The organism is endosymbiont of Euscepes postfasciatus (assembly GCF_004296535.1).
In the GTDB taxonomy this organism is placed as follows: Bacteria; Pseudomonadota; Gammaproteobacteria; order Enterobacterales; family Enterobacteriaceae; genus Nardonella.
Genome location: NZ_AP018159.1, coordinates 173,015 through 219,841, shown reverse-complemented (window position 1 = coordinate 219,841; position 46,827 = coordinate 173,015). Strand labels below are relative to the sequence as shown.

At 15.0% G+C, this 46,827-nt stretch carries 43 protein-coding genes, 4 tRNA genes and 1 other RNA gene (1 of these 48 running past the window's edge); 23 read left to right on the top strand and 25 right to left on the bottom strand.

The annotated features are described in order from the left end of the window. Window positions 1–50: 50 nt before the first annotated feature. From rpmH to mnmE, 4 genes are read left to right on the top strand one after another with little or no spacing between them, the layout of a single operon-like run. Window positions 51–206, top strand: a complete 156-nt coding sequence (gene rpmH / locus NAREPO1_RS01220; protein ID WP_130624189.1) for a 50S ribosomal protein L34 — start codon at window positions 51–53, stop codon at window positions 204–206. Continuing rightward, window positions 203–532, top strand: a complete 330-nt coding sequence (rnpA, locus tag NAREPO1_RS01215) for a ribonuclease P protein component (protein WP_130624188.1) — start codon at window positions 203–205, stop codon at window positions 530–532. Before rpmH ends, rnpA begins: the two co-directional genes overlap by 4 nt. 11 nt (window positions 533–543) lie before the next feature. Further along, a complete protein-coding gene (yidC, locus tag NAREPO1_RS01210) occupies window positions 544–1,194 on the top strand; it encodes a membrane protein insertase YidC (protein ID WP_130624187.1) in 651 nt (216 codons plus the stop codon). Next, window positions 1,187–2,578 carry a tRNA uridine-5-carboxymethylaminomethyl(34) synthesis GTPase MnmE gene (gene mnmE, locus NAREPO1_RS01205; RefSeq protein WP_130624186.1) on the top strand — a complete coding sequence of 464 codons (1,392 nt, stop codon included), beginning with the start codon at window positions 1,187–1,189 and terminating at the stop codon, window positions 2,576–2,578. Before yidC ends, mnmE begins: the two co-directional genes overlap by 8 nt. A 51-nt stretch (window positions 2,579–2,629) precedes the next feature. Here the strand turns inward: mnmE and metG are convergent, their stop codons facing one another. The 3 genes from metG to NAREPO1_RS01190 form a co-directional block, all read right to left on the bottom strand. Beyond that, the gene (metG, locus tag NAREPO1_RS01200) at window positions 2,630–4,288 is read right to left on the bottom strand and encodes a methionine--tRNA ligase (RefSeq protein WP_130624185.1); all 1,659 of its coding nucleotides are present in this window, start codon (window positions 4,286–4,288) and stop codon (window positions 2,630–2,632) included. 16 nt (window positions 4,289–4,304) lie between these two features. Then, window positions 4,305–4,670: a transfer-messenger RNA gene (gene ssrA / locus NAREPO1_RS01195) on the bottom strand. Between the two features lie 43 nt (window positions 4,671–4,713). Further along, on the bottom strand, window positions 4,714–5,151 hold the full coding sequence (locus NAREPO1_RS01190; RefSeq protein WP_130624184.1) for an SsrA-binding protein: 438 nt from the start codon (window positions 5,149–5,151) through the stop codon (window positions 4,714–4,716). Window positions 5,152–5,296: 145 nt separating this feature from the next. Here NAREPO1_RS01190 and grpE point away from each other — a divergent pair, with 145 nt between their 5' ends. Beyond that, window positions 5,297–5,857 carry a nucleotide exchange factor GrpE gene (gene grpE, locus NAREPO1_RS01185; protein WP_130624183.1) on the top strand — a complete coding sequence of 187 codons (561 nt, stop codon included), beginning with the start codon at window positions 5,297–5,299 and terminating at the stop codon, window positions 5,855–5,857. An 8-nt stretch (window positions 5,858–5,865) separates the two neighbouring features. Here the strand turns inward: grpE and ung are convergent, their stop codons facing one another. Further along, window positions 5,866–6,531, bottom strand: coding sequence for a uracil-DNA glycosylase (gene ung, locus NAREPO1_RS01180; RefSeq protein WP_130624182.1), 666 nt, complete (start codon window positions 6,529–6,531; stop codon window positions 5,866–5,868). Between the two features lie 60 nt (window positions 6,532–6,591). Here ung and lepB point away from each other — a divergent pair, with 60 nt between their 5' ends. From lepB to NAREPO1_RS01135, 9 genes are all read left to right on the top strand, one after another. Further along, window positions 6,592–7,209, top strand: a complete 618-nt coding sequence (gene lepB / locus NAREPO1_RS01175) for a signal peptidase I (RefSeq protein WP_130624181.1) — start codon at window positions 6,592–6,594, stop codon at window positions 7,207–7,209. A gap of 18 nt (window positions 7,210–7,227) precedes the next feature. Further along, window positions 7,228–7,914, top strand: coding sequence for a ribonuclease III family protein (locus tag NAREPO1_RS01170; protein ID WP_130624180.1), 687 nt, complete (start codon window positions 7,228–7,230; stop codon window positions 7,912–7,914). 148 nt (window positions 7,915–8,062) lie between these two features. Next, the gene (gene aspS / locus NAREPO1_RS01165; RefSeq protein WP_130624179.1) at window positions 8,063–9,718 is read left to right on the top strand and encodes an aspartate--tRNA ligase; all 1,656 of its coding nucleotides are present in this window, start codon (window positions 8,063–8,065) and stop codon (window positions 9,716–9,718) included. A gap of 39 nt (window positions 9,719–9,757) precedes the next feature. Further along, a complete protein-coding gene (gene ruvC, locus NAREPO1_RS01160; protein WP_130624178.1) occupies window positions 9,758–10,231 on the top strand; it encodes a crossover junction endodeoxyribonuclease RuvC in 474 nt (157 codons plus the stop codon). 16 nt (window positions 10,232–10,247) lie between these two features. Continuing rightward, window positions 10,248–11,342, top strand: coding sequence for a peptidoglycan DD-metalloendopeptidase family protein (locus NAREPO1_RS01155; RefSeq protein WP_130624177.1), 1,095 nt, complete (start codon window positions 10,248–10,250; stop codon window positions 11,340–11,342). Between the two features lie 41 nt (window positions 11,343–11,383). Beyond that, window positions 11,384–12,256, top strand: coding sequence for a glycine--tRNA ligase subunit alpha (locus NAREPO1_RS01150; RefSeq protein WP_130624176.1), 873 nt, complete (start codon window positions 11,384–11,386; stop codon window positions 12,254–12,256). Then, entirely contained in the window at window positions 12,243–14,153 is a 1,911-nt protein-coding gene (locus NAREPO1_RS01145; RefSeq protein WP_130624175.1) for a glycine--tRNA ligase subunit beta, read from the top strand. The genes NAREPO1_RS01150 and NAREPO1_RS01145 overlap by 14 nt, the downstream gene beginning before the upstream one ends. 37 nt (window positions 14,154–14,190) lie before the next feature. Then, on the top strand, window positions 14,191–15,480 hold the full coding sequence (locus tag NAREPO1_RS01140) for an ATP phosphoribosyltransferase regulatory subunit (RefSeq protein WP_130624174.1): 1,290 nt from the start codon (window positions 14,191–14,193) through the stop codon (window positions 15,478–15,480). A 30-nt stretch (window positions 15,481–15,510) separates the two neighbouring features. Continuing rightward, window positions 15,511–16,791 (top strand): GTPase, encoded by a 1,281-nt coding sequence (locus NAREPO1_RS01135; RefSeq protein ID WP_130624173.1) that lies wholly within the window; start codon window positions 15,511–15,513, stop codon window positions 16,789–16,791. Here NAREPO1_RS01135 and NAREPO1_RS01130 read toward each other — a convergent pair. Then, window positions 16,778–17,404: a hypothetical protein gene (locus NAREPO1_RS01130; protein WP_130624172.1), complete on the bottom strand. Its 627-nt coding sequence runs from the start codon at window positions 17,402–17,404 to the stop codon at window positions 16,778–16,780. The two genes, NAREPO1_RS01135 and NAREPO1_RS01130, sit on opposite strands and share 14 nt — an antisense overlap. 30 nt (window positions 17,405–17,434) lie before the next feature. On the opposite strand from NAREPO1_RS01130, the gene NAREPO1_RS01125 reads away from it, so the two are divergent. Further along, window positions 17,435–17,836 carry a PTS sugar transporter subunit IIA gene (locus tag NAREPO1_RS01125; RefSeq protein WP_130624171.1) on the top strand — a complete coding sequence of 134 codons (402 nt, stop codon included), beginning with the start codon at window positions 17,435–17,437 and terminating at the stop codon, window positions 17,834–17,836. Window positions 17,837–17,908: 72 nt separating this feature from the next. On the opposite strand, the gene cspE is transcribed toward NAREPO1_RS01125, so the two are convergent. From cspE to rpsB, 7 genes are all read right to left on the bottom strand, one after another. Beyond that, window positions 17,909–18,115: a transcription antiterminator/RNA stability regulator CspE gene (cspE, locus tag NAREPO1_RS01120; RefSeq protein ID WP_130624170.1), complete on the bottom strand. Its 207-nt coding sequence runs from the start codon at window positions 18,113–18,115 to the stop codon at window positions 17,909–17,911. Between the two features lie 168 nt (window positions 18,116–18,283). Further along, window positions 18,284–21,049, bottom strand: coding sequence for a DNA polymerase III subunit alpha (gene dnaE / locus NAREPO1_RS01115; protein WP_130624169.1), 2,766 nt, complete (start codon window positions 21,047–21,049; stop codon window positions 18,284–18,286). Window positions 21,050–21,058: 9 nt separating this feature from the next. After that, a complete protein-coding gene (gene bamA, locus NAREPO1_RS01110; protein ID WP_130624168.1) occupies window positions 21,059–23,431 on the bottom strand; it encodes an outer membrane protein assembly factor BamA in 2,373 nt (790 codons plus the stop codon). 5 nt (window positions 23,432–23,436) lie between these two features. Next, window positions 23,437–24,186 carry a polyprenyl diphosphate synthase gene (gene uppS / locus NAREPO1_RS01105; protein WP_408642722.1) on the bottom strand — a complete coding sequence of 250 codons (750 nt, stop codon included), beginning with the start codon at window positions 24,184–24,186 and terminating at the stop codon, window positions 23,437–23,439. Between the two features lie 26 nt (window positions 24,187–24,212). Further along, window positions 24,213–24,785, bottom strand: coding sequence for a ribosome recycling factor (locus NAREPO1_RS01100; protein ID WP_130624166.1), 573 nt, complete (start codon window positions 24,783–24,785; stop codon window positions 24,213–24,215). A 17-nt stretch (window positions 24,786–24,802) separates the two neighbouring features. After that, window positions 24,803–25,600 carry a translation elongation factor Ts gene (gene tsf / locus NAREPO1_RS01095; RefSeq protein ID WP_130624165.1) on the bottom strand — a complete coding sequence of 266 codons (798 nt, stop codon included), beginning with the start codon at window positions 25,598–25,600 and terminating at the stop codon, window positions 24,803–24,805. Between the two features lie 4 nt (window positions 25,601–25,604). Continuing rightward, window positions 25,605–26,276, bottom strand: a complete 672-nt coding sequence (gene rpsB / locus NAREPO1_RS01090; RefSeq protein WP_130624164.1) for a 30S ribosomal protein S2 — start codon at window positions 26,274–26,276, stop codon at window positions 25,605–25,607. A 95-nt stretch (window positions 26,277–26,371) separates the two neighbouring features. Between rpsB and map the strand changes: the two genes are divergently transcribed. After that, the gene (gene map, locus NAREPO1_RS01085; protein WP_130624163.1) at window positions 26,372–27,139 is read left to right on the top strand and encodes a type I methionyl aminopeptidase; all 768 of its coding nucleotides are present in this window, start codon (window positions 26,372–26,374) and stop codon (window positions 27,137–27,139) included. Window positions 27,140–27,191: 52 nt separating this feature from the next. On the opposite strand, the gene xth is transcribed toward map, so the two are convergent. The 4 genes from xth to NAREPO1_RS01065 form a co-directional block, all read right to left on the bottom strand. Continuing rightward, a complete protein-coding gene (gene xth, locus NAREPO1_RS01080; protein WP_130624162.1) occupies window positions 27,192–28,001 on the bottom strand; it encodes an exodeoxyribonuclease III in 810 nt (269 codons plus the stop codon). 28 nt (window positions 28,002–28,029) lie between these two features. Then, window positions 28,030–28,101 (bottom strand) — tRNA-Gln (locus NAREPO1_RS01075). Window positions 28,102–28,118: 17 nt separating this feature from the next. After that, window positions 28,119–28,201: transfer RNA gene (locus NAREPO1_RS01070), tRNA-Leu, on the bottom strand. Window positions 28,202–28,212: 11 nt separating this feature from the next. Then, window positions 28,213–28,287 (bottom strand) — tRNA-Met (locus tag NAREPO1_RS01065). A gap of 81 nt (window positions 28,288–28,368) precedes the next feature. Between NAREPO1_RS01065 and glnS the strand changes: the two genes are divergently transcribed. Then, the gene (glnS, locus tag NAREPO1_RS01060; protein ID WP_130624161.1) at window positions 28,369–29,970 is read left to right on the top strand and encodes a glutamine--tRNA ligase; all 1,602 of its coding nucleotides are present in this window, start codon (window positions 28,369–28,371) and stop codon (window positions 29,968–29,970) included. Here the strand turns inward: glnS and NAREPO1_RS01055 are convergent. The 3 genes from NAREPO1_RS01055 to gyrA form a co-directional block, all read right to left on the bottom strand. Then, window positions 29,957–31,045 carry a D-alanine--D-alanine ligase gene (locus NAREPO1_RS01055; protein WP_130624160.1) on the bottom strand — a complete coding sequence of 363 codons (1,089 nt, stop codon included), beginning with the start codon at window positions 31,043–31,045 and terminating at the stop codon, window positions 29,957–29,959. The two genes, glnS and NAREPO1_RS01055, sit on opposite strands and share 14 nt — an antisense overlap. A gap of 4 nt (window positions 31,046–31,049) precedes the next feature. Next, window positions 31,050–32,207 (bottom strand): porin, encoded by a 1,158-nt coding sequence (locus NAREPO1_RS01050; protein WP_130624159.1) that lies wholly within the window; start codon window positions 32,205–32,207, stop codon window positions 31,050–31,052. Between the two features lie 86 nt (window positions 32,208–32,293). Further along, a complete protein-coding gene (gene gyrA, locus NAREPO1_RS01045) occupies window positions 32,294–34,810 on the bottom strand; it encodes a DNA gyrase subunit A (RefSeq protein WP_130624158.1) in 2,517 nt (838 codons plus the stop codon). Window positions 34,811–34,944: 134 nt separating this feature from the next. Here gyrA and ssb point away from each other — a divergent pair, with 134 nt between their 5' ends. Continuing rightward, window positions 34,945–35,436, top strand: a complete 492-nt coding sequence (gene ssb, locus NAREPO1_RS01040) for a single-stranded DNA-binding protein (RefSeq protein ID WP_130624157.1) — start codon at window positions 34,945–34,947, stop codon at window positions 35,434–35,436. A 39-nt stretch (window positions 35,437–35,475) separates the two neighbouring features. Here the strand turns inward: ssb and mreC are convergent, their stop codons facing one another. The 4 genes from mreC to NAREPO1_RS01020 all read right to left on the bottom strand — a co-directional run bounded on the left by mreC (window position 35,476) and on the right by NAREPO1_RS01020 (window position 37,991). After that, a complete protein-coding gene (gene mreC / locus NAREPO1_RS01035; protein WP_130624156.1) occupies window positions 35,476–36,240 on the bottom strand; it encodes a rod shape-determining protein MreC in 765 nt (254 codons plus the stop codon). Between the two features lie 24 nt (window positions 36,241–36,264). Further along, window positions 36,265–37,323, bottom strand: a complete 1,059-nt coding sequence (locus tag NAREPO1_RS01030) for a rod shape-determining protein (RefSeq protein ID WP_130624155.1) — start codon at window positions 37,321–37,323, stop codon at window positions 36,265–36,267. Window positions 37,324–37,347: 24 nt separating this feature from the next. Further along, the gene (gene aroQ, locus NAREPO1_RS01025) at window positions 37,348–37,797 is read right to left on the bottom strand and encodes a type II 3-dehydroquinate dehydratase (RefSeq protein WP_130624154.1); all 450 of its coding nucleotides are present in this window, start codon (window positions 37,795–37,797) and stop codon (window positions 37,348–37,350) included. A gap of 119 nt (window positions 37,798–37,916) precedes the next feature. Continuing rightward, window positions 37,917–37,991, bottom strand: a tRNA-Arg gene (locus NAREPO1_RS01020). 50 nt (window positions 37,992–38,041) lie between these two features. Between NAREPO1_RS01020 and NAREPO1_RS01015 the strand changes: the two genes are divergently transcribed. Beyond that, window positions 38,042–38,899, top strand: a complete 858-nt coding sequence (locus tag NAREPO1_RS01015; RefSeq protein WP_130624153.1) for a bifunctional 5,10-methylenetetrahydrofolate dehydrogenase/5,10-methenyltetrahydrofolate cyclohydrolase — start codon at window positions 38,042–38,044, stop codon at window positions 38,897–38,899. Between the two features lie 4 nt (window positions 38,900–38,903). Here NAREPO1_RS01015 and NAREPO1_RS01010 read toward each other — a convergent pair whose 3' ends face one another. Both NAREPO1_RS01010 and tyrS read right to left on the bottom strand, forming a co-directional pair. After that, a complete protein-coding gene (locus tag NAREPO1_RS01010; RefSeq protein WP_130624152.1) occupies window positions 38,904–39,185 on the bottom strand; it encodes a 50S ribosomal protein L25 in 282 nt (93 codons plus the stop codon). A 17-nt stretch (window positions 39,186–39,202) separates the two neighbouring features. Further along, window positions 39,203–40,459, bottom strand: a complete 1,257-nt coding sequence (gene tyrS / locus NAREPO1_RS01005) for a tyrosine--tRNA ligase (protein ID WP_130624151.1) — start codon at window positions 40,457–40,459, stop codon at window positions 39,203–39,205. Between the two features lie 93 nt (window positions 40,460–40,552). Between tyrS and NAREPO1_RS01000 the strand changes: the two genes are divergently transcribed. From NAREPO1_RS01000 to NAREPO1_RS00985, 4 genes are all read left to right on the top strand, one after another. After that, the gene (locus NAREPO1_RS01000) at window positions 40,553–42,799 is read left to right on the top strand and encodes a transglycosylase domain-containing protein (protein WP_172597199.1); all 2,247 of its coding nucleotides are present in this window, start codon (window positions 40,553–40,555) and stop codon (window positions 42,797–42,799) included. 296 nt (window positions 42,800–43,095) lie between these two features. Continuing rightward, window positions 43,096–45,021, top strand: a complete 1,926-nt coding sequence (gene dnaK, locus NAREPO1_RS00995) for a molecular chaperone DnaK (RefSeq protein ID WP_130624149.1) — start codon at window positions 43,096–43,098, stop codon at window positions 45,019–45,021. Window positions 45,022–45,044: 23 nt separating this feature from the next. Beyond that, window positions 45,045–46,142, top strand: a complete 1,098-nt coding sequence (locus NAREPO1_RS00990) for a molecular chaperone DnaJ (RefSeq protein WP_130624148.1) — start codon at window positions 45,045–45,047, stop codon at window positions 46,140–46,142. Between the two features lie 23 nt (window positions 46,143–46,165). Further along, on the top strand, window positions 46,166–46,827 hold the 5' portion of the coding sequence (locus tag NAREPO1_RS00985; protein WP_130624147.1) for a hypothetical protein. It continues 340 nt past the right edge of the window; only the first 662 of its 1,002 coding nucleotides appear in the window; the start codon lies at window positions 46,166–46,168; the stop codon falls past the right edge of the window.

Sequence of the window (46,827 nt, the reverse complement as noted above, 5' to 3'; positions counted from 1 at the left end):
ATGTTATTATAATATTTATTTTTAATAAGTTTTAATTAAATAAAAAATAAATGAAAAGAACATTTCAACCATCTAAAATAAAAAGAATTAGAAAATTAGGATTTAGATCAAGAATGTCTACTAAATCTGGTAGAAAAATTATATCAAATAGAAGAAAAAAAGGAAGATTACATTTAATACCAAAAGTAATAAAATATCATAAATGAATACTCTTAAAAAAAAATTAATAATAAGAAAAAAAAATGATTATATTAAATTATTAACTTTTTCTAAAAAAATTATTTTAAATTACATAATAATTAATTATTTAAAAAATAATTTTAATTATCCAAGAATAGGATTTATAATAAAAAAGAAAATAATTAATAAATCTTTTTTAAGAAATTATTTCAAAAGGATATTAAAAGAATTTTTTAGAAAAAATAAAAATAGATTTGAAAATTTTGATGTTTTAATTATTTTTAAAAAAAGTTTATTAATTAATAAAGAATATATTATTAAAGATATTAACAATTTTTTAATTAAAAAATAAAGATAATAAATATGAGTAATTTATATCATAAATATGTAACATTTTATATCTTAAAATTATTAATAATAATTAATAATTATGTTAAAAATTTAGGTTTTTCCATTATAATAATAATTACTTTAATAAAAATAATAACTTATCCATTAGTAAAATATCAATTTATATCTTATATAAAATTAAATTCATTAAAATCAGAATTAAATAATATAAATAATTGTTATAAAGACAATAAAAATTCAAGAAATGAAAAAATTTTATTTTTATATAAAGATAAAAATATTAATATTATTAAAAATATATTATTTATTTTTTTACAAATTCCTATATTTTTTTCTTTATATAAAATATTTACAGATTTTAAAGAATTTGATAATAAAAATTTTTTATGGATAAATAATTTATTACATAAAGATCCTTATTTTATTTTACCATTATTAGTTGGTATAACTATAGTTTTTTTACAAAAAAATATATCAGATATTATTGGTAATATTAATTTAATTAATATAATAATTATATCTATTTTATTTACAATATTATTTTTATTTATTCCATCTGGATTAGTTTTATATTATTTAGTAAATAATATTATTACTATAATTCAACAAATTATAATACTTAGAAATTTTAATTTAAAAAAAAATAATATTAATAATGAATAAATATTTTTTAAATATTAATGATACAATAATAGCTATTTCTACACCAATAGGAAAAGGAGGCATAGGAATAATTAGAATATCAGGTTCTAAATCAGAATTAATATCTAAAATTTTTTTTAATAAAAAACTTAAACCAAGATATGCAACTTTTTCAATATTTATTAATCCATATAATAATGAAAAATTAGATAACGGTATATTGATTTTATTTAAAAAACCGAATTCTTTTACTGGTGAAGATGTATTAGAATTTCAAACTCATGGAAATCCAATAATGTTAAATTATATTATTGATATAATAATAAAAAAAATAAAAATAAGATTGTCTTATCCAGGAGAATTCAGTTTTAGATCTTATATAAATAATAAGATTAATTTAGATCAATCAGAAGCTATATTAAATTTAATAAATTCTGAATCTATATTATCAGCAAAAATGTCTATAAAATCTTTATATAATATCTTTTTAGAAAAATTAAATATTTTTTTAGAAAAAATAGATGAATTACATATATTATTAGAAACCTATATTAATTTTTCAGAATATGATATAGATGAAAATTATATTTTAAAAAAAATAAATTATATAAGAAATTCTTTAATACAAGATATAAATAAAAATATTGAAAATTTTAATATAAGTAAATCTATATTTAATGGAATAAAAATATCTATAATTGGAGACACTAATGTAGGAAAATCTACATTATTTAATGCTTTAATAAATGAGAATAAATCTATAATTTCAAATATATCAGGTACTACTAGAGATGTAGTTGATTATAATTTATGGATAAATGGAATATTATTTAATATTTATGATACAGCTGGTATAAGAGAAACAAATGATAAGTTAGAATTGTTGGGAATAGAAAAAACAATAGAAAAGATAATAAATTCTGATCATATTTTATATGTAATAGATAAAGAATTAAATACAAAAAATATAAATATTGATAATATTATAAATAATTTATTAAAAAATAATAATATTAATATAAATAATATAAAAAATATACCATATACGATAATAAAAAATAAGTCTGATATATATAATGAAAAAATATGTATAAAGAATATAAATAATATTAATATTATTTATATTTCAGCAAAAAAAAAATATGGAATAAAAATGTTAAATAAATATTTAAAATTTTTAATAAAAAAAAATATAAAAAATATAAATTTTTTTATAAATTCTAGACAGATAGAATTATTAAAAAAAATTATTAATATATTAAATTTATCATATTTATCAAATTTTGTTATTTTTTCAAAATATATAAAAGATATAAAAAATTTAATTTTAGATTATATAAATAATAATAATAAAAATGAAAACATATTAGAAAAAATTTTTTCTAAGTTTTGTATAGGAAAATAAAAAATATAAATTATATTTATATATATTGCATATATTTTTTATTTTTTCTAATTAAAATAGATTTTTATTTAGATTATTTTTTAAATGATTTATATCTATTTTAATAAACTTACTACTAAAATTATTTATTTTATGATTATTTGGTATAATTTTGTAAAAATTATTTATATTTATTTTAAGATTTAAAAAATTTTCTATTTCTAAAAAAATTTTTGGTATTATAGGTTTCATATAAAAAATAATTATTTTAAATAAATTAATTGATGTAGATAATACTATTTTTGTATTATTATTTTTAATACTCCATGGTTTATTAATTGAAATGTATTTATTTATATTGTCAGATAATTTTTCTATGATATTTATTATTTTATAATATTCTAAATTTTCATACATATACCAAATATAATTTGATATATATATGAAATCTTTATATAAATTATCTTTATATATTAACTTATTATAAAAAATATTATTATTATAATATATATTTATTAATTTAGAACATCTTGAACCTATATTTAATATTTTATTTATTAAAATATTATTTACTTTATAAGTTAATTCATATATATCAAAATTAATATCTATTACTTTATTAGATAATTTAGATGCAAAATAATATCTAATGTAATCAGATTCTATATATTTTAAAAAATTATTTGCATTTATATAATTAAATAAAGATTTAGACATTTTTTTATTTTTTATAGTTAAATGTCCATGTATAAATATATTATCAGGTTTTTTAAAATTAATACAAATAAGAATTGCTGGTAAAAATAAAACATGAAAATATGATATATCTTTTCCTATAAATTGACATATTTTATATTTTGAATTTTTCCCCCAAAAATCAAGATAATTTATATTTTTATATTTAAATAATGTTTTAGAAGAGCTTATATATCCTATAGTAGCATCTAACCATACGTAAAAAAACTTATTATGATAATTTGGTATTTTAAATCCAAAATATGGATGATCTCTTGAGATATCCCATGGTTTTAATTTTGAATAGAACCATTCTATTGATTTTTTAAATATTGATTTTTGTAGTTTTATATCATTTTTAATAGTATATAAAATATCATTTTTTATTGCATTAATATTAAAAAGTATATGATTAGATGTTTTGATAATAGGTTTTTTTTTTGAAATTACAGATATTGGATTAATTAAATCAATTGCATTATATACTGAATTACATAAATTACAATTATCTCCATATTGATTAGGGCTTTTACATATAGGACATATTCCAATTATCATTCTATCTGGTAAAAACATAGATTTTTTTTCATCATATAATTGATTTATTTTTTTATTAATCAACATTTTTTTTTTCTTTAAAATACTAAATATTTTTATTAACAATCTATAATTTTCTTTATTATGAGTTTTTCCATAATAATCAAAATTAATATAGTACTTTTTAAAAATTTTTTTATGATTTTTATAAAAAAATTTAATTAATATATTTGGATTTATATTTAAATAAATAGATTTTAACATAATTGGAGTACCATGAGAATCATCAGATGATATAAAATATATATTATTATTTATTAATTTATTAAATCTAACATATATATCAGCTTGAATATTTTCTAATATATGACCTAAATGTAAACAACCATTTGAATAAGGAAAAGCTGTTGTTACTAATATTGTTTTTTTATAAACAATACTATTATTATTTTTTATCATAAAAACTACATATTAATTTTGGAACTGGTGGGAATCGAACCCACGTCCAAAATTTTTATATTAATTGTACTACATGTTTATCTTTTCTTATTTACAATTATCTATTAAAGAAAAGAAATTAATTAGATAATCGACTAAGATTTAATTTAAATATTAAATATTCTTAGTTATATTTTAATATTTGCTTTATATTTAAATTACTTCACATCTTAAATTTATAAAGCGTAATTTAAGAATAGAAGGAATAGTAACTAAACTAATGTATAGCTACAGATTCAAAATTAGCTTGTTTTGCAAGCATTTTATTGGATTTTTTACAAGAACTTCCAATCTTGACATGCACAAAATAATATAAATAATTTTGTCTATACCAATCAGTCCCTAATTAAATTAATTATATCAAAAATTATATATAATGTTAATATTTAATATAAATAATTTAAAATATTTTTTTTATTATTTAATTTATTTTTTTTTTTATAATTATTATTTTTTTTTCCAATTCCTATTTTTAATTTTGCATAATTATTATTCCAAAATATATAAATAGGAAATATATATATAATTTTATTTTTTAACTTACTGTATAATTTATATATTTCTTTTTTATTTAAAAGTAATTTTTTTATTCTATTAGTAGAGTAATCAATTTTTTTTTCTTTATATAAATTTAAATTAAATTTAGAATCAATTAAATAAATTTCATTATTTTTTATAATTATATTACTGTTATTTATATCAACTTTTTTATATCTTAATGATTTTACTTCCCATCCTAATAAAACAATTCCAGCATCTATTTCATAATCTATTATATATTTATATATATTTTTATTTTTAATAATTACGTTGTTTTTTTTCATAAAAATATTTTTATGATAATTAAATTTATATTATTATGATTTAAATGTATTAATTTATTATTTTTATATAATTTATTATATAATACTTATAGGTATTTTATAATTAAAAATTTTACTTTAAAAAATAAATATTAAAGGTTGAAAAATGTTTGAAAAAGATATTAATGATAAAAATGATAATATTAATAATGATATTATAAATAATGAAAATAATGATATAAATAGTTGTGATAAATGTAAATCTATTATATTAGACTTAGAAAAAAAAATAGATGAAAATGAAAAAGAATATTTTGATAAAATATTAAGATTAAATGCAGAATTAGAAAATATTGATAAAAGATCTAAAATAGAAATAGATAAAATATATAAATTTTCATTAGAAAAGTTTTTTACAGAATTTTTAGAAGTTATAGATAATTTAGAAAGAACTGAAAAAGAATTAGAAAATGATAAAATAGATATAAATATAATTAAAGAAGGAATAATATTAACTTTAAAGATGCTTATACAAATTACAAATAAATTTGGATTAATAGTAATAGATAAAATAAATGTTATTTTTGATCCTAATATCCATCAAGCTATTTTAACTATTAAAAATGAATCTTTAGAAGATAATTTAGTTACAGAAATTATTCAAAAAGGTTATATATTAAACAATAGATTAATAAGACCAGCTATGGTAAAAGTTTCTAAAAAATAAAAAATTTTTTATATTTGCCAATCTATTATCTTTTTTTTATTATATTTTAATATATTATTTACTTTTGAAAAATGACTACATCCGTAAAAACCATTTCTAAAAGATAATGGTGATGGATGAGACGTTTGTAATATATAATGTTTTTTTTTATTTATTATATTTAATATATTATTTTTTACATAATTTCCCCATAATAAAAATATAATATTTGATTTATATATATTTATAATATTTATTATTCTTTTGGTAAATATTTTCCAACCTATAAATTCATGAGATAATGGTTTTTTTTCTTCTACTGTAAGTATTAAATTTAATAATAAAATGCCTTGAGTAGACCATTTTTTTAAATATCCATGATTAGGATATTTAAAATTATTTAAATCTCTTTTTAACTCTGTATATATATTTTTTAAAGATGGCGGTATCATAATATTTTTATTAACTGAAAAACTTAATCCATTAGCTTGATTTTTTTTATAATATGGATCTTGTCCAATAATTACTATTTTAATATTATTAAATTTTGTTAATTTAAATGCATTAAAAATATCTTCATTATTTGGATATATTATTTTTTTGTTTTTTTTAGATATATATATATATTTTTTAATTTTTTTAAAATATTTTTTTTCTTTTTCAATTTTAAATATTTTGTTCCATGTTATTTTCATTTTTTTATTAGACAAAATTAAATATTATTTTTTTTTAAAAAATTATTATATAATATTTTAATGATAAATTTTTTATTTATAATATTAAATATAAAGAAAAAAATATATTTTTTATTTAAAAAGATTATTATTTTTATTATAAAAGAAAATTATTTTTTATTATTTATAATTTTTATAAAATTATTTATATTTGATATATTTTATATTCCATCTATGTCTATGTATCCTACTTTAAAACCTGGTGATATAATACTTGTTAATAAATTTATATATAATATAAAAATACCAATTATTAATTATATTATAAATATAAAAAATCCTAATAAAAATGATATAGTAGTCTTTAAATATCCTTTTAATAAAAATATAAATTATGTAAAAAGAATAAAAGGTGTTCCAGGTGATAAAATAGAAAATATTAATAATTTATTATATTTAAAAAATAATAATTATATCAATTTAAATTTAAATTTTTTTAATTTATTTAAAATAAATTATATTATTTTTAATATACCTAATAATTATTATTTTTTATTAGGAGATAATATTAATAATAGTTATGATAGTAGATATTGGGGTTTATTACATAAAAATCTTTTGATAGGAAAAGTTGTTTATAAAATTTTTAATATAAATTTTATAAATAAATTAATTTTAAATTTTTTTTTAATAAAATAAAAATGCATTAATATATATATGAATTTTTTAAAAATAGAAAATAAACTTAAATATATATTTAAAAATAAAAATTTATTATTACAAGCAATATCACATAAAAGTTATACTAACTTAAATAATGAAAGATTAGAATTTTTAGGAGATTCTATATTAAATTTTATATTTTCTAAATATTTATATGATAAATATATTAATTTTAGTGAAGGAGATATGAGTAAAATAAGATCTTTTTTAATAAATTCTAAATTAATATTAAAAATTTCTAAAAAAATAAAATTAAATAATTTTATAAGATATAAAAATCTTAATAATATCTCTAATTCAATAATAGAAAATACATTTGAGTCTATTATAGCTGCAATTTATTTAGATAGTAATTATAATTTAATAAAAGTTGAAGAATTTATAATTAATATCTATATTAAATATTTAAAATTAATATCAAATATATCATTAAAAATAGTTAAAAATTTTAAATCTAATTTGCAAGAAATTTGTAATAAATTGTCATCTTGTCCTGTTTATTCAGTAGATAAAATTTTATTAAATAAAAAATATAATAAAAAAATATTTTATGTTAAGTGTGATTTAATAATAAATAATATTAAATTATCAAAAATAGCATTTGGATTAAATATAAAGGATGCAGAAAAATTATTTGCAAAAAAAATGATTAGTTTTATGAAATATAAAAAAATAATATAAAAAAATATATATACAATAATAAAATTATATATATAAAATAATTTGTTATAATATATTATTATATATAAAATTTAATTTATTTTTTTTATTATATATATTAAAATTAATACAATATAAATTTTTTTTTTTTTAAAAATTATTAAAAAATATGCGTAAATTATTTTGCAAAGATATAAAAAATATTTACTTAAATAAAAAAATAATTTTATATGGATGGATACAAAATAAAATAATTTTTAAAAATTTTATTGTTATTATATTAAGGGATAATAGTGGAACAATTAAATTAAATATTTTAAAAGAAAATTTTAAATTATATATTTTAAATATTATATATAATTTAAATATAGAATCTTGTATTAAAATAATTGGATTAGTTTTTTTAAATAGTAAACATATTATTGAAATTAATGTAAAAAAATTTTTTTTAATATCAAAATCTGATAAACTTCCTATAGATATTAATAATAAAAATATATCTGAAAAAAATAAGTTAAAATTTAGGTATCTATATTTAAGAAGATCTAATATATTAAATAATTTAAAAATTAAATCTAAAATTATTTGGTATATTAATTATTTTATGAATAAAAACAAATATATATATATAGAAACTCCTATATTATCTAAACCAACTTTAGAAGGTGCAAATAATTTTTTAATAAGAAATTATTTAAAGAATAAATATATGGCTTTATCTCAATCTCCTCAAATATTTAAACAAATGTTAATGATATCTGGGGTTAATAAATATTATCAATTAGCAAAATGTTTTAGAAATGAGGATTTAAGAAAAGATAGACAACCTGAATTTACACAATTAGATATAGAATCATCTTTTGTAAATGAAGATTATATTATTAATTTATCAAATAAATTAATATGTTTTTTATTTAAAAAAATATTAAATATAGATGTGAAAAATAATATATTAGAAATAAATTATAATAAATCTATAGAAATGTATGGATCTGAAAAACCAGATTTAAGAAATCCATTAAAAATATATAATTTAGTTAATATTTTAATAGAAAATAATTTTTATATAGAAAATAATCATGATTTTATATATATAATTCCTATTAAAAATAATATAGATATTAAAAATAATTATAATTATATATTAAATTATTTTAAGGATATAAAATGTTATATAGTAAATAAATTTAAATTTAATGAAGAAATTTTAAAAATAAAAATAAATTTTATAAATAATTTTAATATAAATATTATTAAAAATATTTTTATAAATTCAATCGAAAATTATAATTATAGTTTTTTTATAGTATTTATATCAAGTTATGATTGTATATTTAATATTGGTAAATTTATAAAAAATTTATCTATAAAATTGAATTTAATTAATAAAAAAGTATATTCTTTATTATGGATAAAATATTTTCCTATGTTTGTTAAAAAAAATAATAATTATGAATGCGTGCATCATCCTTTTACTTCACCTAAATTTTTTAATAAAAATATAGACATAATTAAAGATCCAGACAAAATTATTTCTAATTCTTATGACTTGATTATAAATGGAGTTGAAATAGCAAGTGGATCTGTTAGAATAAATAATCAAATTTTACAAAGAAAGGTATTTAATATATTAAATATATCAAAAAAAGATCAAAATAAAAATTTTGGTTTTTTTTTAAATTCATTAAAATATGGAACTCCTCCTCATTCAGGTATAGCCTTTGGATTAGACAGACTAATTATGGTAATGAAAAATATAGATAATATAAAAGATGTTATAGCATTTCCAAAATCTAGTTCATTTTATGATTTTATTACTGAATAGTAGAAGTTACATATATATTTTTTAAAAATAAATAATTTTATGATATTAATAAGTATAGATCCTGGATCTAATAATATAGGATATTGTATATTATATTTTGATAAAAATAATATAACATATCTAACTAGTAATTCTATAAAAGTAAATGATAATATCTTTATATATAAATTAAAATTTATATATTTTAAAATAATGGATATTTTAAAATATTTTAATCCAAAACAATCTGCTATAGAAAAAATTTTTGTTGGTAAAAATATAAATTCATCTTTAAAGTTATGTCAAGCAAGAACAGTTATAATGTTAGCTTTAATAAATTTTAATATTCCTATATTTGAATATAATTCAAAACAGATCAAAAAATATTCTTTAAATAATATATACTCTAATAAATTTTATACTAGATTTTTTGTAAAAAATATATTTAATTTGTATAATGTTCCAAGTTCTGATGAAGCAGATTCAATTTCTATTGGTATAACACATATTAAAAATTTTAATTTTAATAAATAAAAGTTTAAATTTAATTATGTTAAAAATATTTAATTTTATTTTTTTATTTATTTTTATAAAAAATAAATTTTTTTTTAATAAAAATAAAACAATTATTAATAATGTTTTATACATAACATTAAGAAATAAAAAATTTTTTATTACGAATAATAAACTTTATTTATATAAAAGTATATATCTTATTAAATATAATTTATATTATATATTTATATTTAAATTAATAAATTTTTTTTTTAAGTTAAAATTAATTTGTAATAATAGTTATATAAATAATAAACAACAAAATAATATTAAAAAAGTAAATTATAATAATATATATAAAAAATGCTCTTATGATTTTATAAAAAATAATTTTAAAATATTTTTTTTAAATAAAGTTATAAATGATAATAATTATTTATTAATTAATTTTATTGTAGATGAAAATTTTATAAATTTTTTATTAAAATTAGGAATAAAAAATAATGATATTTATTATATTATAAATATTATTAAAAAATGTGTAAATTTGAATAGTATATTAAAAAAAAAATGTTTTTTATTATTGGAAACAGAAAAATATAATAATTATTTATATAAATATAGAAGCTTTTTGTTAATAAAATTTAATATTAAAAATAAAAGTTATATTGTAATTAAAAAAAATAATAAATTCAATTTAATCATTTTAAAATTAAAAAATAAATTTATTGGATTTCCTGTAAAAGATAAATTTAAAATATCATCAAAATTTAATTTACAAAGATTAAATCCAATAACTAATAAATTGTCTCCTCATAAAGGTATAGATATAGCTGTTCCATTAAATACTCCAATATTTTCTGTAGATTTTGGTATAATAATTGAAGTATCATACAATAAATATGCTGGTAATTATGTTATTATTAAGCATAATGATAAATATACTACAAAATATATGCATTTAGATAAAATTTTTGTATATAAAAACAAACTTGTAAAAAAAAATGAATTAATAGGATTATCTGGCAATAGCGGCAAATCAACTGGTCCTCATTTACATTTTGAATTTTGGATTAATAATATAGCTGTAGATCCTATAAAAATTTATTTTTATTATTTTTTAAATAATATATTTAAAATAATTAATTAAAATATATAAATTTTATATATATATTTATTTTTTAAAAAAATATGAAAACTTTTGAAAATATTATTTTTTTGTTAAAAAAATATTGGTCTAAAAAAAAATGTATTGTTATACAACCTTATGATTTAGAAATTGGTGCTGGAACTTTACATCCTATTACATTTTTTAGAGGGATAAATAAAGAAAAAACTAATTTTGTTTATGTTCAACCATGTAGAAGACCAAATGATTCTAAACCTTATAAAAATTTTTATAAACGTTTTTATTATTTTCAATTACAAGTAATAATAAAACCTGTTCCAGAAAATATACAATACCTATATATAGAATCATTAAAATATATAGGAATAAATTTAAAACTAAATAATATAGATTTTTTAGAAGACAATTGGGAAAATCCAACATTATCTGCTTGGGGAATAGGATGGGAAATACATATAAATGGTTTAGAAGTTAGTCAGTTTACATATTTTCAACAAATAGGAGGTATTAATTGTAATCCAATAATGATAGAAATAACTTATGGATTAGAAAGGTTATCTTTAATAATACAAAAGAAAAATAATATATCTGATATATTATGGAGTAAAAATAATAATTTAAAATATGGTAATATTTTTGATAGTTATGAGAAAGAATTTTCTATATATAATTTAAAATTATTTAATAAAAAATTTTTATTTAATATATTTAATGAATATAAAAAAAATATAAATGCATTATTTTTATTAAAAAAAAAATTGATATTGCCGACATATGAATATATTTTAAAATTAATTCATATATTTAATATGATAGATGCTAAATATTTTTTTTCTATTTTTGAAAAAAAATCTAATATAATTTATATACAAAATTTATCAAAAAAAATAGCAAATATATATTATAAATCCATAAATAAATATGATAAAAAATAAAAACAATTTATTATTAGAGATATATATAGAAAACATTCCAAATAATTTTGTAATATCTTTATCTAATATTTTTTTTGATTATTTTACAAATAAAATAAAAAATAATTTTTATATAAACGATAATATAGAATATATATCTACAAATAAGAGATTAGGGTTTATAATTAAAAATTTTTTAATAAAAAAAAATGTTAATTTAACTAAAAATATAAAAATATATAAAATTGTAAAAGAAAATATATTAGATTCTATTAATTATATTTTAAAAAAATTTAATATAATGAAATGGAATAATAGTAATATTTTTTTTATTAGACCAATAAGGAATATTTTATTATTATTTAATAATAAAATATTAAAAATAAAAATTTTTAATTTAGAATCTAATAATTTTACTTATAAAAATTTTTTTGATAAAGAAAATAAAATTATTATAAATAATATAAAAAATTATTATTTATTTTTAAGAAAGAACAATATTATTATAAATTTTAATGATAGAAAATTTAAAATTAAAAAATATATAGAAGCAATAGAAAAAAAATTAAATGGAAATATTATAATAAATAATGCTTTATTAAAAAAAATATCTTATTTATATGAAAATCCAAATATTTTTTATATTAAAATATATAATAATTTATTTATAGATAAAAATATTATGATAAATATTTTATATAAATATTATAATTATTTATTAATAATGAGTAATTTAAATAATAAATTGTTACCTTATATAGTATGTGTATCGAATATAAAAATAAATAAAAATATTAAATATCATTATAAAAATATAATAATAAATTATTTTAAAAAAATAAAAATATTATTTAATTTAGATAAAAGATATTTATTATTAAATAATTTTGATAAATTTAAAAAAATAATTTTTAGAAAAGAATTTGGAAGTATGTATCATAAAATATTAAGAATTACAAATATATCTTTTTTATTAAGTAAAAAATCAAATCTAAATATAGATTATAAAAAAATTAATTTATCATGTTTTTTATATAAGAATGATATAAATTCTAATTTAGTAAAAGAATTTTTTTGTATGAAAGGTTATATAAATTCATATTTTTTAAATTTAAATAAAAATATAAATAAAGATATTATTATATTAATAAAAGAACAATGTAATATTAATTATATAAAAAATAATAAATTAAATTATTTATCATTTTTAATATTATTAGTTGATAAAATTGATAATATTGTTTGTAATTTATATTTTTATTTTTTAAAAAATAAAAATAATTTAGATAATGATCCATTTTTTATAAAAAAAGATATAAATTTTATAATTAATATTTTATTGAAAAATGATTTTTATTTTGATATTAACTATACTGTAAGAAAATTAATTTTATATACAAGAAAATACAATAAAGATTTATATTATAATGTAAATTTTAATAAATATTTATTTTTTATTAAAAAAATAATTTTTATTAGATTTAAATTATTTTTTTTAAAAATAAATAAAAATAAACATTTAGTTAATTTTTTAATAACAAAAAATATTAAAATTTTTAATATAAATTTAATACTTAATATAATAAAAAAATATAATAATGAATTTAAATTTATATCTATTATATTTAAAAGAATTATAAATTTATTAAAAAAAAATAAAAATAAAATTAAAATTAATAACTATAAATTTTATTATAATAATTTATCTAAATTAGAAAAAAAATTTTTAAATATTTTATTATATATTGAAAAAATAATAAAAAAAAAAGATAATGATTCTAAATTTAATTTAATTATATTAAATTTATTTAAATTGTCTAATTTCATAAAATATTTATTAAATAAAATAATTGTAATTAATAATAATAATTTGATTTATTTACTATTTAAATATATTAATTTTATAAATAAAATTTAAAATAAATAATTTAAAAAATAATTTTTTTTAAAAAATAATGAAAAATATTAAAAAGATTAAAGGATTTAAAGATTATGATTATATTTATTTATTTAGATGGAATATCATTTTAAATGAAATAAAAAAAATAGTTATTTCTTATGGTTATAATGAAATAATATTTCCGTTATTAGAATATGATTATTTATTTAAAAATTCTATAGGATTAAATAATAATTTAATAAATCAAATGTTTTATATTAAAAATAAAAATTTTGTATTAAGACCAGAAGGAACATCTTGTTGTATAAGATTTGGATTGGAAAATGGTTTTTTTAGAGGTCAAAAAAATAAATGGTGGTATTTTGGACCAATGTTTAGATATGAAAATACTCAATTAGGTAGATATAGAGAATTTTATCAATTTGGAATTGAATGTTTTGGTTATGATTCTATAGGTATTGATATAGAATTAATTTTAATAATAAATAAATTTTTAAAAAAAATAAAAATAATTAATGAAATAATATTAGAAATTAATTATATAGGAATTAATTATATTAATTTATATAAAAATGATATTATAAATTTTTTAATCAAAAACAAAGAAATATTTGGTAATTTAAATATAAATAATATAAATAATAACCCATTTAACATTTTAGAGTCTAAATATAATATAGGTTGTAATAATATAAAAAATTTTATTTTAAAAAATTGTCCTAAAATAACTAAATACTTTACTATAAAGGATTATATTTATTTTAAATATTTTAGAAAATTACTTTATTTAAATAAAATAAATTTTTATTATAATCCTTTTTTATTTAGAGGAATAAATTATTATTCAAAAATTATATTTGAATACAAATCAAATTATTTAAATGGTTTATCTATATGTTCAGGAGGAAGATATGATAATTTATGTAATAAATTAAATAATAAATATAATATTTCATCTGTTGGATTAGCAATAGGATGGAATAGATTATTATTAATATTAGATAATAAATATAAAAAAAAAAATAATTTATATTTAAAAAATAAATATAATATATATATATCATTAATTAAATTTAAATCTCTTAAATTTACTATATATATATCAGAAAAGATAAGATTTTTATATCCAAAATTAAAAATATTAGTTGATTATTCCTTTTCTAATATAAAAAATAAAATTAAAATTATTAAAAAAAATAATATTTATATTTCTTTGATAATTAATAAAAAAAATAATATTAATGAAATATTTTTATTTAATAAAAATGTAATGATAGAAAAAATAAGTTTTAATAATTTAAAAAAAATAATTGATAAATTAAATTTTTTTTTTAAGTATAACTAAAAAATAAAATAGAAAATATTTTATATTATTATGAAAATAAAAATTTCTTTAATTGGAAAATCTAAGGTTGGAAAAACTTTTTTATTTAATAGATTAACATCTTCTAAATCTATAATATCAAATATTAAAGGAACTACTAGAGATAGAGAATACAAAAATTTTATATATAAAGAAAATATAATAATTATAGATACTGGATCTTTAATTGATAATCCTAGAGAATTTAATGAAAATATATATAAACAAACTAAAATGGCGATATTAGAATCAAACATAATTTTTTTTATAGTTGAATTTTTTAACTTTAATAAAATAGATTTTGAAATTTTCAATTATATAAAAAAATTTAATAAAGAAATTATATTAATAATTAATAAAATAGATTTAAAAAAATATAAAGAAAATTATAATTTTAATTCTTTAAATATTTTATATACATATTATGTATCTGTAAAAAAAAATATTGGTATGAAAAATATTTTTAAATATATTATTAATTTAGATGTAAAAAAAAAAACTTTTAATAAAAGTATTAATATAATAAATGATATAAATATGCTAATACTAGGAAAATTTAATTCAGGAAAATCTACTTTTATTAATAAAATTTTAAAAAATGATAGATTGGTGGTATCGAATTGTAAAGGAACAACCTTAAATAATATAGATACTTATTTAATATATAAAAATTATAAGTTTATTTTTACTGATACTTTTGGAGTAGATGATATTGAGCATAAAAAAAAATATAATAATTATATTTTAAATATTCATAAAAAGTATGATTTTATAATATATATTATTGATATGAATAATATTTTATCTAACAAAGATATTTTTTTTATTCAAAAAATATACAAATTAGATAAATTAATATTAATTTTTAATAAAATAGATTGTTTAGATAAGTTTTGTATATTAAATTATAAAAAAGAAATAAGTAATAAATTATATTATATTATTAATAATATAAGAATATTTTATATATCTGCATTACATAATAACGTAGATTTTATAGTAAAATATATATACAAATTATTTATTAAATATAAAATAAAAATAAAAACTAAAACTATAAACACATTATTACAAAAATCTAATTTATTATTTAATATATATAGTAAAAAAGAAATTAAACCTAAATTAAAATATGCATACATTTTATCAAATAAAAAACCTTTTAAAATAATAATATATGGTAAAAATATAAATTATATAAATATTAATCATAAAAAATTTTTAAAAAATTTTTTTATTAAAAATTTAAATTTAAAAAATAATTTTATAGAATTTTACTTTAAAGAATATTAATTTTTTCATTAATTATATCAAATATAATTTCATTATTTGTATATCCATAATTAATAAATTTTATTTTTTTATTATATATAAAATTTTTAATTTTGTTTTTAAAATTATTAGTATTTATTATCCAATTTATATTTTGATTATATATTATATAATTTATTATTTCTTTTAAGTTATATATATATTTTTTTATTTTATATTTGTTAAGTTTCAATTTACATATTACTAATAAAAAAGTATTATTTGTTATATTTATAATTATTAATATATTATTATTATTATTATTTTTTATATTTTTTTTTTTTATTTTATATAATATAATTTCATATAAAGATAATTTTATTAATGGTATATTTAATCCTATTGATAATCCTTGTGATATACTTAATCCAAATTTTATACTAGATATATTAATTGGATCATTTATAGAAGAAATTAAATTTATATTATTAATATTTATATTGTTATTTTTAATAATATTATTTAATTCTTTTAAAATTACATTTAAATGATTTTTATATGAATATTTTTTACTTTTAATAATATTATTATTATATAATAATAATATATTACATTTTAATTTACTTGTGTATATATATAATATATTTTTATTCATTTTATTTTTATAATTTTTATTATTTTATTTATGAAAATAGCAATTTTATTATGTACTCATGGTAGATTATCTATCTATCTTATGAAATCGTTAGAAATTATATTAGGAAAACAAAATAATTTTTCTTGTATATATTTAGACTCAGATAATGATTCAAATAAATATATTAATAATATTTTTGTAAAGAAAATAGAAGAATTAAATATTAAAAATGGAATTATATGTGTAACGGATATTTTTGGTGGAAGTTTATTTAATATATCTTATAACATTCTTAAAGAAAAAAAATATAAATTTTCTATAATATCGGGAATTAATTTACCAATGTTAATAGATTTTTTTATGAATAAAAATAATAAAAGTATAAAAACAATAACTAAATCTTTAATAGAAATAGGTAAAAATAGTATAAAAAATATAAATAATTTTTAAAAAAAAATATTTTTATTTAAAAAAATTTACAAATGAAAAATAATTTTGTAAATTTTTTTAAAATAAAAAATATTATAAAGTTGTAACATTTATAGCAGAAGGACCTTTTTGACTTTCTTGTATTTCAAATTCAACATCTTGACCTTCAGATAATGTTTTAAAACCACTACCTTGTATTGAAGAAAAATGAACAAAAACATCTTTAGTTCCATCACTAGGAGTAATAAAACCAAAACCTTTTGATTCATTAAACCATTTTACTTGACCTTTTATTCTCATTTGATTTAAAATTAAATATATTTTCTAAATGTAAATAAATTAAATAAAAAAAATTATTTAAAAAATTTATTATATTATATAATTAAAATTATTTTTTAATTATTTATAGTATATATTATATATTATTTATTTATAAATTCAATATTTTAATTATTTTTTTTAAATTATTTATATTAAATTTTTAAATAAATTTATTTGTTTATTATTTATATTATTAAAATATTGTTTTGATATATTAAAATATTTATTTATAAAATCATTAATGTTTTTTATTTTTTCAAAATTAATAATATTATTATTAATTAATATTTCTAGATTTTTTTTTCCAATTTTACTTAAATTTACTCTTGTAGAAAAATCTAACATATTTTTATAAATTCCATATTTTATTCTATTATCTATTATTTTTTTTATTATATTTTCAGATATTCCTTTTATAAATCCTAATCCATATTCAATTTCATTATTTTTATTTATATAAAATTCATATTTACTTGAATTAATATTAATTTTATTTATTTTTATATTCAAATTATTACATTCTTTAATTAAATTTATTATTTTACTATTATTATTTATTTCTAGATTCATTATAGATAGCATAAATTCTTTTTTATAATTAGATTTTAACCATAATGTTTGATATGCAATCATAGCATATGCTGTTGAATGTGATTTATTAAAACCATATCCTGAAAATTTTTCAATAATATTAAAAATTTTTTCTGATGTATTATAATTCATATTATTATTTTTCAATATTATTCCATTAATAAATTTTTCTTTTTGTTTTCTCATTTCTTTTGTATTTTTTTTACTTATAGCTATTCTAAATAAATCAGCTTCTATTATTGAGTAATTTGAGAATTTTTGTGCTATTTCTATTATTTGTTCCTGATATAATATTATTCCATATGTACTATATAATATTTTTTTAAGAATATTACTTTTAATATCCATACTAGGGTAGTATATTTTTTCTTTTTTATTTTTTCTATTTATATAATTATCAACCATTTTAGACTTTATAGGACCTGGTCTAAATAAAGCTATTATATCAATTATTTCTTCAAATTTATTAGGATTTATTTTTTTAATTATATTTTTTATTCCTTTAGATTCTAATTGAAATATAGCATTTGTTAATCCTAATTTTAACAAATTAAAACTATTTTTATCTGATAATGATATTTTATTTATGTTTATATTTTTATTATATCTAATATTAATTAATTTTATAGTTTCATCTATTAAAGATAAAGTTTTTAATCCTAAAAAATCAAATTTAACTAATCCTGATTTTTCAATATCATTTTTATCAAATTGAGTTATATAACAATTATATATATTATCATAGTAGACTGGAATTAAATTAGTTATTTTACAAGGAGTTATCACTATACCTCCAGCATGTTTTCCTATTCCTTTTATTATTCCTTCTAGTTTAATAGAAACGTCAATTAAATATTTAATTTCATCATTTTCATTATATAGATTCATAAATTCATTTATTTTAAAACATTTTGATATTGTCATTCCTGGTATATTAGGTATTATATTTGTTATTTTATTTATAAAACCATATGGATAATTTAATACTCTACCTACATCTTTTATTGATGATTTTGCTGTCATACTATTAAATGTAATTATTCTAGCAACATTATTAATACTATATTTATTTATTATATGATTTATAACAAAATCTCTTTTTTTTACACAAAAATCTATATCAAAATCTGGCATTGATAATCTATTTGGATTTAAAAATCTTTCAAAAATTAAATTAAATTTTATAGGATCTAATTCTGTTATATTTAATACATATGAAACTAATGATCCAGTTCCAGACCCTCTTCCAGGTCCAACAGGAATATCATTATTTTTTGACCATTTTATAAACTCCATTACAATGAGAAAATATCCAGAAAATCCCATTTTATTTATTATTTTTATTTCTTTATATAATCTATCATAATAAATTTTATGTTTTTTATAATCTATGTTATTATCTTTTTCATTTATTTTTTTATATAATTTGTATTTACTATATCTATATAAGATTTTTTCTGTAGATTTAAATTTTTTATAAAATTTTGGTAAATAATATTTATCAAAATTTAATATAACATTACATCTTTTATATATTTCAAATGTATTTATTATAGCTTCTGGAATGTCTAGAAATAAATTATTCATTTCTTCTTCGGATTTTAAATATTGGTTCACTGTATAATTATTTTTAATTCCATGTATATTTTTATTTATAAGTATTTTAATATTATGTATATCAAATTCATTCTTATTTATAAAAATTACATTATTTGTTGCAACAATGGATATATTATATTTTTTTGATATTATTTTTGATTCATTTATATAAAGTTCTTCATTTTTAAGACCTATTCTAGATATTTCTAAATAAAATTTATCTTTAAAAGTTTTTAAATATAAATTTATATATTTTTTTAAATTATTATTATTATTATTATTAATTATTGATTTTCCTATATATCCATTTATTCCTCCAGATAATACAATGATTTCATCTTTATATTTAAATAATATATCATTATTTACTATTGGATATTTATTATATTTTTTTTTAGATTTTATGTATGATTCTGATATTATTGATATAATATTTTTATATCCTAATAAATTACAAGCTATTAATGTTAAATAACAATAATTATTATTATTATTATTATCAAAATCATTATTTATTAATATATCTATACCTATAATCGGTTTTATTTCATTTTTACAAGATTCTTCATAAAATTTTATTAAACCAAAAAAATTATAAAAATCATTTATTGCTACAGATTTCATATTAAATAATTTAATTTTTTTAATAAGATTTTCTATTTTAATAATACTATCAATTATTGAATATTCACTATGTACTTTTAAATGAATAAATTTATTCATAATAAAAAATTATTTTCTATTAAATTTAAATTGAAAATTAATTATATTATTTGAATCACAATATTTTATAGGAATAGAATACGATGTATTTATATTTCCTATTTTTAAATTAATTTTTGCATTTATACCAAATGACATATGATCATGAAACGATAATATATTTTTAAAAATGTTATTTCCTAGATATAAATTATTACTTGAATCAATAAATAATGATATTTTTAAAAAATCTTTTATATTATTAAATATTAATTCTATAGGTAAATATATTTCATTTATAATATTTATTTTAGAATTATTTTTTAAAATATTTAAATTTTCACAATTTTCATCTATATTACTATAGTCAATTTCTTCTATACAATTTGACTTAAATCCTCTTATATTATCTATATAATTTTTAATCAATCCATATTCATAAAATGGTATTTTATTATTAATATCTGGCATAATAAAAAATATTATTTCATTTTTTAGACTTATATAATCATTTATTTTATTATTATTTAAATATTCAAACAATAATCTATACAAATTTATTCCAAAAGGTAAAAGATTATTATCAGTTGAAAAGCTTATATTTAAATATTTTTCTTTATATTTATTTACGTTATAAATATATTTCATTTTTGTAAATAAATCAATTTTATTAAATTTAATGTATTTATCACTTTTATTTAAATCAATTATATTTTTTGGAATATTATCATTAAAAATATTTTTTTTAATTATTTCATTAATATTTTCTTCAAATTCATTAAAATTTATAGTTCTTGTTGAAAAACATAATCTATTTTCAGTATTAATTTTATCATTGATATTATTATTTATAGAACTAGATAAACCAGAATCTTTTATTCTTAATACATCTGAATTATTATTTACAGTATTTAAATTATCAAATATTTTACATTCATATTGTTTATTATTTTTTAATAAATTATAGGGATTTTTTATATCACATGATAAAAAATATTTTGGATCGTTGTATATAGCTTTTAATAATAAAGAATTTCCAGATCCAAGCCAATTTATATTATTGTAATTACATTCAAAATTTAAAGTTTTACTATTTAGATTTGCTCCTACACTAAAATTATTAACATAAGGCTCTTTTACAAAATAAATTAAATCTATTAAATTATCTATTTTATATATTTTTTTTGTATATATATTTATTTTATTAAAATATTTAAATTTATTTAATTCTAAAATATCACTTTTTGTTTGAAATATATTAAATTCTGTTTTTTCTTTTTGTTTCATTTTATTTTTTAAAACTTTATCTAAAGTTTTTTTATTTCCATATATTTTTATATTTCTAATATTTAATTTATCTTGAATATCTATTTCAACATTTATATCTAATGTACATTTATTTTTATTTAAATTACTAATTAATATATTTATTTTTGGGTTTTTGTAACCTTTTTTTAATAAAAAATTTTTTATTTTATTTTTTACATTATATATTTTTTTATAATTATAAATTTCATTTTTTTTAAAATTACAAAGAGAATTTATATCTAATTTATGTAATTCATTATAATTCCCATTTACAATAAATTTATTTATTAAAAATATTTTCCCTTCATTGATAACTAAATCTATATCAATAGAATTATTTTTTTCAATAAATTTTGTATTTAATTTATTAATTGAAAAATTTAAATAGCCTTTTTTTTTATATATTAAATTTAATTTTAATAAATTATTGAGTAATTTATTTTTATTATATACTGTTTTAAATAATCCATAATTTATATCTAATATATTTAGTATACTTTTTTTATTTAATAATCTATTTCCTTCAATATTTACATTATTTATTTTAGTAAATTCTCCTTCATTAAAAAATAATGTAATATTTATTTTATTATTATTTATATTTTCTATAATATCTTCTATATTAAAAAAAAATTTACCATTATTAATATAAATTTTTTTTATTTCTTTTTTAAAATCAAATAAATTTTTTTCATTAAATATTTCATTATTATTTAGATTAAATTTTTTTAATATATTTATTAATTCAGTATTATTTAATAATTTATTATTAAAAAATTTAATATTATTTATTAATTTATTTTCATTTATATATATTATTAAATCGTTATTTTTAATATCAATTTTAATATTATTAAACAATTTAGTATCATATAAATATTTGATTATATTTTTAATATCACTTTTACTTATATTTTTATTTTTATAATTTTTTATTTTATTTTCTATAATATCTTTAGAAAAATTATTTACACCAATAATATTAATTTTTTTTATTAAAAATTTATTATTATCATCAGCATATAATATATTATTAAAAAAAATATTAATTAGTATTATAAAAAAAATAATGTTTTTAATAATTTTTTTAATCATTATTTTTATCCTTTATTAATTAAATTACCAAACTTTCTTGTTCTTTTATAAAAAGAAATTAAAGCTTCTTCAAAATTAAATTTATCAAAATCAGGCCATAAAGTTTTAGTAAAATATAATTCAGAATAAGCTATTTGCCATAATAAAAAATTACTTATTCTTAATTCACCGCCTGTTCTTATTAATAAATCTATAGGAGGAGAGTTGTAAGTAGATATATTTTTATTTATTATAGATTCATTTATATCTTCTATAGATATTTTTTTATTTTTTATTTTATAAAAAATTTTTTTTATACATTGAATTATATCCCATTTACCTCCATAATTTGCTGCTATATTTAATATTAAACCAGTATTATTTTTAGTAATATTTTCTGATTCATATATATATGTTCTTAATTCTTTATTAAATTCTATTTTTTCTCCTATTATATTTAATTTAATATTTTTATTATTAAGTTTATATATTTGTTTTTTTAATGTTTTTTTAAATAAATCCATTAAGTAATTAACTTCTGTTTCTGGTCTTTTCCAATTTTCTGTACTAAAAACATATAATGTTAATGCTTTTATATGATAATATATTGATATATTAATTATTTTCATAATAGATTTTAGACCTTCTTTATGACCAAAATATCTTGATTTACCATTAATATTTGCCCATCTTCCATTACCATCAGCTATTATTGCTACATGGTTAATTATATTTTTTATTTTTTTTAATTTATTTAAATACAAATTTCTATTCATCATAATATTAAATAATTATAAATTTTTTATGTTTTTAAAAATTTATTTTTTTTATTTAAAAAGAATAAATCTAATTCATAAATAAAATTATTTATATTTATATCTATTTTTTTTAATAAAAAATTTTTATTATCTTCACTTAATTTATTTGTTTTTAATAAATATTTTATTTTATTATTAAAATCTCTTCTTATATTTCTAATATTTATTTTTGCAAATTCTAATTCTTTATTTATAAAATTTATTATTTTTTTTTTTTTTTCTATAGTTATAAAATTTGTTGTTAATATTATACTTTTATTATTTTTCGATATATTAAAATCTAAATAATTATTTTTATTTAGTGATATATATATATATTTTAGATTTTTTTTATCATTAGGAATAATTTCTATTGAATTATTATTTAATAAATTTATATTAGATATTTCATATATTTTTTTTTTTGTTTTATTATTATCAATATCTATTTTTATATTATTTACTAAACATGTTGACATTTTATCAATATGTATTTTATTAACAAAATCCTTAAAATCATTAATTTTTTTATATATAATACTATTTAATTCTTGTATTATTTTTTCTAAATTATTCATATTATTTTAAAATTTTTTTATATATTTAACATTTTAAATTTATCTATTTTAATTTCATACTTATAAAATAAATCTTTCATTTTTAAATTATTATCCATTATAAATATCTGTTCTTCTAAAATTTTTTCTTTTAAAAAATGATTTATTTTTTCTTCTATTAAATTATTTTCATTTATTTTTTTATCTTTATATTTATTAATAATAATATTTCTTATATTATTAATATCATTTTTTTTAATATCTGATTTATATATATAAATTGGATTACTAAATATAATTTGCATTAATATAAATTTTAGAATATTAAAATTGTTATCAATATTATTAAAACTTTTAAAATTAACTATAACACCTCTTTTATTAATATGAACATAATTTTTTATTAAATTACCTTCTAAATATTTAAAATCTTTTATTATTAAGTTTTCTTTTAATTTAAATATCAATTTTTTATATTCTAAATTAAAATTATTTCTTATTATATCAAAATCTTTTATTTTATTAGATATACAAAAGTTTGATACTTTTTTATAAAAATTTAATACATTATCATTTTTTAATACAAGATCATTATTACTTAATAATTTCATTATAAATCCATAATCATTATTTTCATTAACTTCTGATATTATAATTCCATATTTATAACTACTATTATATAAATTATTATTTTTAATATTAAAATTGTTTTCATATTTTTTTAATATTAAAATAGCAGTATTAATATCATTATTTGATTCATCTAAAGCTTTTTTACAATCTATTATATTAATATTTGTTAATTCTCTTAATTTTTTTAAATTTTTATAATACATAAAATTATTTTAATATTTTATAAATTGATGATAAATAAAAATCAATAGATTTAATAGAGTCATCATTACCAGGAATAATATAATCAATATAATCAGGATTAGAGTCTGTATCCACTATAGAAAAAATAGGTATATTCATTTTTATAGATTCTTTAATAGCAATTTTTTCATAATTAGCATCTATTACAAAAATAGCATCTGGTAATTTATTCATATTTTGTATACCATATAAATTTTTTTTTAATTTATTTAAATTTCTTAAATATATTATAGATTCTTTTTTAGTAAATTTATTAAATTGTAAATTTTTATAGTTATTATATAATAATTTGTATTTTTTAATAGATTTTTTAATAGTTTTCCAATTTGTTAAAGTTCCCCCTAACCATCTATTATTTATAAAAAATTGATTACAAGATTCTGCGTAATATTTAATCTTTTCTTTAGCTTCTTTTTTTGTTCCAACAAATAATATTTTTCCATTATTATTTATAATGTTTTTTATTTTTTTTAAAGCTATATTAAATAATACTAAAGTTTTGTCTAAATTTATAATATGTATACCATTATGAATTCCATATATATATTTTTTCATTTTAGGGTTCCAATTTTTAATAGAATGTCCATAATGAACATAATTATTAAACATATTTTCTATAGATATATTATTTTTCATAATGATAAATCAGTATTTTATTATTTTAATATTTTAAAGATTATTTTTATTATATAATAAAAATAATAGTTTTAAAAAAATAATTATTTTTTTATATGATAAATTTAAAAACAGATTTATGTAAAATGAGATTAGTTGGAAAAATAGCATCTAAAATTTTAGAAGATATAGAATATTATATAAAACCTGGAATAAGTACTGGTAAAATAGATGAATTGTGTAATAATTTTATAAAAAATAATAATGCTAAATCAGCTACATTTAATTATATGGGATATCCTAAAAATATATGTACATCTATAAACAATGTAGTATGCCATGGAATTCCTTCTTACAAAAAAATAATTAAAATTGGCGATATTATAAATATAGATATTTCTTTAGAAAAAGATGGTTTTTATAGTGATACATCAAAAATGTTTATAGTAAAAAAAACTAATAGTATTGGAAGAAAAATTTGTGATGTAGCAAAAAAAAGTTTATATTTAGCTATAAAAATTATAAAACCTGGAATTAAATTAAGAGAAATAGGAAAAACTATACAAAAATTTGTAGAATATAATGGATTTTCAGTTGTAAGAGATTATTGCGGACATGGAATAGGTAAAAAATTACATGAATATCCACAAGTATTACATTATGATTCTTTAACTCAAGATAATATAATATTAGAACCTGGAATGTGTATTACTATAGAACCTATGATTAATTCTGGATCTTATAAAACTAAAATTATGAAAGATGGATGGACTGTTAAAACAAAAGATAATAGTTTATCCGCTCAGTATGAACATACAATAGTAATAACTGAAAAAGGATTTGAAGTAACAACGTTAAGATCTTATGAAAATATTTATTTTTAAAAAAATTTTTTTATTTTTATTTTTTTTTATTTATATATTTATTTAAAAGTAATTATATTAAAAATTTTGATAATATTGGTATATGATCTGATGTTTTTTTTGAAAATTTTATTTCATATTTTATATCTATATAATCACATAAATCGAATAATATTTTATTTGAAAACATATAATCTATTCTTAATCCTTTATTTTCAATAAAATTATTATTTTTAAAACTAAACCATGTAAATTTTTTGCATTTAAAATATTTATTTCTATATATATCTATAAGTCCGCAATTTAATATTTTAATAAAAATTTTTTTTTCTAATAATGTAAATGGACAAATTTTATTTTTAATCATTTTTACTAGTATTTTATTTTCTATTCCAATATCAATTTTTTTATTTAAAATATTCATATCTCCTATAATTAATATATAAAGATTTTTACAATTTATTATACTTTTTACGTAATGTATAAATTTATTTAAAAAAGATAATTTATAATTAAATTTTATTTTATTTTTTATATTATCTCCTTGTGGAACATAAATATTTATTATTAATAAGTATTTATTTTTTATATAAAACTCTCCTATAATTATTCTATATTTAAAATCAGTATCTGAATTTAAAAAATTATAATAAATATTATTAGGTTTTATTTTTGATATTAAAGCAACTCCAAAATGATTTTTATTTCCATTGCAATAAATATTATTATATCCATATTTATTAAAATATTTTATTGGAAATAAATTATTACTAATTTTTGTTTCTTGCAATCCAATTATATCTGGATCATATAAATATATTATATTTTCTAACTGTTTAATATTTGATCTTATTCCATTTATATTAAAAGAAATAATTTTCATAATAAAAAAAATTAAAAGTTATAAAAATCTGGGGCACTAGGATTCGAACCTAGGATAACGGGATCAAAACCCGTTGCCTTTACCACTTGGCTATACCCCAAAATTTTTTTTAAAAAATGCGGAGAACGAGATTCGAACTCGTAATTCATTAAGAACTAGGTTCTAAGCCTAGCGCGTTTACCTAATTTCGCCATCCCCGCATAAAACAAAATAGCTACGACAGGAATTGAACCTGTGACATCAGCGTTATGAGTGCTGCGCTCTTACCAAACTGAGCTACGTAGCTATAACTATTATATTTTTATTATAATATAATTTTATATTATAATTTATATTTTAATATAAAAAAAATATATATAAAACAATTATGGATACAAAAAATTTTATACTTAATATAATAGAAAAAGATATAATTAAAAATAATTTAACTAAAATAAATACTAGATTTGCTCCTGATCCAAATGGATATTTACACATAGGACATGTAAAATCTATATTAATAAATTATTTAATAGCAAAAAAATATAATGGAAATTTTAATATTAGAATAGATGATACTAATCCTATAAATAGAAATGATATTTATATAAATGAAATTATAAATAATATTAAATGGTTAGGTATAAAATATAATGGAATTGAAAAATATACTTCAAATTATTTTAATGAAATATTTAAATTTGCTATTATCTTAATAAAAAAAAAATTAGCTTATGTAGATGAATTACCTATCTCAATATATAAAAAATATAAAGGAAATTATAATAATTTAGGAATAGACAGTCCATATAGAAATAGATCTGTAAAAGAAAATATTGATTATTTTTTAAAAATGAAAAATGGATTTTATAAAGAAAATCATGCATGTTTAAGAGCAAAAATAAATATGAAATCTTCTAATATCATTATAAGAGATCCTATTTTATATAGAATAAAATATAAAAAACATTTTAAAACTAAATATAATTGGTGTATATATCCTACTTATGATTTTTCTCATTGTATATGTGATTTTTTAGAAGAAATTACGTATTCTTTATGTACATTAGAATTTCAAAATAATAAAATATTGTATAATTGGATATTAGATTCTTTAGATATAAAAAATAAACCTAAACAATATGAATTTTCAAGATTAAACATAGAATATTTAACATTGTCTAAAAGAAAACTAAATATTTTAGTAGAAAAAAATATAGTTACAGGATGGGATGATCCAAGAATGCCAACAATATCAGGATTAAAAAATAGAGGCTATACTTCAAAATCTATAATAGATTTTTGTAATAGTTTAGGGATAACAAAAAAAAATAGTTTAGTAAAAATAAAAAATTTAGAATTTTTTATTAAAAATGATTTAAATTTTAAATCTATAAGAATTATGTCAGTTATTAATCCAATCAAATTATATATAATTAATTTAAAAAAAAATTTTTTTATAAAAACACCTTTAAATCCTAATAATCTAAAAAATGGATATAAATTAATAAATTTTTGTAATGAGTTATATGTTGAAAAAAATGATTTTATAAATAAAGAAAATTTTAATAATTTAATAGGTAAAATATTTAAATTAAGATATTCATATATATTAAAAATAATAGATATAGAAATAAAGAAAGATATTATAAATAAAATTTATTGTATTTATTATAAAAATACTATTAATAATTTATATTTAAAAAATAATAAAGTTAATAAAATTATACATTGGGTATCTTGTAAATATAATTTTATATCATATTATATCTTTTATGATTATATATTTAAAAATATTAATTATTTAAAAAACAAAAATATATTAGATTATATTAATAATAATTCTATTATAATAAAAAAAGGATTTACAGAAAAAAGTAATTACATTTATTCCAAAAATATTTATTATCAATTTGAAAGAATTGGATATTTTAATATAAAAAATATTAATAATAATAAGATTATATTTAATAATATTATAAATTTTTAATTTTTTTTATAGATGAATATATAATAATAGAAATTAATTCTTTTATATTTAAGATATATTTATTCCACATTTTAATATATAAACTTTTTTCTGTAAATCCAGGAATTGTATTTATTTCATTTATAAAAATTTTATTATTTTTATTTATAATAAAATCTATTCTTGCTAAACTTTTACATTCTAATATATTAAAAATCTTATAAGATAAATTTTTTATTTTTTTATTTATAATTGAATTTTCTTTTATTTCTTTAATTTTTATATTATTATCAAAATATTTTTGTTTATAAGAATAAAAATTATTTTTTCTATATATTTCAAAAGAATTACTTACTTTTATTTTTCCAAAATAATTTATAATTCCACATTCTATTTCTTTCCCAATTATTAATGGTTCTATTAATAAGATATCTGAATAATTAAAAATTTTTAATATTTTTTCTTTATTAAAGTCTTTTTCAGATTTTATTAAATTTATACCTATAGAAGATCCTTGATTTGATGGTTTTACAAAAAATTTTTTTGAATTAATTTTTTTTGCTATACCTTTATAAGATAAATTGATTATATCATTCTTATATATTTTAAAATATGGTATTATAGGAAAATTATTATTTTTTAATACATCTTTAAATATATCTTTATTTGAAGATATACAAGAACTTTTTAAATTTGATCCTATATATGGTATTTTTAGTGAATTTAAGATTCCTTGTAAATTTCCATCTTCTCCAAATATACCATGTGTTATTGGAAAAAAAATATCTGGTATTATTTTCTTATTTTTAAAATTATTTGAAGTTATATAAGGAATCTTATTATAAACTATTTTTAATATATTTGATTTTTTATTTAAAATACGTTTTAAATTATAAAATGTATAATTTATATTTATATCAAAATCTTCTAAATGAAAAGTTCCATTTTTATTTATTCCTATTAAAATTAAATTAAATTTATTTAAATCAATATTATTTATTATATTAATAGCTGATTTAATAGATATTTCATTTTCTAAAGAAATACCTCCATAAATACAAGCTACTAATATTTTTCTATTATTACTACTAATCATTTTTTTAAAATTTATATATTGTTTCTAATGAAAAAGTATTATCAACATTTATTTCCACATTTTTAGTAAATGAATTTTCTTTTAAAAAATTTATACATAAGTTTGCTATAATTGAAATATCTTCATTTATTTTATAATCAATTCCAAAATTTAAACTTTTTGTTAAATATTGATCTAGATCATTTTTTATGTTTTTTGAAAATATATTCATATATAATATATATGGGTAAATGTTTTTTATAAATTTTAATTTAGCCATAATTTCTATTGTATCAACTGTTGGAGCAAATCCACAATAATAATATTTACGTAATATAGAAGCTTCTTCAAATATATAATGTCTTATATAATGATTATTTATATTACCATAAGGCATCATAAATTTACTATTTGCATATAATGAAGCTATATATATATTGTCATTATCATATTTAAACGCTACACCATATGAACTTGCGTATTTATTTTTTAACTGATCAATATCTATCATCATTTGATCAACATTTCTTTCAGATTGAGTAAAAGCAGCTGATACAGTAAAATCACTTATATTATAAGTTAAAGAATAACCACAACCTATTCCATTACTGTATTTAATTATTTTTCTATTTCTTCTATGTATAGTACTATCATTTTTAAATTGAAATTGAATATTTGTACTTAATCCGTTTACTAATTCAAATAAATTATCATTTTTGTAAGAAACTACATTATTAGATCTATTAAACATAAAATTATCAAAACTATTATATTCATTATTAGAAAAAGGTATTTCATTATGAACATCAAATACATCTCTCATAACTCCATTATTTTTCCCATAACTAAATCTTCCATATTTATCATGTATAATTTCCATATATCCATTTTTTAATTTACTTATTAAAAAAGTATTATTATCATTAATATTATTACAATACATATCGTTAGATAATTTATTTAATAAACTTATAGAATCATTTATTTCAGATTTTATTTTTATTTCTGCACTCATTTTAGTATTTTCACCAAAATCTTCAGATAAATCATATTTCATAATTTTTCTTTTTAAAATTCTATATGTTTGTTCTATGTCACTATTATAATATTCTGATGAATAAGATGTTGATATATTTATTAATAATAAAACAATTATTATAAATAATTTAAATATATTAAACATATTTTTTTTCCTTTAAATTATAAAAATATTTACAGAATAATTATATATTAATTTGTAATTTTAGTAAATTTTTTAAAATTATAAAATTAATTAAATCTCTTAATATCTACAACTGTTTCAGTTTTACTTATTTTTATCAATTTAACACCTAAAGTGTTTCTTTTAGAAATTCTTATTTCATTAACTTTTAATCTAACTATTGTTCCTGTATCTGTTATTATTAATATTTGATCATTATTATTTACTTCTATAGATTTTATTATTTTCCCAGTTTTGTTTGTTATTTTTGTAGATATTACTCCTTGTGTAGCTCTTGATTTAACAGGAAATTCAATTTTTTCTGTTCTTTTACCAAAGCCATTTTTTGTTATAGTTAATATTTGATTATTATTATTTTCAGATATTATTAATGATACTATTCTATCATTTTTATTAAGACAAATTCCTTTTATTCCATATGAATTTCTTTTTGTTAATCTTACATTATTTTCTTTAAATCTAACTGATTTACCATTTTCTGAAAATAACATAATATCATTATTACCATTAGTTATATTTATATCTATTAATTCATCATTTTTATATAATTTAATAACAATAATTCCAGAATTTCTAGATTTTATTAATTCTTTTACTAAAGTTTTTTTTACAAAACCCATAGATGTAGACATTAAAAAATAGTTATTATTATTAATTTTCTCTGAGTCAATAGAAATTATTGAAGTTATTCTTTCATTTTTATTTATATTTATTAAATTATATATTGGTTTACCTTTTGAATATTTACTTGATTCAGGTAATTGGAATATTTTCATTTTATACATTTTGCCAATATTTGAAAATAATAATATATCTTTATTAATATCTGATATTAATAAAGATTTTATGAAATCTTCAGATTTTATTTTTGTAGATGATTTTCCTTTTCCTCCTCTTTTTTGAATATTATAATGAGATAATGGTTGATATTTTATATATCCATAATAAGATATTGTTATTATAACTTTAAATTCTTTTGTTAATATATTTTTATTTTCAGTATAAAGTTTATCATCAATAATTTTTGTCAATCTTTTATCTTTATATAAATTTTTAATTTCTAATAATTCTTTATAAATAGAATTTTCTAAACTATTTTTATTATTTAATATAGATATACACTCTTTTATATTATTTATTAATAAATTATACTCATTTATTAATAATTCATTTTCTAATTTTGTTAATTTATACAATTTAAGATCTAAAATAGATTTTATTTGTTCATCATTAAATTTATATATATTATTATTTATAATATTTTTTGAAATTATATTATAATATTTATTTATATTAATTTTAAAATTTTCTAAAATTTTAAATTCTATATTTTTTAGTTTATTTTTTGTTTCTTCTAATGAATTAGACTCTTTTATTATATCTATTATGTTATTTATGTTATATATAGTAATTATAAAACCTTCTATTATATTTATTTTTTTATTATATTTGTTAAATAAAAATAAATTTTTTCTATATATAATATTTTCTCTATGTTTTATAAACTCTAATAATATGTCTTTTAAAGACATTAATTTAGGTTTTTTATTACATAAAGCTATCATATTTATATATAAATTATTTTGTAATTGTGTATTTATATATAAATTATTTAATATATTTTCTTCAGAAAAATCTTTTTTTATATCAATAACTATTCTTATACCTTCCTGAGAAGATTCATCTATTATATTATTTATTCCTATTATTTTTTTTTGTTTAATACAATCTATTATTTTTTCTATTAATTTTATTTTATTTATTTGATAAGGTATTTCTTTAATTATTATAAATTTATCTCCAGTATTTTTATTTATTTCTATATCAATTTTTGATTTAATAGATATTTTTCCTTTTCCAGTTCTATATATATTTTCTATGTCATTTTTATTACAAATAATTCCTCCAGTAGGAAAATCTGGACCTGGTATATATTTTATTAAATCTTTTACACTTATATTTTTATTTTTTATAATTGCTATACATCCATCAATAATTTCATTTATATTATGAGGTGGTATATTAGTTGCTACTCCAACAGCTATCCCATATGATCCATTTATTAATAAATTAGGAATTCTTGTAGGTAAAACTTCTGGTATTTCTTCAGTATTATCATAATTCATATTAAAATTTACTGTATTTTTATCTATATCTTGTAACAATTCGTGAGAAATTTTAGACATTCTTATTTCTGTATATCTCATTGCAGCAGCGGGATCCCCATCTATTGATCCAAAATTTCCTTGACCATCTATTAAAGGATATCTTAATGAAAAAAATTGAGCCATTCTTACTATAGCGTCATATACTGAATTATCTCCATGAGGATGATATTTTCCTATAACATCTCCTACTATTCTAGCTGATTTTTTATAATCTTTATTATAATCATTTTTTAATATACTCATAGCATATAGTATTCTTCTATGAACTGGTTTTAGTCCGTCTCTTACATCAGGTAATGCTCTACTTATTATTACAGACATAGCATAATCCAAATATGATTTTTTTATTTCTTTTTCTAAACTAATAATATTATTGTTATTTTTATTATTTTCCATAAATTTTATAAATTAATTTATATATTTTAAAATTTAATTTTTTATAAATTTAATTATGATAGAATATATCACATATATATATTATACTTTATAAATATAAACATTTTTTTAATTTATTATAATAGGTAATTATAATGTCTAATAAAAGCATAAACAAAGTTATATTAATAGGATATTTAGGTCAAGATCCAGATTCAAAATATACTAATAATGGTAATATGGTAACTACTATAAATTTAGCTACATCTAATAAATGGAAAGATAAAAAAAGTGGTGAAATTAAAAATAAAACAGAATGGCATAGAATTGTTTTTTTTGGAAAAATAGCAGAAATATGTTCAGAATATCTTAAAAAAGGATCTTATATATATGTTGAAGGACAATTACAAACAAGAAAATGGAAAAACCAAGAAGGTATAGATAAATATATTACAGAAATTATAGTTAGTGTTAATGGAATTATGAAAATATTAAATAATATTAAACAAAATTGGAATGAATCTTCTTTTATTAAAAATAATAGCGAAATAAAAAATAATATTGATGAAGATGATGATAATGAAGAAAATGATGATGATGATTTCAATATTAAAGATAATTTCGAAGATGATGATATTTCATTTTAAATAAAATTATTTATATTATTTAAAAAATTAAAAAAAAAATTATTTATTTATAATAAATACATTTTTAATTAAGAATGCATAAAATAATGGTTTTATATAAATTTTATTTATTCTAAAATTTTTTATTTTTACGTATTTAACTATAGCTACAGGTATATTTTTTATAAATTTATTATCTAGACCTGATGTAAGAAATATATCACCTATTTTAATATCGTCTTCGCTTATCATTTCATTATCAATATGATAAAAATATAACTCATTTTTATATCCACAACCTTTTAAAATACATTTAAAATTACTTCTTTTTATAAAAGATGGAATTAATATTTTTTTACTACAAATAGATAAAAAATTACTTTTATCTTTATATACATTTATTATTTGTCCAATAACTCCATTTTTATCTAATACTACTTGTCCAACTTTTATATTATGATTTAATCCTTTATTTATAGTATAAACATTATTAATTATATTTCTATTTATTACACATGCTTTTATTATATTAAAATTTATTTTTTTTAAAATATTTTTATTATTATTAATATTTCTTTTTAAAATTAAATTTTTAAATTTTTCATCATTTAATTCATTTTTTAATAAATCTATTTCAGATAATAATTTAGAATTATTTTTAAACAATTTTATATAATTTTTAATCAAACTATTTTTATTATATATATAATTATAATAATTATAAGAAATCATTTTATTTAAAAAATTATTACAAAATTTAAATTTATATAAAAATATTAATATAAAAGTTATAAAAATAATTTTTTTTACTGTTTTTATTTTCATTTTTTATAATTTTTTAAATATTAATTAATAATAATTATTAAAAATATTTATATTATCACATTCATCAATTAAATCTAGAGCTTTTCCTCCTCCCTTTACTACACAAGTTAAAGGATCATCTGCTATAGTAACTGATATTCCAGTATGATATTCTATTAATTTATCTATATTTCTTAATAAAGATCCTCCTCCTGTAAGAATCATTCCTTTTTCTGATATATCAGATGATAATTCTGGAGGACACTGTTCAAGAGCCACCATTATTGAACTTATTATATTAGATAATGGTTCTTGTAAAGATTCTAATATTTGATTAGAATTAAGAATAAAACTTTTTGGAATTCCTTCTGATAAATTTCTTCCTATTACTTTATATTCAAGTATTTTTTCATCTTTGAATGCAGTTCCTATATTATATTTTATTTTTTCTGCTGTTACTTCACCTATTAAAGATCCATAATTTCTTCTAACATAATGTATTATATATTCATCAAATTTATGACCTCCAATTCTAATTGAAGATGAATATACTATTCCATTTAAAGAAATTATAGCAACTTCTGTTGTACCTCCTCCTATATCTATTATCATAGAACCAGTAGGTTCTGAAACTGGTAAATTAGCTCCTATTGCAGCTGCCATAGGCTCCTCCATTACAAATACATCTCTAGCTCCTGCACTATATGCTGATTCTTTTATAGCTTTTTTTTCAACTTTTGTAGCTCCTGATGGTGTGCATATTAAAATTCTAGGACTAGGTCTAATAATTTTATTTTTATGTATTTTATTTATAAAGAATTCTAACATTTTTTCTGTAACAGAAAAATCAGCTATAACTCCATCTTTTAAAGGTTTAACTGTTAATATATTTTCTGGTGTTCTTCCTAACATTTTTTTTGCCATATTCCCTACTGCTGCAACTTTATTTGGCACTCCATTTTTATCTTTTATAATAGATACTACTGATGGTTCATTAAGAACTATTCCTTTTCCTTTTACATATATTAAAGTATTAGCTGTTCCTAAATCAATTGATAAATCATTTGAAAACATACCATTGATTTTTTTTAAAAATGAAAACATATTATCTTATTTTTTTTTGATTATTTATAATAATTTATTTAAATATATATTAGCAAATTCTAGTGAATAAAAATAACCTTTTGTTCCAAAACCACAAATAACTCCTAATGATATATCAGATATGTATGAAAATCTTCTAAAAGTTTCCCTAGAATATATATTAGAAATATGAACTTCTATTATAGGAAGATTAGTTAATTTTAATGCATCTCTTATAGCAATACTTGTATGTGAATATGCTCCAGCGTTTATAATTATAAAATTTATGTTATTAATCTTAAATTTATGTATAAAATTAATTATTTTACTTTCAGAATTTGATTGAAAATGTATTAAATTTATATTTAATTTTTTAGAAAAATCTTCTAATTCTTTAATTAAAATATTTAAAGATTTATTTCCATAAATTTCATTTTCTCTTGATCCTAATAATCCTAAATTTGGACCATTTATTAAAAAAATATTAAAATTCATTATTTGTTAGTTTTAATTTTTTAAATATATATGATTATATTATAACATATATTAAAAAATTATTTATAATATAATAAAATTGTTTTAATAAATTTAAAATAATTTTTTACTTTTTTTAATGCACTCTACAGGACTCGAACCTGTGACCAACGATTTAGAAGACCGACGCTCTATCCAATCTGAGCTAAGAGTGCTTTAATAATAATTATATATTAAAAAAAAAAAAATAAAAAAATAATATTTTATGATTACAAAAATTTTAAATGGTAAATATATATCTAATATTTTAAATAAAAATATTAAGAATAAATATATAAAAATTTTAAATAGTAGAAAATATTTAGGTATACCATCAATTGCAATAATATACGTTGGTGATAATATTTCATCTAATATATATATAAAGAATAAAATAAAAAAAATAGAATATATAGGATATAGAGTATATATATATAAATTTGATTATAATGTCAAAGAATGCATCATAATACGTTTAATAAATTTATTAAATATTAATAATAATATACATGGAATATTAGTTCAATTTCCATTACCAAGTAATATTAATTCTTTAAATATTGTTTCTAATATAAATTGTAATAAAGATATAGATTGTTTAAATCCTTATAATTTTGGAAAATTATGTTACAAAAAATCTTATTTTAGACCATGTACAGCTTATGGAATAATAATTTTATTACAAAAATATAATATTTTGAATAATAAATCATATGCAGTAGTAATAGGGATATCAAATGTAATTGGAAAACCAATTTGTATTGAATTATTAAATTATGGATATACTGTAACATTAGTAAATAAAAATTGTATATATATAAAAGAAATAATAGAACAAGCGGATTTATTAATAATTGCTGTTGGAATTCCTAATTTTATAAATAATAAATTTAATATTAAAAAAGGATCTATAATAATAGATGTTGGAATAAATATATTAAATAATAAAATAGTTGGTGATGTAAATATGAATAGTGTAGTAAATAAAGCTTCATATATTACTCCTGTACCAGGAGGAATTGGTCCAGTAACTATTTCTATATTATTAAATAATATATTAAATTCATTTATAATTAATTCATAAAATATTATTTTTTAATAAAATCTATATGTATAATTTTATTTTTAAATGGATGATATTGTATTTTTTTAATATAAACTTCTAATAAATTATTTTCATATATTTTTATTATAAAATTATTATTAAATAATTCTATTTTTGAATTTATAATAAAATATAAATTATTTTCTTTTATTTTTATTAAAATATTTTTAAAATTTTTTTTATATATTACTGCTGGTATAAATCCTAATTTTCTTAATAAATTGTTATTTTTTTCTTCTTTTATATAAGCTTCTATAATTTTCATTATTTTATTTTATACTTTTATATTATTGTTAACCATTTTATTAAATAAAAATTTTTTTTACCTTTTTTTATAAATGTATATTTATTAAATAAAATATCATTTTTAGAAAAAATATATTTTATATTATTATTTATTTTACCATTTATTTTAATAGAACCTTGATTAATTAATATATTAGATTCTGTATTAGATTTAGATATATTACATTTTATAAGAAAATCTCTTAATTTAATATAATTATTTAATATTATTAAATTAAAATTATTTATATATAAATAATTTAAATCATCCTCTGTTAATAAATTATTTGTATTAAATATTTTATCTGTTATTTTATTAATTATATTTAATTCTGTTTTTCCATGAACCATTTTTGTTAATTCATTAGCTATTATTTTTTTTCCTGCAATAATATTTTTTTTATTAGAATTACATATATTATGTATATCTTCTATTTTTATATTTGTAAAATATTTTAAATAATTTTTAACTTCTTTATCATTTATATTAATAAAAAATTGATAAAAATTATATGAACTAGTTTTAGTTTTATCTAACCATATATTATTACTATCTGATTTACTAAATTTATGTCCATTTAATTTAGTTAATATTGGGAATGTTATTCCATATACATTTTTTTTTCTAATTTTTTTTATAAGTTGTATACCGGATGTTATATTTCCCCATTGATCTGAACCTCCTATTTGTAAATTTATTTTATATTTATCATATAAATATAAAAAATCATAACTTTGAATAATAGAATACGAAAATTCTCTAAATGATAAATTATTATTTTTTAATCTATTTTTTATAGATTGTTTATTTAATAAATAATTTATTTTAAATTTATTACCTATATTATTTAAAAAATCTACTAAATTAATAGAATTAAACCATTTTTTATTATCTAATATTAAAATTTTTTTTTTTTCTAAATTTATTAATTTATATATTTGATTTTTTATAGAATAAGCCCATTTTTTTATTAAATATTTATTATTAATAAAATTTATATTTTTTTTAAAACTAGGATCTCCTATTAAAGATGTAGAACTCCCTATTACTATTATTACGTTATATTTTTTTTTTAAAAAAAAAATAATATATTTTATTAATAAAAGATGTCCTATATGGAGGCTGTCACATGTTGGATCAAATCCACAGTATAAATTTATATTTAAATTATTAAAATTTTTTAATAAATACTCTTTTTTTGTTATTTGAAATATTAAATCTCTTTTATTTAATTTTTTAATTATATTATCCATCGATATTTAAAATAAGATATAATTTTATATAAATATATATAATATTTAATCATTTACTATATTATATAAAAATAATTAATGAAAAAAAATATTATGAAAAATAAAGTTACTAAAATAATAGTATTAATTTTATTTTTATTAACTATACCATTAGTATATATATATATTTTAAGTAATTTTATTAAAAATAATTTTTATAATTTTAATGAAAATTCTCCAACGATATTTAGTAAAATAATTGATATTGATATTAATAATAATTTTAATATAAATAAATTTTTAAAAATTCTGGAATTATCTAGATATAAAGAATCTGACAAATTATATGAATCAGGAAATTATATTTTAGAAAAAAATAGAATATTTATATTTAGAAGATCATTTTATTCTTTTGATAATTATATTAAAAAAGCAAAATTTTTAATAAATTTTAATAATAATAAAATATTAAACATAATTAATTTAGATATAAATAAAGAAATTAAAAATTTTCAAATAGAGCCTCAAATAATATATTTTTCAAATTTAAATAATAATTTTTATTTATATAAATTTATAACAGATTTTCCTGACTCTTTAATAAAAATAATACTTTTAGTAGAAGATGAGAATTTTTTTTTTCATAAAGGAATAAACATAAATTCTATATTAAGGTCTGTGATAAAAAACATTAAAAATAGAAAAATAGTTCAAGGTGGAAGTACTATAACGCAACAATTGGTAAAAAATATTTTTTTTAATTATTATAATAAAAATTTTATTAGAAAATTTAATGAAATTTTAATATCTTTAATTATAGAAAATAAATATAAAAAAGATTATATATTAGAATTTTATTTAAATAAAATATTTTTTGGAAATATTAATAATAATAATATATATGGTTTTCCATTGGCTAGTTTATTTTATTTTGGTAAAAATATAGATGAATTAGATTTAAATGAACAAGTTATTTTAGTAAGTATGATAAAAGGTCCTTCATTATATAATCCTTATAAAAATAAAAAAATAATAATTGATAGAAGAAATTTTATTTTTAAAAAAATGAAAGATAAAAATTTAATAGATAATTACTTATTTGATAAATTAATTAGTAAAGATATTATATTGAATAATTATAATATATATATAAATTATTCTTATTTAGATATTATTAAAAATGAAATAAAAAAACTTAATAAAAATTTTTATGATTTTAAATATATTTTTAGTAATTTTGATTTACTAAGTCAAAATTCTTCAAAAATATCATGTAAAAAAATATTATCTAATTTAAGAGAAAAAACAAAAATTAAAGATTTAGAAATATCTATGTTAATAACAGATTTTAAGAATGGTAATATAAAATGTTCTATAGGATCTTTTGATAATAAATTTGGATATAATAGAATCTACATAAATAGAAACATAGGATCTATTATAAAGCCAATAATATATTTATTATCATTAATTAAAAAAAAATATAAATTAAATTCATTAATAGATAATAAAAATGTTATTTATAATGATGGAAAAAAAATATGGATACCAAAAAACTTAAATAATAATTTTAAAGAAAAAGTAATATTTATAGATAGTTTAATTCATTCATTAAATATACCTGTAATAAATATAGGATTTAGTGTTGGAATAGATAATATTATAAATTTTATAAAATTAATATTAAATGATTATAATATTGATATAAAAAAATATCCCTCTATATTTTTAGGATCTATAGGTTTAAATTTAATAAATATATCTCAAATTTATCAATCAATTTTTAATTATGGCAATATTGTTGAATTAAATTCTATATCTTTTTTAATAGATAAAAAAGATATTAAATATAATTTTCAAAATCAAATTAGAAAAGAAAATAATATATTTTCTGAAGAACACTCATATTTAATAATGTATTGTATGAAAAAAATAATTGAAGAAGGAACTGCAAAAAATCTTAATAAAAATAAAGATTTAGTTTTATTAGGCAAAACTGGAACAACAAATAATTTTGTAGATAGTTGGTTTATAGGATCAGATAATAATGAAATGTGTATAATTTGGATAGGAAGAGACAATAATTGTACTACTTATTTAAGTGGATCTTCTGGATCAATGAAAATATATGAAGAATATATAAAATATAGTTTTCCGGAATCTTTTTATTTTAAAGAATTAAAAAATATATATTATGTTAATATTGATGAATATGGAAATATAATATGTTCTGAACATAATAAAAAAATTATACCAATAATAATTGATAATGAAGAAGCATTAAATAATAATTTTTTATGTCCTCATCATAATATTATAGTAAAATATTTTAATAAAATATTTAATATAAAAAAAAAATAAAATATAAAAATTTTATATTATTTATTTTATAATATATATTGTATATATTTTTTAAAATATATTATATAATTTTATAAATAATACATGTAAAATAAATAACAAATGATTAATTTATATTTAAATTTTTAATAAAAAATAATATTTTATATATTTTAACATTCTAATATATTTAATATATTTTAAATTTATTAAGATAATTTTTGTATATAAATATATTTTTTTTTTAATTAAAAAAAAAAAAATAAAAAATAAATTTATAATTTTTTTCAAAAAAAATATTTATAGGTAATTTAATTATGAATAAAATAATAGGAATAGATTTAGGAACTACTAATTCTTGTGTTTCTATAATAGAAAATTCTAAACCTAAAGTTATAGAAAATAATGAAGGTAACAGAACAACACCTTCAATTGTTGCTTATATGGATAATGGTGAAATATTAGTTGGTCAACCAGCTAAAAGACAATCTGTAACAAATCCAAAAAATACTTTATTTGCTATTAAAAGATTAATAGGAAGAAAATTCAATGATGAAGAAATTAAAAAAGATATTAATATAATGCCATATAAAATTGTTTCTTCTGATAATGGAGACGCTTGGATAGAAATTAATAATAAAAAAATAGCTCCTCAACAAATTTCAGCAGAAATATTAAAAAAAATGAAAAAAACTGCTGAAGATTATTTAGGAGAAATTGTTAATCAAGCTGTTATAACTGTTCCAGCTTATTTTAATGATTCTCAAAGACAAGCAACTAAAGATGCTGGTAGAATAGCAGGTCTAGATGTAAAAAGAATAATTAATGAACCTACTGCTGCTGCTTTAGCATATGGATTAGATAAAAAAACAGGAAATTCTATTATAGCTGTATACGATTTAGGAGGAGGAACATTTGATATTTCAATAATAGAAATAGATGAAGTTGATGGTGAAAAAACTTTTGAAGTTTTATCAACAAATGGAGATACTCATTTAGGAGGTGAAGATTTTGATAATGTTATAATAAATTATTTAGTTAATGAATTTAAAAAAGATTATGGTATAGATTTAAAATCAGATCCTTTAGCAATGCAAAGATTAAAAGATGCTTCAGAAAAAGCAAAAATAGAATTATCATCATCTAAACAAACAGAAATAAATTTACCATATATAACATCTGATTCTTCAGGTCCAAAACATATGGTTTATAAAATTACTAAATCTAAATTAGAATCATTAGTTGAAAGTTTAATAGATAAAACAATGAATCCAGTTAAATTAGCCATTAAAGATTCTAATTTATCAATAGAAAATATAAATGAAATTGTTTTAGTTGGAGGTCAAACTAGAATGCCTCTTGTTCAGGAAAAAGTATCTAAATTTTTTAATAAAGAAGTTAAAAAAGATATTAATCCAGATGAAGCTGTAGCAATAGGAGCTGCTATACAAGGAGGAGTTTTATCAGGAGATGTTAAAGATTTATTATTATTAGATGTAACTCCTTTATCATTAGGAATAGAAACTATGGGTGGAGTTATGACTACTTTAATAGCAAAAAATACAACTATTCCAACTAAACATAGCCAAGTATTTTCTACAGCAGAAGATAATCAATCAGCAGTTACAATACATGTTTTACAAGGAGAAAGAAAAAGATCAATTGATAATAAATCATTAGGTCAATTTAATTTAGATGGTATATTACCTGCTATGAGAGGAATACCTCAGATAGAAGTTACATTTGATATAAATTCTGATGGTATATTACATGTTTCTGCTAAAGATAAAAATAGTGGTAAAGAACAAAAAATAACTATACAATCTTCTTCTGGATTAAATGAACAAGAAATCAAAAAAATGATTAAAGAAGCCGAAGAAAATGAAGAATTAGATAAAAAATTTGAAGAATTAACTCAAATTAAAAATCAAGGAGATCAAATATTGCATAGTACAAAAAAACAATTATCTGAAGTTAAAGATAAAATGTCATCAGAAGATATAGAAAATATTGAAAAATCTATTTTAGATTTAGAAAATTCTATGAAAAATGATGATAAAAGTGAAATAGAAAAAAACATTAGATTAGTTATAAACTTATCAAGTAAAATGATAAATTTATCACAAGATTTAAATAAATCTGATGATATTAATAGCAATAATTTTAATAATGATAATAATAAAAATATAAAAGAAAATAGTAATACTGCCGATGATATTGATTTTGAAGAAGTTAAAAAATAAAATAAAAATATTTTTAAAAAAATATGAGTAAATTAGATTATTATAAAATTTTAGGTATTGATAAAAATTCAACTGATAAAGAGATTAAAACAGCTTATAAAAAATTAGCTATAAAATTTCATCCTGATAAAAATTTAGGAGATAAAAATTGTGAATTAAAATTTAAAGAAATAAAAGAAGCTTATGAAACTCTTATAGATCATAAAAAAAGAAACTTATATGATAAATATGGTCATTCAGCTTTTGAAGAAAATCAAGAATCATATGATCAAAATTTTTCTTATAATTTTAACTCTGGTTTTGGTGATATTTTTGGTGATATTTTTGGAGATTTTTTCAATAATAAAAATAAAAATAATAAAAAAAAAGAAAATATATTTTATAGTTTAGAAATAACTTTTGAAGAATCAATTAAAGGTGTTGAAAAATCTATAAAAGTTTTAATTAATGATACATGTTTTGTATGTAATGGAAAAGGTTCAAAAGATGGATCTTTTCCTATTACATGTCCAACTTGTAAAGGATCAGGAAAAATGCAAATTAAACAAGGATTTTTTATAATTCAACAAATTTGTAGTAATTGCAATGGTAATAAAAAAATAATAAAAAATCCATGTAAAAAATGTAATGGAAGTGGTGAATGTGAAGTAGAAAAAATTTTAAATATAAAAATACCATCAGGTATTAACAATGGCGATCAAATAAATTTATCTAAATTTAATTTAGACAATATTTATATAAAAATTTTTGTTAAAAATCATTCCATTTTTAAAAGAGAAAAAGATGATTTATATTGTGATGTTCCAATAAATTTTTCTATAGCTTCTTTAGGTGGTGAAATATGTATTCCTACATTTGATGGAAAAATAAAAATAAAAATTCCAAAAGAAACGCAAAGTGGAAAACTTTTAAAAATAAAAGGGAAAGGAGTATATAATCATAGAAATTATAATCAAGGAGATTTAATTTGTAAAATAATAGTTGAAACTCCTATTAATTTAAATGATTATCAAAAAAAATTAATATATGAATTTGGTAAAAGTTTATCAGATTCGCAAAATATTAGTAGTAATAATTATAAATTTAAAAGTTTTATAGATAGTATAAAAAAATTTTTTTAATTATTTTATTTTTTATAAATTTTATGAATAAATTATATTTAATAGTTCCTACGAAAAATTTTTTTTCTTTTTTTATTACTTTTATTAAAAATTTAGATAATTTAAAATATAAAAAATTTAATTTAATAGATATAAATTTTAAAAAAAAAAATAACAGTATAAAATATATAAAAAAAAAAAATAGTTTAAATATAAAATATTTAAATTTAAATAATAATCTTAATTTTATAAATTTTAATCTTTTAAATAAAAAGACAGAAAATATTATTTCAAATTTTAAAAAAAATAATAATAATATTATTTTAGTAAATGGCATTCCTTTAAATTTTGATAAATATAATTTAAATATATCATCATTATTTATAAATTTAGAACTTATAAAAAGAAATAATTTTAATATTATAATTGAATTATATATTATACATAATAATTATTTTTTAAAATTTAAAAAAATAATAAAAGATTTATTTTTTATATTTAATAAGTATATTTTTATTTCCATAAAAAATATTATAATTATAAATTTTAGCAAAAATTGTATTTTAAAAAATAATAAATATACTTCTTTTTTTAAAAAATATAATTTAAATGTTTTAAGTGTAATTAATGTTAATTATTTTAAAATTAATATTAGTTATTTTAATTTTATAAATATTACAAAATCGATGATTTTAAATAAAATAAA

What these genes read in the sequence shown, in the direction of transcription:
- rpmH (WP_130624189.1), top strand. Translation starts at nt 51, where the DNA reads ATGAAAAGAACATTTCAACCATCTAAAATAAAAAGAATTAGAAAATTA.
- rnpA (WP_130624188.1), top strand. Translation starts at nt 203, where the DNA reads ATGAATACTCTTAAAAAAAAATTAATAATAAGAAAAAAAAATGATTAT.
- yidC (WP_130624187.1), top strand. Translation starts at nt 544, where the DNA reads ATGAGTAATTTATATCATAAATATGTAACATTTTATATCTTAAAATTA.
- mnmE (WP_130624186.1), top strand. Translation starts at nt 1,187, where the DNA reads ATGAATAAATATTTTTTAAATATTAATGATACAATAATAGCTATTTCT.
- metG (WP_130624185.1), bottom strand. Translation starts at nt 4,288, where the DNA reads ATGATAAAAAATAATAATAGTATTGTTTATAAAAAAACAATATTAGTA.
- NAREPO1_RS01190 (WP_130624184.1), bottom strand. Translation starts at nt 5,151, where the DNA reads ATGAAAAAAAACAACGTAATTATTAAAAATAAAAATATATATAAATAT.
- grpE (WP_130624183.1), top strand. Translation starts at nt 5,297, where the DNA reads ATGTTTGAAAAAGATATTAATGATAAAAATGATAATATTAATAATGAT.
- ung (WP_130624182.1), bottom strand. Translation starts at nt 6,531, where the DNA reads ATGAAAATAACATGGAACAAAATATTTAAAATTGAAAAAGAAAAAAAA.
- lepB (WP_130624181.1), top strand. Translation starts at nt 6,592, where the DNA reads ATGATAAATTTTTTATTTATAATATTAAATATAAAGAAAAAAATATAT.
- NAREPO1_RS01170 (WP_130624180.1), top strand. Translation starts at nt 7,228, where the DNA reads ATGAATTTTTTAAAAATAGAAAATAAACTTAAATATATATTTAAAAAT.
- aspS (WP_130624179.1), top strand. Translation starts at nt 8,063, where the DNA reads ATGCGTAAATTATTTTGCAAAGATATAAAAAATATTTACTTAAATAAA.
- ruvC (WP_130624178.1), top strand. Translation starts at nt 9,758, where the DNA reads ATGATATTAATAAGTATAGATCCTGGATCTAATAATATAGGATATTGT.
- NAREPO1_RS01155 (WP_130624177.1), top strand. Translation starts at nt 10,248, where the DNA reads ATGTTAAAAATATTTAATTTTATTTTTTTATTTATTTTTATAAAAAAT.
- NAREPO1_RS01150 (WP_130624176.1), top strand. Translation starts at nt 11,384, where the DNA reads ATGAAAACTTTTGAAAATATTATTTTTTTGTTAAAAAAATATTGGTCT.
- NAREPO1_RS01145 (WP_130624175.1), top strand. Translation starts at nt 12,243, where the DNA reads ATGATAAAAAATAAAAACAATTTATTATTAGAGATATATATAGAAAAC.
- NAREPO1_RS01140 (WP_130624174.1), top strand. Translation starts at nt 14,191, where the DNA reads ATGAAAAATATTAAAAAGATTAAAGGATTTAAAGATTATGATTATATT.
- NAREPO1_RS01135 (WP_130624173.1), top strand. Translation starts at nt 15,511, where the DNA reads ATGAAAATAAAAATTTCTTTAATTGGAAAATCTAAGGTTGGAAAAACT.
- NAREPO1_RS01130 (WP_130624172.1), bottom strand. Translation starts at nt 17,404, where the DNA reads ATGAATAAAAATATATTATATATATACACAAGTAAATTAAAATGTAAT.
- NAREPO1_RS01125 (WP_130624171.1), top strand. Translation starts at nt 17,435, where the DNA reads ATGAAAATAGCAATTTTATTATGTACTCATGGTAGATTATCTATCTAT.
- cspE (WP_130624170.1), bottom strand. Translation starts at nt 18,115, where the DNA reads ATGAGAATAAAAGGTCAAGTAAAATGGTTTAATGAATCAAAAGGTTTT.
- dnaE (WP_130624169.1), bottom strand. Translation starts at nt 21,049, where the DNA reads ATGAATAAATTTATTCATTTAAAAGTACATAGTGAATATTCAATAATT.
- bamA (WP_130624168.1), bottom strand. Translation starts at nt 23,431, where the DNA reads ATGATTAAAAAAATTATTAAAAACATTATTTTTTTTATAATACTAATT.
- uppS (WP_408642722.1), bottom strand. Translation starts at nt 24,186, where the DNA reads ATGAATAGAAATTTGTATTTAAATAAATTAAAAAAAATAAAAAATATA.
- NAREPO1_RS01100 (WP_130624166.1), bottom strand. Translation starts at nt 24,785, where the DNA reads ATGAATAATTTAGAAAAAATAATACAAGAATTAAATAGTATTATATAT.
- tsf (WP_130624165.1), bottom strand. Translation starts at nt 25,600, where the DNA reads ATGTATTATAAAAATTTAAAAAAATTAAGAGAATTAACAAATATTAAT.
- rpsB (WP_130624164.1), bottom strand. Translation starts at nt 26,276, where the DNA reads ATGAAAAATAATATATCTATAGAAAATATGTTTAATAATTATGTTCAT.
- map (WP_130624163.1), top strand. Translation starts at nt 26,372, where the DNA reads ATGATAAATTTAAAAACAGATTTATGTAAAATGAGATTAGTTGGAAAA.
- xth (WP_130624162.1), bottom strand. Translation starts at nt 28,001, where the DNA reads ATGAAAATTATTTCTTTTAATATAAATGGAATAAGATCAAATATTAAA.
- glnS (WP_130624161.1), top strand. Translation starts at nt 28,369, where the DNA reads ATGGATACAAAAAATTTTATACTTAATATAATAGAAAAAGATATAATT.
- NAREPO1_RS01055 (WP_130624160.1), bottom strand. Translation starts at nt 31,045, where the DNA reads ATGATTAGTAGTAATAATAGAAAAATATTAGTAGCTTGTATTTATGGA.
- NAREPO1_RS01050 (WP_130624159.1), bottom strand. Translation starts at nt 32,207, where the DNA reads ATGTTTAATATATTTAAATTATTTATAATAATTGTTTTATTATTAATA.
- gyrA (WP_130624158.1), bottom strand. Translation starts at nt 34,810, where the DNA reads ATGGAAAATAATAAAAATAACAATAATATTATTAGTTTAGAAAAAGAA.
- ssb (WP_130624157.1), top strand. Translation starts at nt 34,945, where the DNA reads ATGTCTAATAAAAGCATAAACAAAGTTATATTAATAGGATATTTAGGT.
- mreC (WP_130624156.1), bottom strand. Translation starts at nt 36,240, where the DNA reads ATGAAAATAAAAACAGTAAAAAAAATTATTTTTATAACTTTTATATTA.
- NAREPO1_RS01030 (WP_130624155.1), bottom strand. Translation starts at nt 37,323, where the DNA reads ATGTTTTCATTTTTAAAAAAAATCAATGGTATGTTTTCAAATGATTTA.
- aroQ (WP_130624154.1), bottom strand. Translation starts at nt 37,797, where the DNA reads ATGAATTTTAATATTTTTTTAATAAATGGTCCAAATTTAGGATTATTA.
- NAREPO1_RS01015 (WP_130624153.1), top strand. Translation starts at nt 38,042, where the DNA reads ATGATTACAAAAATTTTAAATGGTAAATATATATCTAATATTTTAAAT.
- NAREPO1_RS01010 (WP_130624152.1), bottom strand. Translation starts at nt 39,185, where the DNA reads ATGAAAATTATAGAAGCTTATATAAAAGAAGAAAAAAATAACAATTTA.
- tyrS (WP_130624151.1), bottom strand. Translation starts at nt 40,459, where the DNA reads ATGGATAATATAATTAAAAAATTAAATAAAAGAGATTTAATATTTCAA.
- NAREPO1_RS01000 (WP_172597199.1), top strand. Translation starts at nt 40,553, where the DNA reads ATGAAAAATAAAGTTACTAAAATAATAGTATTAATTTTATTTTTATTA.
- dnaK (WP_130624149.1), top strand. Translation starts at nt 43,096, where the DNA reads ATGAATAAAATAATAGGAATAGATTTAGGAACTACTAATTCTTGTGTT.
- NAREPO1_RS00990 (WP_130624148.1), top strand. Translation starts at nt 45,045, where the DNA reads ATGAGTAAATTAGATTATTATAAAATTTTAGGTATTGATAAAAATTCA.